We start from the raw sequence: 57,671 nt of genomic DNA on the forward strand, positions 1-57,671 counted from the left end.
CTCAGGATGCTACTCAATGTTTTTAGCAGCTTTAATTAGTGGCGAAGGATTAACTCCTGAAAGCGTTGAAACAGAAGCAGCCGTTACATTGGGTCAGGTAGATGGCGGACCTGCTATTACCAACATCAAATTAACCAATGTAACAAAATGCGAAGGTTTGTCGCAAGAGAAATTTGCCGAGCTTTCAGCAGCTGCTAAAGCAAAATGCCCGATTTCGCGTTTGTATGCCGGCGGTACTGCCGAAATTGAATTAGACGCAAAATTGGTTTAAAAGAGAAAGTCATAATTGCATATGAAGAAGGAGTCAGTGATGGCTCCTTTTTTTATGGAAATTATCGAGCAGACAGCATTTCATTACCCATCCTATTATCCTTCCCTGCAAGCAAGGAAGGACGATTGGTCGGTCGATTTTTGAGTGTTCAGATCAATTAATGAGCTAATTGTTGTTTGAAATGGAGGCTGATCGTCTCTCCATTTTAGAAGGGAGAGACAGGAGAGAGGGTAAAGAGTCTGCAAATTGCACACACAGCCATTTTTCTTCGTCGATATCTACTGATCCATCCAGCGCTTAAAACCCGAAACCTTATCGCGGCTAACGATAACATCTTCGTGCAGCTCGGCAGCCAGTTTTAGTTTCAATCGGGTGGAGGAGTAGCCCACAATTTCGTTAATGCAGTTAATGTTTACCAGGTAATTACGGCTAATTCGGAAGAACTGATCGGGGTCGACCATTTTTTGCAGCTGATCGAGCGAAAAGTCAAGATCGTAGGTTTTGCCTTCCATGGTTTTTATAAAAGTGCTGCGTTCCTGCACAAAAAAGCAACAGATTTTACTCACCTGTATCGACTGAAAACGGTTGCCGATTTTAATAAAGAACCGCGACTTGTAAGTTCTCGACAACTGTTCGATCACTTTAGCCACCTTGTCTTCCAACAGTTGGTGCTGACCATACAATTCCGTGTATTTCTCCATAGCCGAGCGCAAAGCTTCCAGCTCGATGGGTTTTAGCAGGTAGTCAACGCTGTTTACTTTAAAGGCGCGAATGGCGTATTCATCAAAAGCTGTGGTAAAAATTATCGGGGCTTTGATTTCCAGCTCATCAAAAACTTCGAACGAAAGTCCGTCGTCGAGCTGGATGTCCATAAAAACCAAATCGGGAGCAGGATTCTCAGCAAACCAATTCACCGATTCTTCCACCGATTCCAACACCGCAAGCACCTCCACTTCCGGGGCGATGGTGTGTAACTGCTGCATCAGCTTTTCAGCAGCAAAGTGCTCGTCTTCTACAATTACTACCTTCATTTGCTTTGGTTGTTCAGTTTTAATGGCACTTTCACAATAAATTCATCAGCAGTCTCCTGTGTTTCCACTTCGCGGTTAAGAATGAGCTTGCAACGTTCGTTCAGGTTTTTTAATCCGATTTTCGATGAGGCGGCTAGTTGCATCCGTTGGCGCAGGTCGTTGCGCACCACCAGTTTGTCAATTCCTTCAAAATGAATGGTGATGAGCAGCGGCTCTTTCCGTGTGGCAACGTTGTGTTTTATAGCGTTTTCAACCAGCATTTGCAACGACACCGGGATGATCTTCGCGGTTCCTGTTTCTTCAAAATCGATTTTGAGCTCTATTTTTTCGCCGTCGCGAATTTTTTGCAGGTAAAAAAAGTCTTTTACAAATTCCATTTCGGCAGCCAGCGGAACGAGGTCTTTCTCCTGGTTCTCGAGCACGTATCGGTACACGGCCGAAAGTTTATGAATAAATTTATCCGACAATGCGGGATTGGAACTTACCAGCGACGACAGTGTGTTTAAACTGTTGAACAGAAAATGCGGATTCACCTGCGTTTTCAGCGTCTCGTACTGAAAAATAAGCTTCTCTTCCTTTAGTTTCTGCATGCGTTTAACGGTGTCGGCCCATTGCGTGTAGAAAAAGAAGAGGGCACCCACGGCAAAACCAATTCCGGCAGCGGTTAAAAACGATCGCAACTCGGCATGCATAAGGCTGGGAATAAACTCTGAAAATGGTGCTCCGCCCCGCCAAAAGTGCCAGGCGAAAAGTGTAAGGAACAATGCTGAGGCAATAAGCAACACCGTAAAGTAAAAGAGAACCAAACGGATGATGGTTTTCCTTATAGCACCCGGTGTATCGGGATCGACCGACTTGAAAAAACGATTGCCCAGGTACAGGAACAGCTCCAGCTGGATAAAAGTTAGCAGTACCATGTTCCACAAGCCTTGCGACGCAATGCGTTGAAATAGCACCAGGCTAAAAACGATGCTGATGGCAAATGCACCTGCCAGGATAGCCACGTGCTTGAGCACTTGTTTTTTTGTTTGTTTATGTAGTTGAAAGTTTGCCATGGTTTCGGTTTATGAAGATAATAAAAAACTGTTTCTGAAAAACACTTTGTAAGGCAGCCGGTCAATTACGACCGGCCACCTGTAATCTCAATAATCAGATCAAAAGAAAAATTGTTTTCATACGATAAAATAGTTTATTCAATTGGCATCGTATGTAATTCGCATTTGGTATTTAATCATTTGAATTGATGCGAATTCATTAAATGCTCATTTCATGGTTTCGTTTTCGTTGGTTCAAAGATGCAGCAAACACTGTTCTTCCGAAAAAAAGAATTGCTGAGTGGGGGAATTTTGGGTACGAATGGGAAAGAGAAAGTCACTAGTCACTAGACATTAGCCACTAGTTATTCTTTGGTGGTTCCAATGACTGATGACAAGTGACTTGTTCTGTTGCTAAACATAAGCCCACATCTCAACATTAATGCAACCTTTTTTTACTTTTAATTATCTAAAAATCAAAAACATATTAAATCTAGCCGTTATGAACTTGCATAAACTCATAAAACTTATTCCATTTATTTGTTTGGTGTTTCTTTTTGCTTGCGACAAAGAAAATGAATGGCCCGAATTAGTTATTAATGTGCAACTGATTGATGAAAATGAAAATGCCAGTGATGATCATTCCGGTGTTGCGATTACCTTAACAAGGGGGGAAGAGCAATTTAACGGTGTAACCGATTCAAAAGGAGATTGCGTGTTCCCCGATTTCCCATATGGTATTTTTGCTGTAGAACTCGAAAAAAATGGCTTCGTAACATTTGATACTTATCCAAAGCTCACATATCATATCAACGACAGAGTAAATACATTTTCATACAAGATGAATGAAGTACCTCAGTACAGAATAGAACTCGACAGTATAACCAAGCCCGAGGACGGTGAATGGTCTAGAATGTTTGCATACGGAAGAATATATAATATGAAAGACCAACCTCCATCTTATTATCATGCAATTGCGTATTTTAATACAACAAATGACGTTTCGAAGGACAATTATTCATTTTTTCATTATGCAGGTATCTTGCTCGATGAGGTTGTAGGAGATACCCGCGAGATATGGATTACAAACTATGCATATGGGTATTTAATTCCGGAGAATACAGAAACATTATATGTTCGTTTGTATCCATGTGCAAAGTATTTTGATTGGGGAACAATACGCGACGAGGCGCTTGGAGAGCCATCAGAAGTTTTCGAATGGGTAATACCAAATTAAAGTTATAGAACGAATTAAACCACTACCAAATGAAAACAATAGCCACAAAGTGCACTTCCTTATTTTTTCTGCTGTTGCTATTCTTTGCTGCAGGTTGCGACAAAGAAGATGATCTGAATGAAGACGAAATTGAAATCAAAAAAAATCTTACCGATGGATTTTGTATTACATCAAATGGCGAAGTTGTTTTAACGCATAATGATTTTGAATACTATGATTGTTCCGCACACCTGATTTATTTAAATGATAATATGTCGTTTGTTGAGGATTTTGAAAACCTTGGAGAATTCACAGTCTTCGCAAAGGAAGAGGAAATATACAGTGGAGAGACCTGGCCTTTTTATTTGTCGTCTACGCCTACCGGTGCAATAATTAGAACACATCCTTCTTTTTATAACAACAATATCGTACCTATTGGATTTGTAACCTACCTCGATACCTTGGGTGGTTCTGTCCCTGACCCACGCAACGATGAAAGAATTGTTGATGCGCTAAAGAAGTACAATCAGTTTCATGCCGGGTTGAGTTGTGAAATCACATCTGTTGACTACGTATCCTCAACAAACGTAACAGTTAAACTACGGCTAAAAAATAACGACGATTTCAATTACTATTATATCGATCCTGAAAAAACCGGGATTGGCCTGTTTCACTATTTTACAAATGGGTTATACATCCGGAATTTTAGTACCTATGAGATGTATGAGCATAAAATTGAGACAGTTTCGGCCGACCCATGGAATAGCTGGGATTTAGATTGGTTGTCGGTAATTAGTGGTAACCAGAGTAAAGAAATTACAATTACCTATAACAACTTTGAAGCTGTACCACCGGGGCAATACAAAGCTACTTTCGAATTTCCCGGGCTAAGTTTTCAGGTGAGTAAGGCAGCTATTAATCAAGACAATGGCCAGATTTGGTTGGGCAGCCTGAGAATGCAGAAGGAGATTATTATTGAATAAAACTACTGTCGCTAATCTGGGCAATAACTAATGCTCAATTCCCAAAACCAGGTAATTCTACGTGTGTAAAACCAGGTAATTCTACGGTTGATATGCATTTTATTATGTTGTAGTTTTGATATGTTAAATATCAAATGCCAATAAAATGAATGCCGAAACATCTTTCCGCGATTACGGAAATCCCAAACGCAACTTCAAACAAGCCGTCCGCGCCTGCGGAAAATAAGCACCAGATTAAAAAGAGCCTTTCCGCACAAACGGAAAGTCAGAACTGAACTCAAAACAAGCTTTCCGCAACCCCGGAAACTCTGAAATGAAATTAAAACAAGCTTTCCGTTGCTGCGGAAGGATAAAAATAAAGTAAAAACCACGTTTCCGCGAGTGCGGAAACCAATTAATCACTCTTAATCTAAATAATTATGGAAATTTTAAATGCAAGATTACATGATTTTCGCAACGAAGAACATAAGAATTTTCACACCGAAGTAAACGACCTAATTATTCGTTTTACGGTTGAAGCCTTAAAAATTCAACGCTATTACCCTGCTTTTTCAGCGGCATTGGATGCCGAGGCTGAAGCCCTCGACGTGGTGCAGAAAAGTATGTTTACAGGCCCGATTGCCGATGCCGACCACATCCGCGACACCACTACGCTGGGAATGGAAGATATGGTCGACGCGGCATTGCGCCATTTTAACCCCGATGTGCGCGCGGCCGCCCGTCGCCTGAAAATTGTTTTCGATAGTTTCAAAGGTATCACCACAAAACCTTACGATGCGCAAACAGCTGCTACCGATGTGTTGCTTACTCAGTTGCAAACTACCTACCGAACCGATATGCAAACGGTAGGACTTACCGACTGGGCAACCGAGCTAGCGGCCAACAACCAGGCGCTGAAAAACCTGGTGGGCGAACGCTACACCGACGAAACAGGCAAACCGCCCCAAAATATGAAAGAAGCCCGCAAACAACTCGACGCTGCCTACCGCAACGTAGCCAAACTGGTTGATTGTTTAATGTTTGTTGAAGGCCCCGAAGCCTACGAAGCTTTTGTTGCCGAACTTAACGAACGCATCGATAAATACAATACCAACCTGAGTTTGCGCGATGGCCGTAATGCTGAGGAGGAGGAGTAGAGTAATTGTTTTTGCACCGTGGCTTTAGCCCGGTGTTTGGTTCTGTAGTAAAGAGATTGGCTTTAGCCGTTAATATTATAAAATTAAATGCTAAAGCCATTTTCATGTACTCTAAGAAATCACCGCGCTAAAGCACGGTGCAAAAGATAGTTGCTAAATCAATCCTGTATTTGGAATGCTATGTCATCTCGAACGAACGTGAGAGATCTGTTACTTTATAGCTACGATGTAACAGATTCTTCGCTGCACTCAGAATAACAATTTAATAAGAGGGCATAAAAAAATCCGATCTAAAAAGACCGGATTTCCTATTTCTTAAAGCTAGCAACTAGTGGCTAGAAGCTATTTCTTCTTATTCGCTACTTCAATATTTACTTTCTGGCCTCTGAAACGGGCATTTTTGAAAGCTTTTGTAATTTCTTTCTCGTAGTTCGAGTCGATCTCGAAGAATGAGAAACCTTTCAGCACTTCAATGCTGCCAATATCGATACTTTTTCCAGGGGTATTCTGGTTAATCAGATCGATGATTGCACGTTTGTTAACGCCGCTCTTTTTACCCAGGCTAAAGAAGAAACGCGACATGTTGCCACCGTTGCCTCTTCGTGCTCTGCCACGATCTCCGCGTTCACGGTCTCCGCCGCGCTCGCGGCTTCCGCGGTCACCACGCTCACGTCCTTCACGTCCACCTCTGCGGCGGTCGCCACGATCGCTACGCATCGATTCTTTTTCGCGCGCCTCGTCAACGTTAATATCCTTGGCGTTTTCGTAGTATTGTAAAAAGCGGTTAAACTCTACCGATACAAAGTGTTTGATCAGCTCTTCGCGCTCCAGCCATGCCAGTTTTTTGTAAATAACCGGCATAAACTCTGCAATCTGCTCGTTGTTTACTTCCACTTTTTCCACCCTGTCGATGAGGTTGAAAAGCTGCTTCTCGCAAATTTCTTTTCCCAGCGGAACCGGAATTTTCGTGAATTGTTTGCCCATTTTCTTCTCCACATCGCGAAGTTTTCCTTTCTCGCGCATGTGAATCAGTGTAATGGAAATTCCCTTTTTACCGGCACGTCCTGTCCTTCCGCTTCGGTGAATATACACTTCAGGGTCGTCGGGCAGGTTATAGTTAATAACGTGGGTCAGTTCGTTCACATCCAGTCCGCGTGCAGCCACATCGGTAGCCACCAACATTTGCAGGTGTTTGCTACGGAAACGAGACATAACGTGGTCGCGCTGTGCCTGCGACAAATCGCCGTGTAATGCGTCGGCATTGTAACCGTCCTGCATTAGTTTGTCGGCCACATCTTTAGTTTCGGCACGTGTACGGCAGAAAATAATCCCGTAAATGTTGGGGTTAATATCGGCAACACGTTTTAAGGCAATGTAACGGTCTTTGGCGTGTACCAGGTAGTAGTTGTGCTCTACGTTTTCAGCGGCAGTGTTTCTTTTGCCCACTGTAACTTCGTGCGGATCGTCCATGTATGTATTGGCAATTCGTACGATCTCTTTTGGCATAGTTGCCGAAAACAACAGTGTTTGTTTTTCTGCCGGAGTATCTTTCAAAATGGCATCAAGGTCGTCCTTAAATCCCATCGAAAGCATTTCGTCGGCCTCGTCGAGTACCAACCACTGGATTTCGTTTACTTTTAATTTACTCCTTTTTATCAGGTCGAGTGTACGGCCCGGTGTTCCCACAACGATTTGGGCACCACTCTCAAGCTCTTTAATCTGTTTCCTGATGTCGGAGCCGCCATATAAAGTGGCAATTTTTGCTCCGTTAATATTTTTCGAGAAATTCTCAAGGTCTCTTGCTATTTGTAAAGCAAGCTCGCGTGTCGGACTAAGTATTAAAGCCTGTGGGGCTTTTACCGAACTATCGAACTGCTGAACAATGGGTAAGCCAAATGCCGCTGTTTTTCCCGTTCCTGTTTGTGCCAAGGCAACCATATCCTGGTCGTTTTCCAGTAGAAACGGAATTGTTTGTTCCTGGATTGGCGTGGGATTCTCAAAACCAAGTTCCTGGATCGCCCCCAGGATTTCGGCTTTTAACCCCATTGTTTCGAATAAACTCATAATCAATTTTTTAAAGTGGCCGCAAAGGTATTCTTTTTATTTGTATTTCAGAGGTTTATAGCTTGTTGTTTCTTAAATTTAACTTTGGGTGTTCGCTTTGTATTCTATCGAATTGATTTGCTATTGTTTGGCAATTACCATTTTTAACACCGAATTGGCTTTAAATTCTTTCCAAACGTGTACTTTTGTTAGTGTTCATATGTAAAACACATGTTAGATATGAAGCACAGAAAGCCCATGAAAAGAATACTTCAAACTCAGATACTCCTATTGCTGTTCCTGTGTTTTTCAGGTTTCGAAATAAAAGCACAGGAAAACGACAGCATTGTTCCGTTAGAAAACCCACAACGTTTTTTACGTAAAATTGATCTTTCGGAAGTTACCCACAACGGCCTGAAATTGTGGCAAGACGACTTCTCTGGTCACTGGGTGGGCATCGATTTTGGTTTTAACATGCTGCTTAACGAAGATTACTCCGGTTACGATTCGGAGTTTATGGATAATGATATTTTCAGGTCGAATTCGGCGTATTTCAACTTCCTGCAACAAAGCATCGGCTTGCAAAGAAATAAGAATACTATTGGTCTGATTACCGGGCTGGGGCTGCAATTGCAAAGCTACCGATTAGATGATAATACCACAATTGTAAAAGGCAACGATGGGGTGATATCTCCCGAATTCCTGTATTTTAACGATAACCAAAAATCGAAGCTGGCAGTTGAGATGATCACGCTACCCTTGCTTCTTGAGTTTCAGATTCCCATCAATCATTACGATAACCGCCTGTTTTTTTCAGCCGGTGTGGTGGGAAGTGTAAGGCTGAGTAGTCATACCAAAATAAAGTATAAAGAAGAAAAGAAAGAGAAATTAAAAGTGGTGGATGATTTTTCGATGCACCGTTTTAGGTACTCGGTAATGGTGCGAACCGGCTACCGCTGGTTTAATGTATTTGCCAGCTACGATTTGGTGCCGCTGTTTAAAACCGACAAAGGGCCGGAACTTACGCCATTTACTTTTGGAATCACTTTATTCCAATTATAAACGACAACAAACTAAACCTAACAGAATGAATGCTAAACCTTACGTGTTGGAACAAACCAACTGGAAACAAGTAAAAAATCAAAAATACGATGTGGCCATTTTGCCCTGGGGTGCCACTGAACCACACAACTACCATTTACCGTACGGAACCGATTCGCTGGAGACGGCAAAAATTGCCGAGCTGGCAGCCGGTAAAGCCTGGGAAAAAGGTGCAAAAGTGATGGTGCTTCCGGTAATTCCGTTGGGTGCACAAAACATGGGGCAGATTGACATGCCGTTTTGTTTGCACACCAAACCATCAACCCAACTGATAATTCTAAAAGACTTGTTAACGGCTTTAAGTAGGCAAGGCATAAAAAAGCTGGTGCTGATGAACGGCCATGGCGGAAATGATTTTAAACCGTTGGTACGTGAGTTGCAACCTCAGTTTCCCGATGTGTTTATTTCGCTGGTGGAGTGGTTTCGAATGATCGATCAGGAGGATTATTTTGAGGAAGCCGGCGACCACGCCAACGAAATGGAGACAAGTATAATTATGCATTTTTTCCCTGCGCTGGTTCTGCCGCTTGACGAGGCAGGTGACGGAGATGCAAAAACTTTTAAACTTCAGGGGCTGAGAAACAAAACAGCCTGGGCACCGCGCCAGTGGGACAAGGTTTCGGCCGATACCGGTGTTGGAAATCCGAAAAAAGCTACGGCCGAAAAAGGCAAAAAGTTCGTGGACGATATAACTACACAAATCGCCGATTATTTTGTGGAATTGGCGGCTTGTGATTTGGGGAATATGTACGAATAAAAATTCCTGAAAAAACAATAATTATCATTGGAAAAATTCATAAGATTTCAGTTCTTTCGGCAACAAATTAATTGGTCAAGAGAAATGAAACGAGCATCATCAAAAGCTTCTTTAGTACTCAGAGGCATGACTATGCGAGTTACATGAGTCTCCATTAAAATAAACAATTGTAGACGAATGAAATTATTACTGCTAAGTAACTCAACAATGCCGGGCGAACCTTACCTGGATTACCCGAAAAACGAGATAAAAAAATTCCTGGGCGAAAAGTCGGTAACTGCGGTTTTTATTCCGTATGCAGCCGTTACTTTTTCGTTTGATACCTACTGCGAAAAAGTGGAAGAACGTTTTGCCGAAGTGGGGCATCACATTAAAGGTATTCATACATTTAACAATCCGGTGAAGGCGATTGAAGAAGCTGAAGCCATTGTTGTTGGTGGCGGAAATACCTGGCAACTGGTGCGTATGATGCACGATCAGAAGTTAATGAATCCGATTCGCGAACGCGTATACAACGGGGCTCCGTATATCGGCTGGAGTGCCGGATCAAACGTGGCCTGCCCAACATTACGCACCACCAACGATATGCCGATCATTGATCCGCTGGGGTTTGATTGTATTAATATGGTACCGTTCCAGATCAACCCGCACTACCTTGATGCCAATCCTGAAGGACACGGTGGCGAAACCCGGGAGCAGCGTATCTCTGAATTCCTTGAGATTAATCCGAAGTGCTTCGTGGCAGGCTTGCGTGAAGGAACCATGTTTAAATTAGAAGACGATAAGTTGGAGTTGATCGGTGAGAGAAGTTGCCGCATCTTTAAAAAAGGGCAGGAACCATACGAGTTAAAGGCCGGCGACGATTTTAGTTTTTTACTGCGATAAAATGGAACACATTATAAAGTAACCGGATAATTATTATCCGGTTTTTTTATTCCTGTAGTTAACATTAAATCGAGCTACATCTCGGGTTCGATGCTTGTTAGTCCCAAAAACTATTACTTACCTTTGTGCCAAACTTAGCACAAATGGAACTACTGGGAAATAGTTATTTTGCCCTCTTTGTAATTATTGCACTGGGCTTTATCGTTGGCCGTATCAAGATTTTCGGACTGTCGCTTGATGTGTCGGCGGTAATTTTTGTAGCCCTTGTTTTTGGTCACTACGGCATTGTTATTCCAAAAGATTTTCAGTACCTCGGTTTAGTGCTGTTTATTTTTACCATTGGAATTCAGGCAGGTCCCGGTTTCTTCGAGTCGTTTAAAAAGGAAGGGCGGCAGCTGGCCGGATTTGCATCTTTGCTTATCGTGCTGGCCTCAGTAATAACCGTTCTTATTATCACCGTTTTTAAAATTGATCCCAATATCGCAGTTGGTTTATTAACCGGTTCGTTAACCAGTACCCCTGGTTTAGCTGCAGCGATTGATTATACCGGCTCGCCACTGGCTTCCATCGGTTATGGTGTGGGGTATCCGTTTGGTGTTATCGGCGTAATTCTGTTCATTCGTTTCCTTCCTAAAATATTGGGTACTTCCATTGCTAAAGCCGAAGAAGAACATCTTGCGGTTTTGAAAGATGAATTCCCGGAGGTAGTGAAACGCAATTTTGTGGTTGAAAACGAAAATGTTGTTGGCAAAAGCATCGGGGAATTGCGTATTAGGTTTATGACCAAAGCAGTAGTTTCGCGCGTGGTGCACGATGGTATAGCAGTTACTCCAACTCCCAATACCTTGTTGTTGAAAGGTGATTTGATAAAAGCTGTAGGAACCGAAGAAGCTCTAAAAAATGTGGAGTTGCTGATCGGCCCTCAAACAGAACAGGAAATTTCAATCGACGCGAAATACGATGTGCGATCGGTATTGGTTACCAATAAAGAGGTGGTGAATAAAACCGTTGGGCAGATTAATTTGCTGCATACTTACGGTGCAACGATCACCCGAATTCGTCGTGCAGGTATTAACATTGTTCCAAGCCCGGGCTCGAAACTACAGTTTGGCGATAAGCTGGTGATTGCCAGTAGCCGTGCCAACATGGATATGGTTTCAAACATCTTTGGTAACGATCAGAAACGTTTGTCCGATACTGATATTTTACCTGTAGCTCTCGGAATTATTCTGGGGGTATTGGTTGGGAAAATAAGTATTGCGATGGGAACTTTTTCTTTTAGCCTTGGGTTAACAGGGGGAGTACTTATTGTGGCATTGATACTTAGCCGCATTGGTAAAACCGGCCCAATTTTATGGACTATGACAGGAGCTGCCAACCAGCTGGTTCGTCAGTTTGGTTTATTGTTGTTTTTGGCGGCTGTTGGAACAGGTGCCGGGCAAAAAATTGTGGAAACCTTTAATCAATACGGAATTGAACTATTCCTCTACGGAGGTGCCATCACGATTCTGCCAATGATTGTGGCAGGAATTCTCGGTAAGTATTTCTTTAAAATGAACATTCTAACACTGCTGGGAGCAATCAGCGGAAGTATGACAAGTACGCCGGGTTTGGCAGCTGCCGATTCGATGACCGACACCAACGCGCACTCCATAGCCTATGCCACAGTTTACCCGGTAGCAATGGTGTTGCTGATCATTTGTGTTCAGCTGATTACAATGTTTTTTTAATTATTTTTCATACGACGCCGGGTTTAACGCTGCTGGCGACCAGTTTTTCAGAAAACGTAAGATCTTGTCTTTGTCGTAACCTTTATCCTTTTCTAAAAAGGCCGAATTTTGCGTGTGGATACGTTTGCCTGTTTCATCCAGAATAACAAAAACAGGGAAGCCGAATCGTTGCGGGAATTCAAGTTCGGCCAACAGTTCTTCCTGGCGGTTGTTCTGATCGTAATTTACTTTTACCACCTCGAAGTTGTCTTTTATAAAAGAACTTAGCTCTTCATCGTCGTGCACAAAATTGTGAAATTTGATACACCAAGGGCACCAGTTCCCACCAATTTGCAGGAATACATGTTTGTTTGCTTTTTGAGCTGCTTCAACAGCCTCGGCAATGTCTTTTTTTGCATCGGCAGTAGTGTCGTAAATCTTTTGTTCCTGTGCGCTTAACAGCATTGGCAAAATCATTACCAGGCTAAGCATTATTGTTTTAATGTATATCATCATTTTATTCTTTTTCCCAGATCGAATTCATTTCGTAAACATCAATTTTGTCAATTCCCAGTTCTCCGCCATTGGTGAAAAGTACAACGTCGGTTGCTTTTTCGCTTGGAGTGAAGCAGTTACTGATCACTTTTTTACCATCGTTGGCAAAGATTTCAATGGAGGAGCGGTCGAGTAGTATTTCGAGCTTGATTGTATTGTCGACAGGCGGAAGTGGTACGGTGCAACCAAGTACGGTTAGCGTTTCACGTTTTACATTGTACAGAATCTCTGTTCCGGCCGACTTGCCATCATTTCGAAGCATAAACCCAAAATTGTCGCTTGTTTTCAGGTCGAATTCACCAATGATGTGCAGGCAATCGCCCGATACCTTTTTTAGTTTGTTATCGTTAAGTCCGGGCAAAACGTTTTTGTCTTCCCACGAGTCGTGTTTGCCATGTAATTTTTCAATCTCTGAAACCGGTTTTCTTATGAGCTGGTAACCATAATCGAATTTTGTAACCGACAATTCGCATGGAAACGACATCTGTCCGTTAAAGGGCATATCGGGGAACTCTCCTCCGCGCATCCATGCAATCTGTATTACGCGGCCATCCGACTCTGGAATATTACTCCAGGTTTGTGTGGCGTAATAATTTTTCCCCCAATCGCTCTTCATTTTAGCTGTTTCAGGGGTAAACGATTGTCCATCGAAACTGCCAATAATATAGCTGCCGTCGCCATCAAAAAGTACCCATTTGGTTTCATCGGGCCGGTTGGTTACCTGGAATTTTACCAAGTCGGGGCACTCGTAAAAACCTGGAATGTGACTTTGCCACTCCCAGTCAACCAGGTTGGTTGAGGTATAGAACGAAACGCCTTTAGAACCTTCTCCCTCACTCGTCTTGCGGTAAAGTGCCATTATCCATTTTCCGCTTTCTTCGTGCCAGAATACTTTCGGGTCGCGGGCATCGTCATTTTCATCAAACGCTATTATCGGATTTCCCTCATATTTCTCCCAGTTTCTTCCTTTGTCGGTGCTGTAGGTAATACGCTGGCCACATTGCTGGCTGGTGTAAAAAGCAACCAGTGTTTTGGTGTTTCCGTTTTGTTTGCCAAGCAGGTTGTTTTCATCAACAATTGCCGAGCCCGAATAGGCGGTGCATTTTTCTTTATCAGTTGAACCTTCATCGGGGTAAAGTGCAATCGGAAGTGCTTGCCAGTTTAACAAATCCGTGCTTACCGTGTGCCCCCAATGCATGTATCCCCATTCGTTTCCTTTGGGGTTATATTGGTAAAACATGTGGTATTCATTTTCGTAAAAAACCAGCCCGTTTGGATCGTTATGCCAGTTTTTTTCCGGCGTAAAATGGAATTGTGGCCGGTAAAGTTCGTCGTAAAGTTTTTGCTCCTTTTTTTGCGCCGGAAGACTAATAAGCAGAGCAATAGAGAGTAAGGCTGTTGATAAAAAGTTCATAAAAAATTGGATCTTAAATTTTGTTATCGAGCTAAACTTATGAAAAAAAATTTGGTTTAATTAAATTAATTCCTACATTTACATCCACAAACCCATAAATATAGAACCGTTCTTTGACTGGCGCTTTTGATTTTCATCACAACATCAATCATCAAATTAAAATCAAAAGTTGAATTTTTTGCGTTAAGAAACCTTTGTTACAGGGTGGATATTTTGTGGAAGTAAATTACAAACCCACCGCTTTGCAGTATTATAATATTTGTAAAACGGATTTTTGCTTACTCAATATTTTTTCGCTCTTACGAAAGTTTTGTAAAAGATTTTTCCGGCATCAAACGAATGTTTCATTATTTATAATTAAGAAGTTAGAACCTAATTTGAGTTGTAATGAAACAAAACCATTTAATTATTGAGGACGCTGTAAACAACAGAAAAGAATTTATTTACTGATCGCAATTAAGCGAAACTTATTGGTGTAGAATTGAGGTTTCAACAAACCCAATGATTTACATAACAAACCCGGTAAATCATATCAGGAACCAAAAATTCAGGCAGAACAATAAGGAGCGGGAAAAGATTTCGATCGTAAATTGCTGAGTACAAAAGTATGAGAACTTTGTGGGCACACCATAGACTAACGGTCTAAGAAAAGTAAACCCATCTTCTCAGCAAAACATCCCAATTTCGGATCCCGATCTAAGGATTTAATAAAATCATCAGCTTTTCACCGGTAAGATTTTGGTCAACCTGTGGTCAATCAATCAGCGACAATAATTAGGGTACTCTATTAAAAGTCAGGTTCTTTGTAGTGAATATTTGACAGGACAATATAGAAGTCGTTTTCCAAGAAGATTAAGTTCTTTGTTTACTGAAAAAAGTCTTAGGGAATAAGCATCGCGGGATTACAAACCCACTGTTTCAATAACAAACAAACCCGATTGAAACAGGTACACCGCAACGTAAGTTTCCTAAAAACATGCCGAAAACCTTTGCGCAAATTGAGATTTAGGCATGACAATTTTTACAAACCCTAATTTAAAATTGTAATGAGACATTTAATTATTACCGCCCTGGTATTAGTTGGCGCTTTTTGTGCCAGGGCCGAGCAATCAGATCAGGAAAGGATCACAAAGATCAATGCCCCGATCAATATTGCTTCTGAAGACAGTAAAAAATCATTTATCGCACCCCATGAAACAAACTTAAAATCCGGATCGGTATTAAATTCCGATTTCCAGGTGGAGTTTGTGAACTTTCCTGAAAATGCAAAACCTGCATTTTTATATGCTGTATCTATTTACGAAAACCTTATTTCGTCGCCCATACCGATTAAAGTGCGTGCAACGTGGAAAGGGGTCGGAACCAACGTATTGGCAAGTAGTGCTCCAAGTAGTATGTACCGCAACTTTAAAGGCGCACGACTGAGTAATGTGTATTACCCGGTGGCACTGGCTGAAAAACTTGCGGAAAAGGAATTGAACGGAACGGAAGCTGATATCGAGTGTGCGTTTAACAGTTCAATTAACTGGTATTTTGGTATCAATGGCGATTGCCCGTCAAACGAGTACGATTTTGTAACCGTTGTGTTGCACGAGTTGGTACATGGTTTAGGATTTGTTGGTTTTTTCGATGTAGAAAACAACCAGGGAATTATTGATAACAGCGCGAATGCTCCCAGTATTTACGATGTATATGTTTATAACCAGCTACACCAGCAAATTGCCGATGAGAATCTTTTTTCTCGTCCGTCAGCAACGCTTGCAGAGCAATTGCTCTCGAATAATCTTGCGTTGAAAAATCAGGGAAATTCTGAATCTGTAAAAGTTTATGCTCCGCAGAGCTGGAATATTGGAACCAGTATTTACCATTACCCTGAAAATGAATTTAGCCAGGGAGACGCTAACGCGCTGATGACACCTTTTATTTATAGAGGAGAAGCCATTCATTATCCGGGTGATAAAACAATGGATATTCTGGCCCAAATGGGATGGAAGTCGGTTAGTTTTGATGGTTACGAGATTAAAGATTTTGAAGAGCCATGTGAAAAACTTCCTGTTTTTGTTGAAGTTGGCGGAGAAATGGATATCGATCAATCATCTGTAAAAATCACTTTCTCAACCGATAACTTTGCAACATCGCAAACTGTAAGTCTTGCTTACAATAACAATACTCATCAGTTTGAAGGAGACTTACCTTTAAACAACGCAACCGGTAAAATATATTACTACTACCAGGCAAAAACTACAGGAAATGTAGCATTCAGTTATCCTGAACGTGCACCCGAGCAAAAACTAAATTTCCGCATTGGTGACGATTATTATCCACCGGTTTTGCAGCATAATCCAGAGAAAATGGTAAACGCCGGCAGCCCTGTAATGAATTTTGCAGCCGTTGCAACCGATAATGTTGGAATAAACAGAGTTGAGGTTCAGTACCGTATTAACGGACAAGATCAGGAGCCATTTATCTTATCAAAAGAGGGTGCTGATAATTACGCCGGCAAACTTGAATTTCCTACAGAATTATTTAGCGATGATGTGGTTGAGTACAGCATTGTTGCTATTGACAATACAACGCGCGAGAACAAACGCCGTATGCCAGCCAGTGGTTATTACAACGTTTCAGTATTTCAAACAAATGAGGCTTTAACAGGGTACTTTAATAATTTTGATTCGCCAAATACCGATTTCGAAATTTCAGATTTTGAAGTCACCTTGCCGGCCGGTTTCTCAAGCGGTAACCTGCACACCATAAATCCATATCCTGAATCGCAGGCTGATAACCAAAAGTATAACCTGCTCGCCCAGTTAAAATATCCGATTGTTCTTGAAGAAAATGGTCTGATGAGTTTTGATGAGGTAGTTTTAGTAGAACCGGGTGTAGAAGGAACAGTTTATACTGAAGATCAGTTTTGGGATTTTGTAATTGTTGAGGCCAGTAAAAACAATGGAAAAAGCTGGTTACCAATTACCGATGGTTACGACTCGAGTGTTGATGATCTTTGGAGTTCGCAATTTACAGGTTCGTTAAAAAGTGCGGTGTCGCAGGCAGCCGGAGCAGAAAACATGTTCCTGAAGCAAACGATAAACCTAACCGACAACACCGGTTTTGAAGCAGGCGACACCGTAATTTTTCGCTTTCGTTTAGCATCAGATAAGGCCACTACCGGATGGGGATGGGCAATCGATAATTTGTCAATACAGCAAGTTACTACCGATGTTAACGAAGAGCTGGCTGCCAACGAGGTAAGCATTTACCCAAACCCATTTAAAAGCAGCATCTATATCGATGGATTCCGTTCAGAGACGGCAGACGATGTTGAAGTAATTATTACCGATTTATATGGAAAAACAGTGCATCGCGAAACACTTTACAATGCAGCGTATTCCGGCAAGATAAAAATCGATCTTCCTAATGTGGCTCCCGGAGTATACATGGCAAGTATATCAGATAATTATTTAAATACAATTACTCAAAAAATCATAAAAAATTAGAACTATGGAAACTTTATTAATGATTGCTTTTATAGCAGCATTCGCAGGCTTAGTAACATCTTTAGTGGTGTTGTACAAATTACTAACTGAGAAAAAAGCGCAAAGGTTAGAATATTAGATGATTGGTATTACGACCTTAAATTAGGTAATGCCGGAATGAAAATTCCGGCATTTTTTTTGCTTCTCATCCAACTTATATGAACTTTTTGTTGCCCATGTTCTTTTAAATGTGAAAATTTACTGCCCTTAAAATGTTATTAGAATAGTAAAATGAGCAAGTATTATACATTATTAAATTTGTTGATTCTTGTAGCGCTATCCTCCAGTGCACAAATGAAGAGTTACAATAAAAGCATAAAAGTTCAGCCTCCGGTTTGTTACGCTTCCGGCGAAGTAGAAAGGGTACGAATAGCACCGCCTGTCGAATTTCTTTTGAAATCAGCCGGAGTAGCAAAATCAGAAATAATAGTCGATTATAACGGTTTTACACCCGAAGCACAGGAGGCGTTTGCCTATGCTGTTAGTATTTGGGAATCGCTTATTGAATCGGATATGCCAATACGGATGCAAGCCAATTGGGAAGACAATTTGGAAACTAATGTTCTCGGCAGTTGTGGCCCCGAAACCTATTACAAAGATTTTAAGGATGCTCCTTTTAAAGGTCGTTATTACCCGGTTGCCATAGCCGAAAAAATAGCCAAAAGGGAGATGAATGGAGAGAGCCGTTATGATATGATCGCCAATTTTAACAGCAACGTTGATTGGTACTACGGGACTGATATGAATTGCCCCGATACCCTTTACGATTTAGCAACCGTTGTAATGCATGAAATTGGTCATGGACTTGGGTTTACCGGCTTTCTTTTTATTGATAGCAGTAACGAATACGGAGCATATGGTAACATTCAGTTTGGTGAGGCTACTTCGTTTGATCTTTTAGTGGAGAAGGGCCAACCTGCTGGAAAGCAGCTTGTTGATACTTCATTTTTTGAAAATGTTAGCAGTGAGTTGAGATTAGCTCTGATTTCAAATGATCTGTACGCAAATAGCCCCATTGCAAAACATAGGAACGATGCGCTTACACCAAAACTTTATACTCCGTATATTTTTAATGCTGGTTCAAGTATCTACCATTTGGATGATAATACTTATGGCCACACAGATGTAAATTCGCTAATGACCCATGCCATCGGAATGTCCGAAGCAATTCATGATCCGGGACCTATTACGAAAGGTATAATGGACGATATTGGCTGGAGGAATATCTTTATCCGTTTCAATCAGGTAAAAGATATTGAGGAGCTAAAACCACTGGTCTTTAGCGGATGGTTTGAGAGTGATTATGGTGTAAAAGCCGGAACGCCAAAAGTTATTTTTTCCTGGGATGAATTTGAAAGTCATTCCGATACACTTGAATTAATTGATTTGGAAGGCGACGGAACCTACGCTGCAACTTATGTCCCCAAAATCGGTACCGAAAAAATCTCATATTACATTGAAGTACAGGACACCGTGAATCGTATGCGAACCGATCCTGCACTGGCACCAAATGAATTCCATACAATTCATGTTGGTACGGATACTGAAAAACCTGTTATTGCACACGACGAGATTGATTATTTTCTATTATTGAATGAAGAGCAGCAATTGGTTGCAGATATCAGCGACAATCTCGGTATCGATACAGCTTATGTGCAATATTCTATCAATGGCGAAGCACAGGAACCTTTTGCATTGCAATTGGATTTTGCAGATCGGTATATTGGAAATTTACCGCTCGACCTCAATAATTTAAATGATGGAGATGAGATTACTTATGCCATATTTGCCATCGATGCTGCAAACACTCCCAATAGTTCAAGACTTCCAATCGATGCAGATAGCCTTTTCTCTTTTAAAATCGAGGACATATTTGAACCGGTTAGTTACTATTCAAACGATTTTGATACGGAAACACCTGATTTCCTTCTTTCTGATTTTGATATTTATACGGCTCCTAATTTCAACGATGGAGCACTGCATAGCCCGCATCCTTACCCGGCGCCCGAAATTGACAACGGAGAACTGGAGTTTACAACATTGTTGAAGAAACCAATAATTATTAAAGATAACGGAACCATGAACTTTACAGAAGTGGTTTTGGTTGAGCCGGGTGAATTAACGTCGGTATATGGCGGCAGCGATTTTTACGATTATGTAATTGTTGAAGGAAGCAAAAATAATGGAGCCAACTGGTATCCGCTGGCCGATGGTTACGATTCGTCAGATCAAATTGTGTGGCTAACAAATTATAATAGCGGAATACCAACTGGTGAACAGAATTCGGAGACCGTAGGTACGGCTGACTGGTTTGTAAACCGTTCGATCACATTAACCGATAACGATTATTTTGTTGCCGGCGATACAATTTTGATTCGTTTCCGGTTATATTCCGATCCATTCGCAGCTGGCTGGGGATGGGCAATCGATTATTTGGAGATTCAAAGACCGGTGTCAGCCGATATTACCTTATTATTGCCAGGAGAAGTTAACGTTTACCCCAATCCGTTTACCGATAATGTTACGGTAAAAATTTCAGCTGTTCAGCAGGAGTCGCAAATACAAGTGGATGTGTTTAACGCAGTGGGGCAAAAAATATATGTTACACAAGAACAGGGAGTAATTGGCACTTATTCGCATGAAATTAATCTTTCCCGATACGGAAATGGAATGTTCCTGGTAAAAGTGAGCCAAAACGGGCAAACCGTGCTGACTAAAAAGTTAATTAAAAACTAAATTTCGAATTTTAGCTTTAAAATTCGGAGTAAAAACATGATAAAAATTTCATTTCAAAAATATATCTCTATATTTGTTGACAGAAATTAAAGAAATGACAACGAAATTTAACAATAACTATTTCTACTTTTATTTTTATTATGGTTCTGAAAACGGGGTCAGGAAGTAGGGTATTGTCTAAATTAAAGATATTTTACAGAAAGGTCTCGAAAAAATTCGGGACCTTTTTTTTTGGATAAAAATGAAATAAACAAAACTGAATATACAAATGAAGACTACAGTAATAGGACTTGGATTAATTGGTGGATCAATTGCCCGCGATTTGCGAAAATCGGGTTTTGCCACCGAATTAATCGGGGTTGATGCCAGTGAGGAAAATGCTGCTAAAGCCCTGGAAATAGGGCTGGTTGACCGGGTTGAAACATTGGAAGACGGGGTGAGAGATACAGACCTGGTTATTATTGCCATTCCGGTAAACAAGGAGCTTGAGGTTTTGCCACGGGTGTTGGATACCATTAGCAGCGGAACAACGGTAGCGGATATGGGATCGACAAAAAAAGTGATTGTTGATTTGGTGGCGAACCACAAAAGAAGAAAAAACTTTGTGCCGGGGCACCCCATGTCGGGAACCGAAGACTCCGGACCAACAGCGGCTTTGGAAGGATTGTTTAAAGGCAAAATTGCCATTCTGTGCGACCAGGAAGACTCAGGCCCGCAGCATGTGGCTTTAATTGAAAAAATGTTTCAGGTGCTGGGAATGGATATTGCCTATATGACATCGGATGAACAGGACCACAGCACCGCTTTTGTGTCGCATTTGCCGCACGCTGCTGCTTATGCGCTGGCCAATGCGGTTCAGGCAAAAGAGGATCGTAAAATCATTTTCGATCTGGCAAGTGGAGGATTTCGTTCAACCGTTCGTTTGGCAAAGAGTTCGGCTACAATGTGGCACCCGATTTTTCAACAAAATCGTCAATACGTTGTTGAATCGCTGAACGTGTATATCAAACATCTTATTGAATTCCGCGATTGTATGAAAAACGAGGAGGATGATAAAATGCTCGATCTGATTAACAATGCAAATAAAATCCGTGGAATTCTTGAAGGTAAGAATCCGCATTTTCTGAAGAATGAAGAGAAATTGACAAAACTTTATACGAAATAATCATGACTTTAAAATTAGACATTAATCCGATTAAAGCGTGGATGCCAAATATCGACAATCCACTGCTGATTTCAGGGCCATGTAGCCTTGAAACGGAAGAACAAACCATGGAAACTGCCCGTTTGCTGGCAAAAGACAAACGCGTATTTGTTTTTCGTGGTGGGGTTTGGAAACCCAGAACACGCCCGGGATCATTCGAAGGCGTTGGATCGATCGGTTTAAAATGGTTGCAGCAGGTAAAAGAAGAAACCGGTTTGCCGGTTGGAACTGAGGTAGCCAATGCACAACACACCGAAGAGGCTTTAAAAGCCGGACTTGATGTATTATGGATAGGTGCGCGCTCTACAGCCAGCCCTTTTGTGGTGCAGGAAATTGCCGATGTGTTGAAAGGGACTGATACCGTGGTAATGATTAAAAATCCGGTGAATCCCGACGTACAACTTTGGATGGGTGCTGTTGAGCGAATCTACCAGGCGGGTATTAAAAACATTGTGGGAATACACCGTGGTTTTACACCATTTCGCGAAACAAAATACCGTAACTACCCCAACTGGAAAACCTATATTGAATTAAAGCGTCTACTGCCGAATTTGCCTGTAATCTGCGATCCGAGCCACATTGCCGGAACACGCGAATACCTTTTCGAAATTTCGCAGAAAGCATTTGATATGGGAATGGAAGGATTGATGGTTGAATCACACCGCGATCCGTCGTGTGCTTTGAGTGATGCCGGTCAGCAACTTACTCCGGCCGATCTTGGAAAAATGCTTGATAAATTGGTTATCCGTTACGAGAATGCGAGCAATCCTGATTTCGACAATCAACTGGATGTGTTGCGTAACCGAATTGATGCAATTGATGCCGAATTATTGGAAACACTGGCTTCGCGTGTGCAGATTGTTAAACAAATTGGCGAGTATAAACGCGACAATAACGTTACAGCGCTGCAAATTAGCCGCTGGACACAGTTAATGGAAAACCGCGTTAAGCTGGGGAAGAGTATGGAAATAAATGAAACGTTTGTAAAAATCCTTTTTCAGCTGATTCACGAAGATTCGGTGCGTATGCAAACTGAAATTATGGACCAGGAATAAAATATTGATTGAAAAAATAATAAGCCTCGGGAGATTTTCCGGGGCTTTTTTATGCTTTTTTGTTTTCTGCTTCAGCACACGAACTGGCCAGCTTATAAAGAGCCTTCTTCATGGCTTTTTCAACCTGCACAAACTTTGGCAGTTCCTTACCAATAAAAATGAAGAAAACGGCCATTTGCTGCTCATCTGCAAGCAGCGGAAGCATTTGTTTGTTCAAACGGTAAGCTTCCCGCATCAGACGTTTTATCCGGTTTCGTTTTACAGCTCGTTTAAATATTTTTTTACTTACCGTAAAACCAGCCTGAACAGGAACGGGTTGAGGTAGCTTAGTTACCTTGTAAACGACTTTTATTGGAAACGCCAAAAACGACTCGCCCTCAGCAAAAAGTTTATCGATAACCTTTTTGCTGCACAAACGCTCCACTTTTTTAAGTGTGTAGGATGTTGGCGATTCTATTTTTTCTTTTGCTTCCATAAAAAAGTAAAGGCCATACGTCATATGACGGACGGCCTTTCAAAAGTATATATTTTTCTATTTAATTCTTGTTGCTCTTCTTGATGTATTGTTCAAGAGCCATAGTCATCGAAGGAGCCTGTGCTGTCGGAGCCTGAATATCCAGTCTTAATCCGGCTTCTTCTACTGCTTTTGCTGTTGACGGACCAAAACATGCTATGCGTGTTGAATTTTGCTCAAAGTCGGGGAAGTTCTGGAACAGCGACTTAATTCCCGATGGACTGAAAAATACAAGCACATCATATTTTATATCTGCCAAATCCGATAAATCGGCACTAACAGTACGGTATAAAATTGCTTTCGTATACGTGTAGCCGCCTTTGTCTAACAGCGTTGGAATTTCCTGTTTGTGAATATCCGAAAGTGGCACAAGGAATTTTTCATCTTTGTGTTTTTTCATCACATTCACCAAATCGGCGAATCTACCATCGGCATAAAATATTTTACGCTTACGGTACACGATGTACTTTTGGAGATAGAAAGCAGTTGCTTCAGAAATACAGAAATATTTCATCGAATCAGGCACTGTGATGCGCAATTCCTGTGCAATTCTGAAAAAATGGTCGATAGCAGTACGGCTGGTAAATATTACAGCAGTATGCTCAAGTATCTGCGTTCGTGTTTGGCGAAATTCCTTGGCAGGAACTCCCTCAACTTGTATGAACGGTCTGAAATCGATTTTCAGGCCATTCTTTTCAGCCAACTCAAAATACGGTGATTTTGCGGTACTTGGCTCCGGTTGTGAAACTAAAATGCTCTTGACTTTCAAATTTTTATGCTTTTAATGAGACTTTCCCCCTTCTTATTCAAACAACAACTTTATAAATTAAAAGCAAGGGTAAAATTTCAAGGGTACAAAGGTACAAAAACAGATAAAATAAAGAAAATTGTTTTTTCAATAATATTATTGCTCCCCTTCTTAGTAATATTACATTAAAAAGAAAAAGAATGACAAGTCCTAAAATAGCTATAAATACAGGGGTTTTAAGTGGTGCAAATTGAATTAAAATTACCACCGGTAAAAAAACTAAACTGAGCGAACGGTTAAAATTATCGTAGCTAAACAGATATTCCCGGGTTTCATTTTGTGTTTCAAACATCAATCCTAATGTTAAATAGATAACTTTTTTGCCAAAAAAGTAGAGTAAAGAACCCCCGAAAATTAAGGCTAACAACGCGGGCGTTAATGCTGTGTTTTGGTATTTAAACAAATTTAAACACTGAAAAAGAAAAATGGGGAAGATGATATAAAAAATGGCCTCAAGACGAAATGCCGCATGAAAAACAGGGTAATTCTTATCGTTGAGCATACGCGTTGAAGTGGCATTGTTGAATAGTGATAAGAATAATTGCTTAATATATTTGGCATACGAATACCGGATGCTGGCAAATAGGGCAATGGCAACAAAAATAATAATGGTTAACCAGTCGTGCCCCGGATATTCGCGCTCACGGTTGGGTAAAACCAGGGAGTTTTGTTCAAGTTGAGTGCTTTGCATTTCTGTCTGTTGTCGTGGAGCCATGTAGTCAGAGCTCTGCACTTCTTGTTTCTTTCGTTTGGGAGTGTTGTTGCCTGGTGCCGTTGTGCTTGTTTTTTCAACGTTTTGGGGCACTTCAGCACTTGCGTTATATGCTGCAGTAGTATCCTGGTAATATGTATAATTTGCCCCCATAATTCTGAATGGCGCAAAGATACCAAAATATTAAGATGAGAACTTAACCGGGCAGAAGAACAAGCAGTCTTTTTTATAAAAAACAGCGGAGTAATTTTTGTTAATTTGTGAGGCATAAAACAAAAAATGGAAGCAAAGATTTACATGGCCCCTTTACAGGGTTTCACCGACTATGTGTACCGGGCGTCGTACGCAAAGGTGTTTAATACAGTTGATGCCTATTTTATCCCCTACATTTCAGTGAAGAATGATACGATACCGAATAAATATATGCGCGAAATACTTCCGGAGAATAATACGCAAAGCAGTGTCGTTCCTCAAATTCTGGCAAAAGATGCTGCAGAGTTCGATTTTCTGAAAAATATTTTAACTGACCATGGCTACAATGAATTTAACCTGAATCTGGGATGTCCATATCCAATGGTCACCAACCGGGGAAGAGGTTCTGGCTTGTTGCCTTTCCCGGAAGAGATTTATAAAATACTTGATCATTTTTACAGCAGTGGAAAAGGAGAACTTTCAGTAAAATTAAGAGCCGGGTTTAAATCAGCCGATGAGATAAAAGACGTTATAAGCGTATTGAATCAGTTTCCGTTAAAAGAAGTAATTCTCCATGCACGGGTGGCGGGACAGTTGTATTCGGGTGAAATTGATGAAAACGCCTTTTCTTATGCCACACAGAATCTAAAACACAAGCTGGTTTACAACGGCGATATCTTTTCGAAACAGGATTTTATTGACAAACAAAACAAATTTCCGGGCATAAATACCTGGATGTTGGGACGCGGAATTTTAATGAATCCCTTGTTGCCACACGAAATAAAAGGTATTGACATTTCGGAAAAAGAACGTACCGATCTTTTGTATACATTTCATCAATCCATGCTGGAACATTATCTTGAAATTATGGATAACGAAGGTAATGCACTGAATAAAATGAAACAGTTCTGGAGTTATTTTGCCTATTGTTTTCCAAACCAAAAAAAGGTAATGAAACACATTAAAAAGGTAAAAGCCCTAAATCGATATAATCCGACTGTCAAGTCAATATTTAACGAAATTAATAGCTGAGACTTCGACTTCGCTCAGTCTGACAGTTTTGGTCATGTTCAGCGTAGTAGAAACTGAATGCTAATGCGCATCCAGCCAGTTATCTGCGGCGTTGCTTTCAACCGTTAACTGTACGCCGATATCCACTGCATTCTCCATTTCTGTTTTTACCAACGAACGTACTGTTTCCAGTTCCGGTTTATACACATCAAAGTTCAATTCATCGTGTACCTGCAAAATCATTTTCGATTGCAGATTTTGTTCCTCCATTTTGTTGTGGATGTTGATCATGGCAATTTTAATGATATCGGCCGCAGACCCCTGAATCGGCGCATTTACAGCATTTCGTTCGGCCATACCGCGAACTACTGCATTGGCCGAATTGATATCGTTTAAATAGCGTCGTCGGCCTTTTATGGTTTCCACAAAACCCTGCTCGCGGGCCAGTTGAATTTGCTTGTCCATAAAAGCTTTAATCTTCGGAAAATTCTCGAAATAGCCATCAATTAAATCTTTGGCTTCGGTTCGTGGAATATTTAAACGCTGCGACAATCCAAATGCCGAAATACCATAAATAATTCCGAAGTTGGCCGTTTTGGCTTTGCGGCGCATGTCTGAATCAACTTCACTTTCCGGAATCTGGTATATTTTTGCGGCGGTAATGGAGTGAATATCTTTGCCTTCGTTAAAAGCGCGCTGCATTTCTTCGTCGCCACTTAGCGCTGCCATAATCCGCAACTCAATTTGCGAGTAGTCAGCAGAAAAGAATGTATGCTCATCATCCGACGGAATAAAAGCTTTCCGAATTTCGCGGCCCGCAGCATCACGGATTGGAATATTCTGCAGGTTTGGATTAACCGAACTTAAACGTCCGGTGGCAGCAATGGCCTGGTTGTATGAGGTATGAATCTTGCCGGTTTTCGGATTTACCAATTGTGGTAGCGCCTCAACGTAAGTCGATAACAGTTTTTTCAATCCCCGGAAATCCAATACTTTTTGAACGATCGGGTGTTTATCGACCAAACGAATCAGCACTTCCTCGGAAGTTGAGTATTGTTTTGTTTTGGTCTTTTTGGCGTTGGTATCAATTTTTAGCTTCTCAAAAAGAATGGGGCCCAATTGTTTGGGCGACGAAACGTTAAATTCTTCGCCGGCCAGTTCTATAATTTCCTTTTCCAGTTCAATGATCTGTTCGCGTAAAACGATGGCAGATTTATTTAACTCGTCTGAATTTAATTTTACACCCGCACTTTCCATTTTTGCAAGCACCGGTACCAGCGGCATTTCAAGTGTTTCGAAAAGTTCGCATACCCCGGCTTTATCCAGCTCCGGGTCCAAAGCATTTTTTAATTGCAGCGTCAGGTCGGCATCTTCGCAGGCATAGTCGCGCAACTTATCCGTTGTTACCGAACGCATGGTCACCTGGTTTTTCCCTTTTTTGCCGATCAGGTTTTCAGTCGGAACTTTTTCGTAATTCAGGTACTGCAAACACAACTGGTCGAGGTTGTGTTTCATATCGGGCTGAATGAGGTAATGTGCCAACATGGTATCGTAAAGTGGCCCTTTCACCTCCAGGTTATAATTCTTCAGAATGAGAATGTCGTATTTAATATTTTGCCCGATTTTGGTAATGTTCGTATCGGCAAAAATTTCGCGGAACTCATCCATTACCTTTTGCGCTTCCTCCCGGTTGTTGGGAAAAGTAACACAATATGCTTCGTGCTCCCTAAACGCAAACGACATACAAACGATCTCAGCAATTTGAGTATCCAATCCGGTGGTTTCGGTATCAAAACAAAATTCCTTTTGCACCGAAAGTTCGGCCCGTAGACTGGCGCGTTGCAGTTCGTTTTCAACCAGGTAATACTGGTGCGGAACAGAATCGATATTTTCTTTTGTGGAAGGAATTTCAGTGACAACTTCCTCAGGAGCACCAAAAAGTGTTCCCTGCATGGCCGGTTGGGCTGGGGCACTGCTCAGGTTTAAGCGTGTAATGAGTGTTTTAAATTCAAGCTCGTTAAACAGTTTTACCAGTTCCTCTTTGTTGAGTTCGTCTTTCTGCAGCTGCTTAAGATCAAATTCTACCGGCGCATCTGTAATAATGGTTGCCAGCACTTTTGATAGGCGCACCTGCTCTTCGTTTTCAACGATCCGTTCTTTTTGTTTGCCTTTTAGCTTATCGGTGTTTTTGTACAGTTCTTCAATGCTTCCGTAATCGGCAATCAATTTTTGTGCAGTTTTTGGTCCAATGCCGGGGCAGCCGGGGATATTATCCGCCGAGTCGCCCATCAATCCAAGAATGTCAATCACCTGGTCGGCAGTTTCAATACCAAAGTTTTCCTGTACTTCCGGCAGCCCCCAAATTTCTACATCGCCACCTCCTTTTCCGGGTTTATACATAAAAACCTTATCGGAAACCAGCTGTGCATAATCTTTATCAGGTGTCATCATGTAGGTGGTGAAACCTTCTTTTTCGGCTTTTTTGGCCAGGGTTCCAATAACATCGTCGGCTTCGTAACCTTCCTTTTCAATAATGGGAATGTTAAAAGCCTCAATAATTTTACGAATATATGGAATCGATTTACGCAGGTCTTCCGGCATTTCGTCGCGGTTGGCCTTGTATTCTTTAAACATTTCGTGCCTGAAAGTTGGTGCCGACACATCGAAAACCACAGCCAGATACTCCGGATCTTCTTTTTCCATTAACTGCACAATGGTGTTGGTAACACCCAGCATTGCCGAGGTATTTACACCTTTTGAGTTAAACCTTGGATTGCGGATAAATGCAAAATAACTGCGGTAAATCAGTGCGAAAGCGTCTAAAAGAAAAAGTTTTTGCTGTTTGTTTTCAGCCATAATATTAATTTTCAGGATCGGTTTATTTATTGTCTTCTGCAAACCACTCGGCATACGAAGTTGCCGTTTCGTAAAGACGAATACTATACAAAGAAACATCTCCGGGTAATTCTTGTTGAAGAACGCCGGCAAAATATACACACATATTTTCCGATGTGGGCTGGAAATCGTGAACGATCAGTCGCTCGGTAGCTTTTAATAGGTGCTCCTGGTTTTTATCGGCGTAAATCCGACTTACCACCAAACTGTGGTCGTACACATTTACGATTTTATCTTTTACCAGTTTTTTGAGCTTGCCAAAGTCAATCACCATCCCGTCTTTCGGGTGTCCTTTTTCCTCCCTAATTTCACCAAGTAAAGTCACTTCCATGTTGTAAGTGTGCCCGTGAATATTGCGGCACAAACCATCGTAATTGTGCAGCGCGTGGCCCATTTCAAAATGGAATTTCTTGGTAACTCTAATCTTCGCCATTTGTGTATAAATTTAAAGTCGTGAAATTACGGTTTTTATCCGACGAATTGGATGAACATTTAAAATTACGCAACTTTTTTATGCCCGAAACCATCTATATGAAAAGAAACCGCTTGGATATGATGAAAAGGATTTCCATACTATTTTTGTTGCTGTTTGCGGTTTTTTCGTGCACAGATGACGAGGAATCAAACGTCTTCGATTTTGGAGAAGAGAAACAATTCCGGGTTCATGAATTTTATTCAGATTTCAGTGAATCGCTTGTTTTTGAAATCTCTGCTATTTCTGATTCGCGCTGCCCAACAGGAGTAGTTTGTATTTGGGCAGGAGAAGCTCGTGTTGAGATTGCCATTTCAAGTCCTGAAATTGATACGTTGGAGTTGAGTACGCATGATCAACGCACGGCAACATCGGGTGATTATACTTTCGAATTAATTGATGTAACTCCATACCCGGATATTAATGCGGATACGAAAGTTGAAGATTACAGGGTTAAAATGAAGATTGTCAGGTAGCCTGCATAAATAGGTGTTCTGCCAATATCTTCAGGCCAATAGCAATTAAAATTATTCCGCCAATAATAAGCGATTGATGGCTTCTTTTTGCCGAAATGTTTTTCCCGAATAGCATCCCAAGCATAGCTGCAATAAAAGTTACCGAACCAATAACCAAAACCGGAAAAAGAATAGGGATTTCAAGAAACCCAAAACTTAGCCCAACAACCAGGGCATCAATACTGGTGGCTATCGAAAGACCAATTAATACACTTATTTTAAAGGGATCGAAGTTTTTGAGTGTGCCGTCTTCTTTTATACCTTCCACAATCATTTTTCCACCGATTAATGCAAGTAATCCAAAAGCAATCCAATGATCTACAGAGGCGATCAGGTTTTTAAGCGCTTCGCCAATCAGCCAGCCAATAACCGGGAAAATAGCCTGAAAAAATGCCAGCGACGCGGCAACCAAAGTGGCCTGTTTAAATTTGATCTCTCGTTTCATTAAACCACACGACACAGAAACTGCAAAGGAATCGAAACTTAAGCCAATACCGAGAAGTAAAAAGGTTATGAATTTTGCTGTTGTCATTGGTGCCGCAAAAATAATAAAATTAGTTTTTCTGCATACTTTGAATTTGAGCATGAAAATTATTCGACTATTTTTTTGAAAATGTTTGTTATAAAACTGAAATCAACTCGTCCAATATAACAGATGACCACTGAAGAGTTTAAAAATACGGTAATTCCATATTCCGTAAAGCTATACCCGATGTTGTTTCGGATTCTCAGAAATGAGGAAGAAACACGCGATGCCTTACAGGAATTGATGCTCAGGTTATGGAACCGGAAGGATGAGCTGGTAAAATGTACCAACCAGTCGGCCTACATAATAACGATGGCGCGAAATTATAGTTTTGATCTGCTGAAAAAGAAAAAGCCGCAGGCGATAGATGAGAAGCATGAATACATGATTTTGAATATGGAAGCCGAAGGAACAGATTCTGACACAATTGAACGATACGAGAAGGTAAAACAAGTAATAAAAGATTTGCCGGAGAAATACAGAACGGTTATTGAGTTGCGCGACATTGATGGTTTTTCGTTCGACGAAATAAAGGAAATAACCGGTTACGAAGTGGCCAACCTGCGGGTGATTCTCTCGCGGGCCAGGCAAAAGGTAAAAGAAGAGGTTGAAAAAATTTACGATTATGACACATCAGGAAAATATGCTCGACAAATATTATAGAGGCGAAACTTCATTGGAGGAGGAAAAAGAGCTGAAAGATGCCGTTTCAGAAAGTAAAACAAAAAGTGCCGAGAAGGATATATTTTCTTTTTACGAAAAAGAAGCTAAGGTTCCGGACGGATTAGAGGATGATCTTTTTGCGGGAATTCAAAAGCAAACTGTTAAGAAGAAAAGTATTCGAATGCAGCTGTACTCGGTGGTTTCGGCAGCTGCCGTTGTCCTGATTGTGCTAAGCGTTTTCCTCGATGTAAGAAATAAAAAGCAGACAAAACTGGAGGACCAGTTCTTTGTAATGGAGCAAGCCTTATTCCAGGTGTCGGAAAGTTTGCAGCCGGAGCCGGAACCCGATGATATGCTTGTTCTTTGGGTAGATGATGATGTGGAAATTATTATAAACTGACAGCGGTTTTTCGTGGTTATTTAAATGCGAATCCCAAAACCGATGAGAGAGAAATTAAAAGGAAAAAAAGAAACAATTAAAAAGTTAGTGATATGAAAAAGTTAGTAGTATTTGTGTTGATGATGGGAATTATTTTTCCGGTATTGGCACAGCAGTCTCAGAGCCTGTTTGAGCAGTTAACAGAAAAATATGCCAACCAGGATGGTTTTAGCGCCAGCATGTTAAGCAGCGATATGTTCGATCTGTACCTGAAAAAGAAAAATATAGATGAAAACTCGGAACTGGCAGAAGCGCTGGAAAGTTTGGATAATATTTTGGTGATTAGCCAAAGTCGGTTTGGAGTTGAGCCCGGTGACTTTTTTGGTGATGATAAGCCGGCAAAAAAAGAAAAATCAGAAGAGGCGGAATTATTCGGGGACATAGTAAAACATTACAAACAAAATGGTTATACGCTGCTGAAAACAGAAAAGCGTATGGGCGAAGAGGTTAAGGTGTATCTTCAACGAAATGATGGATTAGTAACGGCACTTGCTTTAATTACCAATTCAAGTAGATCAACCAGTTTGGTAGAACTGGTTGGCGATATTGACCTGGCAACAGTGGCCGACCTGAATAAAGCTTTAAATCTGCGCGGATTAGAAAATCTGTATAAAATCGATAATTCGGCACCAGGTTACTTTGCAGGGCCGGGGAACTTTCCGGGATTTGAATTTGATGAGGCCAGACTCGCCGAAATTGAAGCCCGGGCACGTGAAATGGCCGAAAAAGCAAGCCTGTCTGAAGAACAAATAGCCAAAATTGAGCAGCAGGCGCAAATGCAATTCGAGAAGCAAAGGGAAATGGCAGAGAAGCAGCGTGAACTGGCCGAAAAGTACGGCCGGCAACCAATCTTCTTAACCACACCGGGTGACACCTCTACGGTTTATTACATCGATGGTAAAAAGGTAAAAAGCGACAAGGTGAAGGAATTATTAAAAAATAATGAGGTTGAGCGAATAGAGAAAACCAACGAAGACGGGAAAACAGTAATTAAGATAGAAACAAAAAAGGCGCTCGAATAAGCGCCTTTTCTTTGTTGTATAATTTTTATTTCTGCAGGTGAACATCCATTTGCGGGAAAGGAATATTGAGACCTTCTTTCTCGAAGGTTTTATACACTTTCTCGGTAAGATCGAAGTAAATTCCCCAGTAATTGGCGGCTTCGGCCCAAACCCGGACAACTAAATTTACCGAGCTGTCAGCCAGTTCGCTAACCGCAATAAACGGTTCGGCCGGGTCATTTATAATTCTTTCGTCAGCTTTTATCAGTCTCATTAATACTTCTTTGGCCTTGTCAACATCATCGCCGTATGCAATGCCAAAAGTAAAATCTACACGGCGTTTAGCTTCGGTAGAGAAATTGGTCATCGATCCGGTAGATAATCCGCCGTTTGGTATAATAATGGTTTTGTTATCGGGTGTTTTCAGTATCGTATTAAAGATCTGGATTTCGCTCACAGTTCCCGAATGTCCCTGGGCACTTATGTAGTTTCCAACTTTAAATGGTTTGAAAATAAGTATCATTACTCCTCCTGCAAAATTTGATAAAGTGCCCGAGAACGCCATACCAATGGCCAATCCGGCAGCACCAAGAATTGCAATGAAAGAGGTCATCTGAACACCCATCATTCCAACAACAGCGATCCAAAGCATGGCTTTTAAGCCAATCCCGATAAGGCTGTTTAGAAAGCCGCGAAGAGAAGGATCTACATTTTGTTTTTCAAAACGGCTACGAATCGCTTTTCTAAGAATAGAGATAATCCATAAACCAACTATAAGCGTGACGATTGCCCCTATTAATTTGGGTCCATAGAACATTACTAAGTCGTAAATTTGTTCTGATAATTTGTTTACTTCTTCCATTTTGTTTGGTTATTTAAATTTTGTATAAGATACAAACTTTCATCTGAAAAGTTCAAATAAAAAAGGGACTCAAATCTGTTGAATCCCTTTTTTGCTCATTTCTGTTTCTACTGTTTAATTTCTCGAATAAACCAATTCTCCACGTAAGTACAGAAGCGTATCGTTAACATTCGAAAAACTATTTAGCTCCTCATCGTTAATCCGAATGTTAAAGACGCGCTCTAAATAGTGAATAAAAATTGTCCAATCAATGTTGTCGAAATTCAGATCCTCATAAAACGAGGCGGTTAAACAAATGTTATCTCTGGTAACACCCGTTTTACGCAATACCCGGTAGAGGTTTCTTCGTAGCGACTTTTCTGTAACTGTTTCTGTCTCCATTGTTATTGTTTAAAATTCGAACAAATGAATTTACGGGTCAAATATATAAATTATCAATGAGTTCGTAATACTTTATGGCTAACAATCTGCATTATAACCATTGTTTTACATTCATACCGACACAAAAAACCGGAGAAGGTTGCAACTATTCTTCAATTTCGTGTTTGAGCTTGCTGAAAATTTTAAGATTTACATAACCGGTGTTGTGGTGTTCTCCCTGGCGTTCAGTGCCTTCGTAAACAAATCCAAGTTTTTGTGGAATTTTCTCACTCTGTAAATTTTCTTCCGCCACTTTAATCTGTATGCGGTTCATTTTTTGTTTCTGAAAAGCAAAACGAACGAGTTTCTCAACGCAGGAGGTTATAATTCCTTTTCCCTGCATTTTTTCGGCCAGCCAATAGCCGAGTTCGGTTTTCCGGTTTACCCAATCGGTGTCTTTAAAACCTATCAATCCGGCAAATTCTTCATTGTACCAAATGGTGTAAATCAAATCGCTTTTATTGCCGCTTTGAGTAATGCTGTCAATAAATGCCTGCGTGTCCTCAACTTTGCGGGTGTACTGAACGAACGGGAGCCATTTTTTCAGGTATTCACGATCGCGGTCAATGGTTTGAAAAACAATTTCTGCCATCGACGAATTAATCAGTTCGAGCCTGATTTTATGGTTTACCCTAATGTGTTCCATCGTTGAGTTTATTTAAATCGAACAGAAAAACCTGCTGATTGTGACTTCTTGTTTTTTCGCACGAAACCAAAATGCTGTCGTTGTTTAAGAAGCAGATACCTTCGGTTTGGGCGCCGTCAATTCCTTCCAGTTTTATATGCCTGCTTTTTCCTTCAAAAAATTGGTCTCCCGGAAAGTCGGAAAACAACCAGATAAACGAGCGGTAATTTTCGTAACCCACCAGTGCCAATGTTTTATTATCGGGGCTAATATCGGCTCCGGTTACCAAGCATTTTACATTAAACGTATCGGTAGGGGTTATTTCGTATTCGCCCTTTTTCGTGGGCAACTCGTATTGCCAGGTAGTCCCGTCGCGCCAGTTTTTGCTAAAAAGGTAGAGTTTGTTTTTAAAAGCCACCATCGCCTCGCAATCGTAGGGCGTGGTTTTATCTAAAAAAGAGAAACGATCCTGTAGTGCATATTTAATTTTAATTTCTTTTACATCAACTTTTTGTTCTTCCTTGTCCGAAATGTCCTTTTTGTCGATCTTGTAAATGAGCAGATTGTTGCGGTTGCCCAGGTTGTTCCCAAAATCACCGATAAAAATCTTTTCATCGGTTTGTGTTATCGATTCCCAGTCCCTGTTTTTGGCGTTATCGAGCTCAATTTCGTACTTTATCTTCCCCGATTTATTAAAACCATACAGCTCGTTTTTGCCACCGCTGTCGTTAAATCCCCAAAAATGATCGTTGAAAATCATCAATCCCGATATCTCGTTTAATTTATCTGCAATATCAGGAATATATTTTTCGGCCTGCAATTGTACAATTGGGTTGTCTGTCTTCTTTTCGGGGCTTGAACAGGAAAAAAACACGAACATTAAAAGAAGGCAGGAGTGAATGTTTATCATCTTTTTATCTTTACGGGAATTTTGTAATGTTAAAATAAGAAAATTATATAGGAATGAAGAAACGAGCATGTAAGAATTTGACACATTGGAAGAGGATTATAAGCAAGTTCCCTGAGTTACCATTGAGAATTGACAATAGTAAACGAATGAAATTAATTGTTTTAATATTAATTGCTTTTGTAGGCGCAGGAATTTCGTGCAGCAATGCCAAACAGAGCAACGAACAAGACCTTGTTGTTATTTCAACAGATTTTGGCGAAATAAAATTGAAATTATACGACGATACGCCGGAGCACAAACAGAATTTTCTAAAACTGATTGACGAAGGTTATTACGATGGATTGCTTTTTCATCGGGTAATGGAGAATTTTATGATACAGGGAGGCGATCCCGACTCGAAAGATGCAGCGCCCGGCAAACGTTTGGGAGGTGGAAATCCGGGATATACTATTCCGGCAGAAATCCTTCCGCAGCATTTTCATAAAAAAGGAGTTTTGGCAGCAGCGCGCCGTAGCGGCCCTTCTAATCCTGAAAAACGATCGAGCGGCTCACAGTTCTACATTGTACATGGCGAAGTTTTTACACCCGGGAAACTCGACACCATGGAAATGATGCTGAACAGCCGCGCCAAGAATGAATTTATGCAGGAAAAATTTGCCGAAGAAAAACCGAAGTTAGACGAATACCGAAAAAATAACGATCAGGATGGTTTTAATATTTTTGTTGCTGAACTGCGCGCAGCTGCCGATAGTGCATGGGCTGAGCAACCAAAATTTTCGTTTACCGACGAGCAGCGCGAGGCATACACTACCATTGGCGGCTATCCATCGTTAGATGGAGATTACACTGTTTTTGGCGAGGTTGTTGAAGGACTGGATGTTTTGGATAAGATAGCGACCGTTGAAACGGATCAGTACGACCGTCCGAAAACGGATATAAAAATGGAAATAAAACGCGCAAAATAGCTTATGTTGAGAACCGGATTGTTAATTGTATTTATTTGTTTATTAAGGGTTTCAGTAACTGCACAATCGCGTGTTATCGAGATTTCGACGAATTACGGCGATATGCGTTTCCGGCTTTACGACGACACACCAAAACACCAAAAGGCTTTTATCGAGCTGGCCAACGAAGGTTATTACGATGGCACTTTGTTTTACCGTGTGATCGAGAATTTTCTGATTCAGGGAGGTTCAAAAAGCTCGCGAAACGCACCTCCGGGAAAACGTATTGGTTATGGCGATCCGGATAAAACCGTTGACGACGAAATTCTGAAGCACTATTTTCATAAAAAGGGATCGCTTTGTGCACCCCGCCAGCCCGATGAGGTAAACCCGTTTAAACAGTCGGATATTTCGCAGTTTTTTATTGTAAAAGGGAGCGTGCATACCAGCGGCGCTTTGGATACCATGGAAATGGCGGTGAATGTTCCTATCCGAAAAAAAATTGTGGAGAAGTATATGACACCTGAAGTTCGGGAGCAGCTGAAACAGTTGAAAGAAGAGAAAAAGGTGAAAGAATTCCGGGAATTAGCCGGCGAAATAAAAGACGACATTGAAACCGATTATAATCTGGATCCCAATACGCTTGAATTCTCTGAAGCGCAGCGCGAAGCGTATACTACCGTTGGTGGTTATCCGGAGCTGGACGGTAAATACACGATTTTTGGCGAGTGCATTTCGGGTTTCGATGTAATTGATAAAATTGCAGCCCTAAAAACCGACAGCAATAATCGGCCGTATAACGATGTGAAAATCAAAGTGAGTGTGATTAAGTAGTGTTATGGCGAAACAAATTCTTTTCATATTACTGGCAGTTGTTTTTTTGAGTTCCTGTGGAAAGAAAGAAAAAAAGCAAACAACGCAGCAGGAGGAAACAAAAGCCAACCCAGACGCTGCTGCGGATGAACAACAGGATATCTGGAATGAATTAATGCGGTCGATTGCCAAAATAGATTCGTATGACGGGGACCGGATATTGGAATCGGGGCAGGGATTTTTTGTTGGCGAAGATCTGTTGGTTACCAAATATTCCTTGATCAATCAGGCTACCAATGTTAAGGTTCAGCCGTTTGATGAGAATAAGAAATACACCGCACGCAGTTTTGTGGCTTTCGATCGTATAAACGACCTGATTATTTTAAAGGTGGACAGCATTAGCCGCGAACCCATTGAGTTGCACACAGACACCTTGCCCAATTTTGCCAAATCGTTTTATGTGGCACCAAAAACAGGGAAAACCCTGCAACTTTTTACGGGAAAAGTTATAAACCTTGCCAGTATCAGGGGAACGAGGTTGTTCCGTATTACCAATAATATTCGGACATCGCAGTTTGGAGCCCCAATTTTTGTATCAACAGGAAAAGCGATTGGCGTGGCTTATTCCGGAACGGTTAATTTCGAATTGCAGAGTTTTGCCATCCCATCTGAATTTATCGCAGCCATGCTCAGAAAGAAAAACGATACACCCGAGCCGTTGGAGATGCTAAAAAATACTTCGAACGAAAAGGTTGCTGCCGAAAACCGCAAAATTAAGGGCCTTGTTATGGAAACCGATTACGGCGACATTACCATAAAACTCTTTAACGAAACACCCGAGTACCGCGATAATTTTATCCGTCTGGCCAGAGAACATTATTTTGATAGTTTGTTGATTCACCGTGTAATTGCAGACTTCGGAATACAGAGTGGTGCTGCCGATACCCGCTATGCAGTGCCCGGTGCAAATGTGGGGTGGAAAGGTCCCGGTTACACTATCCCGGCGCATATTGTTCCCGGTTTGTATCATAAACGCGGAATGATCGGGTCGCCACGAAAACCGGATACCGAAAATGAACGACAACGTTCTGATGGATCGCAGTTTTACATCGTTTCGGGGCGAAAATATTTTGATAAGGGTTTGGACGATTTGGAGGAAGTCAATAATTACAAGTTCTCGGCCGAGCAGCGACAGGTTTATAAGACCATAGGTGGCGCACCTCATCTCGATGGCAGTTACACCATTTTTGGGCAGGTAACTTCAGGAATGGATGTGGTGGATAAAATAGTTCAGGTGGAAACCGACAGGCGTTGGCGGCCGATTGAAGATATTCGGATAAAACGGGTTCGCATCTTAAAATAGCTCAGTCATTTCCATGCCATTTTGTAACCAGAAAGTTTTTAATCCTGTTTTTTGCGCGGCATCGATGTTATTTTCCAGATCGTCGATAAACAGTGTTTCTTTCGGATTTACTCCCGACAGTGTAATTACCTTTTCATAGGCACTTACTTCCGGTTTGCGGTCGTGAATTTCGTGCGAATAATAAACCGTTTTAAACAGCGATGGGAAATCAATGCCGTGTTGCGCTTTAAATTCAGCAAGCAATCGGTCGATATGAATTTGATTGGTATTGCTAAACAAATAAAGGTTGTAATTTCTGCTGAGTTCCTGCACCTTTTTTACGCGGTGTGCCGGAATGTCGAGGATCATCGCATACCAGGCCTCGTCAATTTGGCGGTCAGTAAGTTGTTCGTTTTTGAGTACTTTTCTTACGCCGCTTCTAAATTCGGCAGGCGTAATTTTTCCAACTTCAAGGTTGTAGAAAATCGGGTCGGCATACGCATTTTTGTGATCGAGAACTTCGCCGTCGCTGCCCAATTGTTGAAAAGCTTTAATCGACGCATCGAAATCAAGGTTTAACAACACGCGCCCCAAATCGAAAATGATATTTTTTATGTTCGTAAGGTCTGCCTTCATTTCTCTAAATTTATTTTACGAAAGTAAGTATTTAGGGAAAATCTTTTTTAACTTCATATTAAACTTTAGAAACTACAGGAAGTTTATCTACAATGAAAATTCAGGGAGAACATTATCATACTATTTGGGTTGACGCCGATGACCCAAGAATTATCCAGGTGATCGATCAGCGGAAATTGCCTTTTGTCTTCGAAACTTTTGCCATGCGCTCGGCCGACGATGCTTTTTTTGCCGTTAAAGAAATGGTGGTTCGCGGTGCACCATTAATTGGGGTAACTGCGGCTTATGGCATGTACCTGGCGCTTCGTCAGCTACAAAATGAAAGCTGGGAAGAAGACTTGATAGGGGTAGCTGATTATTTGAAATCATCGCGGCCAACAGCGGTAAATCTGGCTTTTGCTGTGGATGAAATGCTGGCTTTTATGTTGGCGAATAAGGATGATGCAGAACTGATAGCAAAAGTACTGGCAAAAGCCGGCGAGTTAAAACAGCAGGAAATAGAATTTGGCGATAAAATAGGGGAATACGGGCTGGAACTGATTGAGGAAATCTATGAGAAGAAGGGCAGCACGGTGAATATTTTAACTCATTGCAATGCCGGTTGGTTAGCCTGTATTGACTGGGGAACGGCAACTGCGCCCATTTATAAAGCGCATTTAAAAGGAATTCCGGTGCATGTTTGGGTAGACGAAACACGCCCGCGAAACCAGGGAGCACGACTGACTGCCTACGAACTGGGCGAACAAGGAGTACCGCACACGGTTATTCCCGACAATGCAGGTGGCCATTTAATGCAACACGACATGGTAGACATGGTAATTGTTGGCAGCGACAGAACAACCGTTACCGGCGACGTGGCCAATAAGATTGGAACGTATTTGAAAGCGCTGGCTGCCCACGATAATAACGTACCTTTTTATGTGGCTTTGCCTTCAAGTACATTCGATTGGGATATGAATGACGGAGTGAAGGACATTCCCATCGAGCAACGAGCGGGCGATGAGGTGGCGGAGATTGAAGGCTGGCATGATGAGCAGATAAAAACGGTGCGTTTAATTCCTGAAAAAAGTTCAGTCGCCAATTACGGTTTCGATGTAACTCCGGCGCGGCTGGTGAGTGGATTAATATCGGAACGTGGTATTTGTAAAGCCGATAAACAGAGTATTTTAAAATTGTATCCCGAGAAAATTAACAGATAAAGCTATGAAGAAAATTGCAATAATAGGAGGCTCCGGCCTGGAAGATCCTGCTATCCTGAAAGATGTAACAGAGGTAAGTGTTGAAACGCCATATGGTGCGCCTTCATCGTCGTTTAAATGCGGCAAAATTGGTGGCGTTGAAGTGGCTATTTTGTCGAGGCATGGCCGCGATCATTCCATTCCGCCCTCGGCAGTGAATAACCGGGCTAATATTTGGGCTATTAAAGAGTTGGGGTGTACCCACATTTTGGCGACCACCGCTTGCGGAAGTCTTCGTTTGGAGATTGGCCGAGGAGAGATTGTGATGCTCGATCAGTTTATTGATTTTACCCGGTTCCGGAAAAACAGCTTTGTGGAAGAATTTGAAGATGGAAAACTTAACCACCCGGCAATGGCAGATCCGTTTAACTGGCACCTGCGTCGTGCTTTAATTGAAAATGCCAAAGATTTGGACCTTGCATTTCATAAATGCGGAACGGTAATAACTATTGAGGGACCGCGCTTTTCAACACGTGCCGAATCGAATATGTTTCGTATGTGGGGCGCCGATGTTATAAATATGTCGACAGCACCCGAGTGTGCACTGGCTAATGAGCTGGAAATACCGTATGCGGCAGTGGCTCTTAGTACCGACTACGATTGCTGGAATGTGGATGAAGCGCCTGTTACTTGGGAAGAGGTGTTGAAAGTATTTAATGAGAATGTTAGGCACGTAATTGCGCTGCTGCAAAACACGATCGCATCGCTGCAAAAATAGTATGTATTGAATGGTTTTTTGGCATTTTTGGCACAGCATTTGTAAAACCTGATACAACTGCCTCAATGCCATGAAACGCAGTTTTTATAACCGTTCAGTTAATACTAAATATTTCAGCCAACTTTGATTGTTTGGCTATTCAGTTTCCGGCGGCACTCTTGCGAGCGCCGCTTTTTTATTATAAAAATCTGATCTCATAAATGTGAGTTAAAATTTGATCTTGGTGGAGGCAAGATTGATAATATCTCATTTGAAGACTATTGCCTTTTCCTGCCGGAGGCTATCATTTTTGTCTTGACACAAAAACGATACAAAAAAGTCAAGGCTGCTTTTGATCTTTACCCTCCATTTTCATAAAACCTAAATTCGGACGGGTGATCTCCTCGATTCCACGGAGCTTCCCGCTCTCACTAAGGTTTCATTTCAACTCCGGGCAACGACCAAAAGAGGCCTTCCACTGATGCAACGTTAGCAACATCGGAGCCTGGCCTCGGCCGGTGAGCCGGAAAACAAGCGTTGACGGCGTAAAAAATTACTGATGTTTGAGGAGGTACGACGAGTTTCAGGAATTTTAGCTGGCATCGCGTAGCTTTTCCGAGGGAAGCGGGCGCAGCCTTGGGTTTTCTGTCTACTCTTTGGGCTAAACCAAAGAGTCGAATCTGCCCGATAGGGCGAAACTAAAATTATTTAAGTGCTGGTCTAATCCTAAAACAACAAAGCCAATGTTGTTAATTACACTGGCTTTGCTGTTTCTGAAATTGTATTGAATTAGTTTTCTTCCTCAATATTCTCTTCCACTTCCACATCAACTTTCATCTCACCATCTTTTTTTGTTTTTTTGATGATGATCTTTTTGCCGTCTTTTTCAATTACCTGTGTGTCTTCGTCGCTTTCCTCAACAGTCCAGGTTTTGCCGTTTTCCAAAATCTCAACATGGCCTTCATCGTCGGCAATTACTTTAATTCTTTTGGTCATATTCGGCATTCCTTCGTGAATGATCATTGGCGCTGCGTCGCTGTTGTGCATAATAATTTCTTCATGCACTTCAACATCTTCTTCGCTCGGCTTTTCACGCACGATCACAATCTTTTCTTTTCCGTTTTTCAGTTCTTTTTTCTCGAACGAAATGATTCCCGGATCACTTAAGTCAATTACATTGTCGTTTTTTTGTTTCTCAATACGAATCATTTTCGGGCCGGCTGTGGCAGGTGTACCAAAAAACATGTCGTTGCCGCTTCTGCTGTGCCACTGCATAATATCTGAAGACACATCATCCGAAATTACTTTCATCATTATGTGCTTTGCCGAGTCACCATCTTCGGTTTTAAATTTATAGATCATTGGCTCTGAGGCACCTTTCCCCTTCAGGATAAATACATTCCCGTTTTCGTCGCTTTCCACATCAATGTCAAAGTCCATGTCAAAATCGAAATCGAAATCCTCTTCCGATATCCAACTCAAGGCTTTGTTGCCACCAATTGTGTCGCCATTCCACACAAAAACCTGGTTGGCTTCAATTACAGTGTCGATTTCCATTTTTTTGCCATCGTCTTCAATCTTCACCATTTTAATGTGCTTCTTCTCCTTTTTAGTTTTTGGAGGATCCTGCGGTGCTTCGTTAATTGAAATGGCAGATGATAAAATTAAGGCAAGGGCTAAAATTCCGGTAAGTGATAATACTTGTTTCATGTCGTTAAATTATTTTGTTTTACGTTTGATTCGGTTCGCTAAAATCAATTTCTGAATCACGAAACAAATATAGGGTGAGGGCTGTCAATCAATCCGTTAAAGGCCGGTTAAAATCTGTTAAGGAAAAGTTAAAATCTGCAATCGGCATGGGTAAATGCCTATATTTGAAGCATGAACAGAAAGCTTTTTACCGGATTAATCGTTTTGATGGGCATCTCCATTTTGGGGATTATTGCCGTTCAACTGGTGTGGATGAACAACGCCATCAGGGTAAAAAACGAGATGTTTGAACGAGGTGTTAACCAGGCGCTGCAGCAAACCGTAAGTCGTTTGGAAGATCTGCATAATTTTGGTGTGGTAAACGAAATGGTGTTTGCAGGGGATTCAACCGATCTGCTTCAGAATTTTGATTTCGATGTTGAATTTGATTCTGACTCGGATGATGAGTTAATTTGGAATGTTTCGCCGGGTAAAACACGAGTTTTTCGGCAGCGTACCGACTCCACCCGGCGGCCGGTAAAGATCATTCGCGAATTTGCACCCGACAATGATGAGGCCCGCATTGAAATTCATATTGATAATGATTCCGACAGTCGGAAAGTGCAGTCGTACACGTATAATCTAAGCAGTTCTACTACAGGGAAAAGCCATGTTGTAATTGCCGGCGATAATCCAGAGCCGGGAAGTGTTGTATTTGTAAAAAGCGACACAATAATAAGAAGTGCCGACTCGCTTTACACCATTAGTACTGTAAAGATCGATTCGCTGCTTACTGATCTGGATACTTTTCAGATTCTGGCTCCCGATATCTCAAAACGTGTAAAACTTAAGGCCACCAGCCTGAAACGAATGGCCAACAAAGTGGTTACAGAAGTTGCCACATGGGACGTGCGTCAGTTGGATGAAAACCTGATTTACGATGTGCTAAAAAAAGAGTTGGACGAAAACAATATCCCACTCGATTTTGAATACGGAATTTTTCGGGGCGATAAGTTGAGTTTCCCCAAACCGGTAACTGATTCGCTGGAGGTGGCGAACACCGTTTTTCAGACCCAGCTTTATCCCAACGATATTTTTCAGAAAGACATAAAATTGGCCGTTGTTTTCCCCGGCCGCGACAGTTTTATTTATCGCTCGCTAAACTGGTTGCTGATTGCCTCTTTTTTGTTCTCGGTGATCATTTTAATGACCTTTGCGCTCAGTATTTTTTACATTATAAGGCAAAAGAAAATTTCGGAGATGAAATCGGATTTCATCAATAACATGACCCACGAGTTTAAGACGCCTATTGCAACAATTTCGGTGGCAACCGATTCGATCACTAATCAGAAAGTGCTGGGCGATCCGGAGCGTATAAAATATTTTGCGGGTATGATTAAAAAGGAAAATACCCGCATGAACCGACAGGTGGAGGATATTCTTACCATTGCACGGCTTGACAAAAAGGATTTTGAATTTCATTGGGAAACCATTGATGTGCACGATCTCATCAGCGATGCCGTTCAGGGAATTAAATTGCAGGTTGAAAAACGAGGCGGAAAGATTGAGCTGGATTTAAAAGCCATTAATTCAATGGTGACTACCGACCGGATTCATTGTACAAATGTGGTTTATAACCTCATCGACAATGCCAATAAATATTCCGGCGATACACCTGAGATTACCGTGTCAACAATCAACCAGCAAAAAGGAGTGGTCGTTTCGGTAGCCGATAAAGGAATTGGTATGAACAAGGCGGTACAGGCAAAAATATTCGAGCGTTTTTACCGCCAAACCAGCGGTAATATTCACAACGTTAAAGGTTTTGGGCTGGGATTGAGTTATGTAAAAGCCGTGTTGGAAGCGAATCGCGGAACCATTTCCGTGAGCAGCGAACCCGGCAAGGGAAGCAAATTTGATGTATTTTTACCTTTTGTGAGGGAGTAAATGAGCAAAGTACAACACATATTTCTGGTGGAAGACGACCTGAGTTTTGGGGCGGTTTTAAAATCGTACCTCGAGTTGAACGACTACGAAGTTACCTGGGTTGACGACGGAAAATATGCGGTGGATAAATTCAAATCCGGGTCTTTTCAAATTTGTATTTTGGATGTAATGTTGCCCAATATCGACGGATTTACAATTGGCACAGAAATACGTAAGCTCGACGCAAATATCCCGATGGTTTTTCTAACTGCAAAAACACTGAAGGAAGATATTTTGAAAGGCTACAATGTGGGAGCCGACGATTATATCACCAAACCTTTTGATACCGAAGTATTGCTGTGTAAAATTCAGGCGATCATAAAAAGGCAGTCGGTTCAACCGGTAAATGATGAAACTGTTTTTTCCATTGGCATGTACGAATTTGATTCAAAACTTCGGGTAATCACTAGTAATGGGAATAAACAAAAGATGTCGCCCAAAGAAGCCGATTTGCTGAAATTACTCTGCCAAAATAAAAACGAACTGCTATCGCGCGAAACGGCACTTCGCAAGATTTGGGGCGAAGACGGTTATTTTACCGCCCGCAGCATGGACGTTTTTATTACCAAACTGCGCAAATATCTTAAGGACGATCCGAATATCGAGATAAAGAATATTCATGGCAGCGGATTTCTACTGGAAGTAAATTCCTGATCGGAAAAACAACAAAAATCTGCGTTATCTGCGTTCCTCTTCCTATCTTTAAGATTCAAATTGTATTTTATGAATGAAAGTAAGACTGCCATTATAACCGGCGCAGGAAAAGGAATTGGTAAAGCTATTGCCACAGGACTGGCGCAGCTGGGCTACCAAACCATTCTGGTGGGGCGAAATAAACAGAATCTTGAGCAAGTGGCACAACAGATTGGGAGTAGTGCAAAAGTATTGCAGCTTGATATTACCGATAAGCCAGCCGTAAAAGAAGCGATTGCAAAAATTGTTTCGGAAAATGGAAGTATCGATATTCTAGTAAACAATGCAGGAATTTATTATGACGGAACAGTGGATATTTCTGATGATGACTTTGAGAAAATGCTGGAGACCAATCTGACAGCCCAATTTTCACTATTGAAAGAAGTTGTTCCGGTAATGAAAGCACAAAAATCCGGTTACATTTTTAATGTGGCATCGCGAGCGGGGAAGATTGGTTTTGCCGGAAGTGGAGCTTATAGCGCCTCAAAGTTTGGGATGGTTGGTTTAAGCGAATCGCTTTACCGCGAGTTAAATCCGCTGGGAATTAAGGTAACAGCTTTGTGCCCGGGCTGGGTAAACACCGAAATGGCTTTTGATGCCGGAACACCTTTGGAAAGCGAGGAGATGATTCAACCAAACGACCTGTTTAAAACCATTGAATGGTTGCTGCAGCTTTCTCCCGGAGCCTGTGTACAAGAAGTAATTTTAGAATCGCCAAACAGTATAAGTTAAAAATTATGCCCATTTTAAAGGATCAACCACAATTAGCCGATTTTCAAAAATATGTTACTGCATTGGAGCAGGAGCGGGGTTTTGCCAAGCAAACTACCATCGATAAGTGCCTGTTGCTGGGCGAAGAGGTAGGCGAACTGTTTAAAGCCGTTCGAAAATCGGAAGGATTGCTCGTAGATTCAAATTCCAATTTCCCCGAAATTGCCGATGAGCTGGCAGACATTTTCATTTATTTGTGCGCCATTGCCAACCGCAAGGGAATCGATTTGGAAGAGGCTTTTCGCAGCAAAGAGGAAAAGAATAAAAAGCGTATTTGGGAAATTATATAAATGAACACAATAAGAATTCCATATGCTGAGATGCGAGCGGAGTTTGCCCGCATCCTTCTTAAAAACAATTTCTCGGAAGAAAAGGCAAAAAAGTGTGCAGAAATATTCGCAATAAACAGTCTGGAAGGAATTTATTCGCACGGCGTTTATCGTTTCCCTCGTTTTGTGGAATACCTGAAAAAAGGCTTCATAAAACCAGACGCTCTACCAGAAAAAGTTAGTGGTGCAGGAGCCATTGAACAATGGAACGGCAATCTTGGCCCCGGCCCTCTCAATGCAGAGTTTTGCACAAGGCAGGCAATGAAAGTGGCTTCGGATAATGGGATTGGATGCGTAGCAATTGCCAACACCAACCATTGGATGCGAGGCGGTACCTACGGGTGGCAGGCTGCCCGAAAAGGTTATGTCTTTATCGGATGGACGAATACCGAGAGAAATATGCCGGCATGGGGAGCAAAAGAAAGCCGACTGGGGAATAACCCCATGGTTTTTGCCGTTCCTTTTGGAACCGAAGCCATTGTTTTGGACTTCGCCATGACTCAGTTTTCATATGGAAAAATTGAAGCACTAAAAACAGAAGGAAAAGAACTTCCTTTTGCCGGAGGTTTCAATAAAAACAATGAGCTAACCAACAGGCCGGATGAAATTCTTGAAACGATGCGAGGATTGCCGATTGGTTATTGGAAAGGTGCCGGATTATCATTGTTGCTAGATATATTGGCAACCATTTTATCGGCGGGATTATCAACCAGTGAATTAAGTAAAAGAGAAAAAGAACATGGTGTTTCGCAGGTTTTTATAGCTATTGACTTGAAGAAACTAAAAAACTATCCCTCTATTGAAAGTACGATTTCTGTGATAATTGATGATTTTAAAGCCTCTGCCTTAATTAGTCCTGAAACTCCCTTAAAATATCCCGGCGAAAGGGTTGTTTATTTGCGTGAAGAAAACTATAGGCGAGGAATTCCTGTTGATCAAAAGTTTTGGGAGGATATAATATCCATGTAAAAAACGATAAACAAGCCGATGAAGTATGCTCCATCGGCTCGTTTTGTCTATTCGTATTCCTGCACAATTACGCCGGTTAAGCGTAACAGGGACGTTTGTGCGTTGATGAAATTATAAATCGCTTCCAGTTTTCCTTGCGATGCGCGAAGGTAAATTTCCTGTACATCACGGAAGTTGAACGAGTTAATGGCACCCGCTTCAAACTTGTCGCGCGAAATTTGCAGGTTAAGTTGTGCTGCTGCCAGGTTTTCGTCGGCAACCATCAGCAACTCTTTGCGTACCTGGTAAAACTCGAACAGATTGGCCAAACTGTTATCCAAATCATGTTGCATGTCGCTTAGCCGAATTTCAGAAATGTCGCTGTCGATCTCCGCAATTTGTAATGCACGTTTGCGGTTTCCTCCGCTAAATAAGTTCCAGCTAAGGGTGAAGTTACCGTAAAAGTTTGCCGAGTTTGCCCAGTTCATGTCTGCATCTCCAACTTTGATACCGGAGCGTGATCCGTTAACTCCACCGGAAAATCCTAAGGATGGTGAAAAAGAACTTTTTGCCGAAGCAATTGCATTATTGAGCAGGCGCTGGTTGATGTATTGGTTTTGCAAGCTTTTATTGTTTTCAATCATTTGCGCTCTTAAATCAGCCAGCGCGTAATCCTCGGTTATTGCTTCAAACTTATCGGTGTACTCGTAGTCAACAGCTTCTTTTTCGGCCATTAAATAAGCCAGGTTTCTTTTCGAGTTTTTGTAGGCCACTTCCTGCAGCAGATAACCTGCCCGGTCGGCCAGGTAGGCATTTTGCGCCTGCAAAACATCGTAAGTAACTGCCGATCCGTATTCTCTTTGCTGCTCAGCTTTCTGATACCGGTCTTGCGAAAGAGCCATTACTTCGTTGTAAGTTGCCAGAATTTCTTTCTGCAACAAAACATCGTAATAGGCAAGAATCACCGATTGAATAGTACCTTCAACCATAACTGCCGTATTGTTTTTCGACAGGTTCTCCAACTCCTCCAAACGGGTTTTGGTAATACTTACCGAAAAGCCATCAAAAATAGTCCAGTTAACCGATGCTCCGCCCGATAAGCCAATGGTGGTGGTGTTGTCGCCATCGACTACCCGCAGCGAATTATTGTCGCCCAGCGAAAGGTTGATGTAGGGATAGCGGCCTGCCGTTCCCCAGTTGTTTTCAATCACGGCAACACGTTGGTTTTCTTTGGCAATAACAATGTCGTAGTTGTTTTCCAAAGCCTTGCTAATGGCATCGGTAAGTGTAAGTGGCTGCTGGGCCTGCGCAAACAAACCCATCGCCATTATCAGTAAAAGTGTTACTATCTTATTCATTGGTGTCCTCCTCTTCATCTTCTTCGTGATAAATGCTGTTATCGATTTTGCGTTGTGCATTTTGCCATGCAACTTCCACGTGCTCGCGTTCAAATGTTCTGCCGTACCACTGTTCGTGAACAAATTTTCGGATATCGTTCAGCACCAAAATAAGTGCCGGGAAAAACAACAGTATAAACAGGGTTCCGAAAGCAACTCCATATACCAGCGAAATGGCCATTGGAATAAGGAACTGCGCCTGGAAACTGGTTTCGAGAATAAGCGGATACAGCCCGAAAGCAGTGGTTAGCGTAGTTAAAATAATAGGACGAAGCCGTGATTTTCCGGCCTCAACAATGGCATCTTTTACTTTTAGACCTTCCTCGATAAGGAGGTTGTATTTGGCAAGCAGCACAACCGCATCGTTAACAATTACACCGGTAAGTGCCACAATTCCCCACAAACTTAAAATTGAAAGCGGTTTGCCGTGAATACCATGTCCCCAAACAGCTCCCAGTATCGAAATCGGGATCATAATAATAATGATCATAGGTTGTTCAAACGAACGGAAACTGATCATGAGGATAAAAATAATAGCCAGGAAAGCCATCGGGAAAAGGAAAGCCAGGTCGCTCATGTTTCGTTCACTTTCACGTTGCTGGCCCTGGAAAATTACCGTAATTCCCGGGTAAAGCACTTCAAGTTCGGGTATTACTTCTGCTTTAATCAGATCCAGTGTTTCGGTAACCGAAGCATCCGGATCAACCATATCTGCATTTACCCTGATTTCGCGTTTTCCGTTAAAGCGGTTGATGTTTACCGGACCACGTTTCATATCGTAATCAACCAGTTCCATTAAAGGGTATTCACCTTGCGGTGTTTTAACTTTCATTTTTTCCAGCTGACCGATGCGTTCCCGTCCTTCAGCCGGGTAACGCACCCAAATACGAAGTTCGTCGCGGCCAACCTGCAGGCGTTGTGCCTGTCCGCCGTAAAATGCCTGACGTACCTGCCCGGCAATGTAGGTTTCGTTCAGGCCAAGCATGTACGCTTTTGGTTTTAGCTCCAAAAGAATTTCCTGTTTACCCAAGGCATTTGAATTAACTACATCTTTTAACTGCGGGTATAACAACAGTCTGTCCATGAGGTAATCGCGTGCAGCTTCCAGCTCTTCTGTATTTCTCGACATTAAACCGATAGAAACCGGATTTCCAAAACGGTTGCTGGCACCAATGGTAAATTTTTCTGCTTCGGGAACTTTGCCAATTTTCTGATTTAGCCGGCGGATAATTTCAAATGAACTGATTCCTGTTTCTTCCGAGTTTCGTGGCGAGATATCTATGTTCCCGCAATGAGCACCACTTTCGTCGCGACTAAATGCCGATCCCAGATTGATAATGCTGTTTTCAATAATCGGCAGTGTGTCGTTGTATTCTGCCATCATCTCTTCGTTTACCACCCAAACAATACTGTCGAAACGCTCTAGGTATTCCATGGTTTGGCGTTCGCCGGAACCCGGGGTAAATGCAATGTTAATGTTGAAAGAGTCGAATTCCATTCGTGGAAAGAACGTTGTTTTAATCAGCTGTCCGCCAATCAGTCCCAGTGTAATTACAATCATTGCCACCGGAATACCCAAAACAATGTAACGCCATTCCAGAACCAGTTTTATAACCCGATCGTAGGCATAATCGCGCAACCAGGTAAAAAAGCCTTCGGTATATTTTCGTAATCCTTTTGCTTTTCGGTGAAGTGTTTTTCTGTTAAGTACCTTTTCGTTTCCAAGGTGAGCCGGAAGAACGAGGAATGCCTCTGCCAGCGAAATGAGCAAACTGGCAATTACAATTATTGCCATTTCATACATCATTTCCATGCGGCCGGTAATAAAAATTAGCGGAGAGAAAGCAACAACGGTAGTTAATACCGATGAGGTTACAGCCGGAATAACTTCCACTGTTCCGTCAACGGCTGCCCGCATGGGGCTTTTCCCCCGTTCGAAATGCTGGAAGATGTTTTCTCCGATCACAATTCCATCGTCAACCAGAATACCGATAACCAGGATCATTCCAAAAAGCGACATCATATTAATGGTGACGCCAATCATATTTGCCACTATAAACATTCCAAGGAACGATGCAGGAATCCCCCAGGCAACCCATAACGAAAGGCGGGTGCTAAGCATGATTCCGAGGATAAGAACCACCAGGATCAATCCCATGCCACCATTGCTGTAGAGAAGATCGAGACGCGATTTTAACAATTCGAGATACGAACGCGAGTAGATCAATTTAACGCCGTGTGTTTCTGAATTAAATTCTTCTACATATTCCCGAATGTACTGATCGATCTCGTCAAGATCTTCCGTAATCAGCTTCATTACGTTGATGTTGATCAGCGGATTTCCTTTCTCCAGTGCTTTGTTGGGCACATCCGAGAATTTCATTTTTACCGTGGCAATATCGTTAATACGAAGCACGCTTCCATCGGGATTGGCACGTAAAATAATGTTGCCAATTTTATTCGGATCAGCACTCCGCGAGCGCAAACGAATTAACAGCTCTTCATCTTGCGATCTTAGCTGTCCGCCCGAAACATCGCGGTTGTTATTGGTAATGGCATTTTGTAAATCGTTAAAAGTTAGTCCGTAGCGCAACAGATCTTCCTCCTCAGCTTCGACAGAAATTTCGAGGCTTGGGAAACCCGAAATGGTAACCTGGCTCATAATTCCCGATCCCAGGAAATCTTCTTCCACCTGTTGGGCGTACGATTTCAGTGTCATTAAATCAACGTCGCCGGTAACCAGTAAACGTGCCGCCGGCGAGGTAGTCCGCGTTTTTGCCACAATGGGGCGTTCGGCCGCTGTTGGTAAGGCCGAAATTCCATCAACGGCATTTTTTACTTCAATAAGTGCTTCGTCAATATCGTATCCGGGCTGAATTTCAATTCGTATACTGGCACTGTTTTCTGCCGATACCGAATTGATTTCGTAAATACCGGGAATAGCTCTCACTGCTTCCTCAACGCGCGAGGTAACCCCTTCTTCCATTTCAACCGGCGATGCCCCCGGATAGGCTACACGAACGGTGATCATATGCGATTCGCGTTCGGGGAAGAAAGATTTCTTCATCGAAAGAAAACTTATGCTACCCACCACGATCAGGAAAAGCAGGATCAGGTTGGCGTAAAATGGAAATTTTACAAATAGTTCAACTATCTTCTTCATTGATCTGTCTCCTTTTTCTATTGAGGTTTAGCCTGGTTTCCTGGTTTTGGCTTGTTGTTACCTTCTTCGCCCAGAATATTAACCGGAGTATTTTCCTTTACATTGATCAGTGGTTCCGAAACCACTTTGCTTCCTGCCGGCAGACCATCAAAAATCAACGTTGTTTCGTTGCGTTTAATCACGTTTATTTCGCGTTTTTTCAGTTCGCCATCGATGACAACATAAACAGTACTTGAGTTAAAAACTGCACCGCGTGGGATTTCCATAGCATCGGCAATTTTTTGTCCGGGGAAAGTTACTTCATAGATCTGCCCCGGAAGAACCTTGTCAGAGTCGGCCTGACCCACTTGAACAAAAACGCTAAGCGACTGTGTTTCTGCTTCAACAAAATTTGATTTTCGCACCACCTTGCCGGTAATTTGTGAATCGTCGAGATTGGAGTGAATAAACACTTTATCGCCAATTTTTATCCACTCGCTGTCTTCGTTCGGAACCGGAACTTCAATCTCAACATGGTCGGTACGAATCATTCGTGCAATTTGTCCGCCGGTGTTTACATATGATCCGGTTTCGTAATTTACTTGCGTAAATGTTCCATCGAAAGGCGCATAAAGCGTATGACGTTTCAATTTTTTCTCATCTTGTTTAATACTGTAATATTCGGTTAATACGCCCTGACTGGCTAAAAACACTTTTAGTTTTTCATCTTTTACTACCGGCATTTCAGGCAGGTCGTTATCCAGATCGATGGCTCTGAAAAATGTTTCGTAAGCATTTAACTGATCCGGAAAATCTACTTTCATGTCGGGTAATAATGAGGTCATTGTTGTAAGAAACTTTGCTTTGCGGGCTTTTAAGGCAAGCTCTACTTCGTCTTTGTAGATTTCGGCTAGTAGTTGTCCTTTTTTAAAGGATGTACCTTTTCGAAGTACAACAGCTCCCGGTTCAATTTTCCCCGATGCCTCAGCAACCAGTAACACTTCGCTGCCCGATACGGCGCGTCCTCCGGGGAGGGAAAGTGGTGAGGTAATTTCTGAATAGTTAACTGTTTCCACTTTTACCGATCGTTTCATTTCAACATCGGGCCGTTTAGGTTGCTCCGGTTTCATTGAAACGAACAGTTCTGATAATGCCGCTGCTCCTCCTAACAAAACAATAAGGGCAACAACAATAAAGGTAGTTTTTCTCCAACTCATGGCTATTTTGTTTTATTTGAATTTTTTAATCAACATAGGTTTATGTGGCGAGTACAAAAATCATTATTTTTTTTAAGTGACAAATTTTATTTTGTAAAAACGACACATTAATCGCCCATTTTTAATCTGCACAGTCTCCAAACAAGTATTTACAAAGACCATTTTGTTTGAGCTTGGTTTAATTTGAAAATAACTATTTATGATTAGCAGAAACACAAAAAAACATAAGATGTTTACCAAGAGTAACTTTCGATTGTTTAAAACCTTGTTGCCCGGTGTGAAAATGCGGGCACTGGCTTTTGAAGAGCAATCGATTATGTGTGAATTTGAATTGGAAAAGGGTAGTGAATTGCCGTCGCACGGCCATCCGTGCGAACAAACCGGTTATCTTATTTCCGGGAAATTAAATTTTCGTATCGACAAAGAGTGGTTTACTGCCGAACCCGGCGACAGCTGGTGTATTCCGTCAACTATTGAGCACCAGGTTGAAGTGCTGGAAGAAGCTAAGGTTTTGGAAATCTTTACCCCAATTCGTCCGGATTATTCACCGGATGAAAATATGGGGTAAGGAAATTGTAAGATTTAATGGAAATCAAGTATCATTCTTTTGGGCGAGGGATTGCCTTCGCCGAAATGAAAAACCTAAGTGATAAAATATAGGTTTTTGCTTAAAAGAAATGCTAACTTTGCAGGCTTGTTTGCGAGAAGCATAAAAAACAGATGCAAATACTTGAATTTGATACGGTTGTAATAGGAAGTGGGCTGGCTGGATTGTCGGCTGCTTACCACTCTTCAAAATACGGACGCGTTGCGATAGTTACCAAGTCGCAGCTCGATGTCAGTAATTCGTATTATGCGCAGGGAGGAATTGCTGCAGCCATTGCCGCAGAGGATTCTCCCGGGCAACATGCACAAGATACATTGGTTGCCGGGCGTGGTATTTGCGATCACGATGCGGTAGATGTTTTGGTTAACGAGGGTCGCGAACGTGTTCAGGAACTAATTGACTTGGGTATGCAGTTCGATAAGAAAAACGGCGAATTTGTATTGGGGCTTGAAGGCGGACATACCAAACGACGCATTTTACATGCAGGCGGCGATGCCACCGGAAAAGAGTTGACTTTGTTTAAACTGCGTCTTATTCAGGAGAAAAAGAATGTAGAGGCTTTCGAGTACGTGGTGGCAGTAAAATTGCTGAAGCACAACGATGCCATTGTCGGACTTCAGGCCTACGATTTTAAAACCAACAAAAATATCATATTCAAAACCAAAGCCGTAATTGTTGCAACGGGTGGTATGTCGCGGGTTTTTGCCCGGTCAACAAATCCGCACACGGCAACAGGCGATGGAATTGCACTGGCTTACGATGCCGGAGCTCGGCTGGCCGACCTCGAATTTGTTCAGTTTCACCCGTCGGCTTTATACTTGCCAGGAAAAGAAGCGTACCTGATTAGCGAGGCAGTTCGTGGCGAAGGAGCGTGGCTTTTGAATGCCAGGGGCGAGCGTTTTATGAAAGATATTCATCCGCTGGCCGAACTGGCACCGCGGGATGTGGTTGCCTACAGTATTTTCAGACAAATACAAAAATCGGATAAGGATCATATCTTTTTGTCGCTAAAACATTTGGATAAGGAAAAGATCAGGAACCGATTTAAAAATATCGACAGGCACTTGAAAGAGTTTGGTTTCGATTTAACCGAAGATAATTTGCCAATTGCTCCGGCAGCACATTATATGGTTGGCGGAATTCGTACCAATCTCGATGCTGAAACAAATATTTCGGGCCTTTTTGTTTGTGGCGAAGCCGCATCAACCGGAGTGATGGGTGCCAATCGTTTGGCAAGTAATTCCTTGCTCGAGTGTTTGGTTTTTGGGAAGCGTGCCAGCGAAAAAGCTGCAAAACTGGTGGCCCCGGAGTATTTGCTCGAAAAGCCCGAGCCGGTAACGTTGGATGCCAATAACGAACAGTTATTTCTGAAGTATCAGAATGAGTTGGCACAAATTATGTCGAAAAATCTGGGGATTGTAAGAAACCGGGAAGGCCTGGAAAATGCACTCAGCCGTTTTTCTGAAATTGTTTCAGAATTCGACATCGATCAACACGAATACAATTTAATTAAGATCAGGAATATGTCGCTCATCAGTAAACTCATTACGCAATCAGCACTGGTTCGCGAAGAGAGCCGTGGCGGGCATATCCGGGAAGATTTTCAGAAGGAGAATCCTGATTTTAAAACACATATTATTCAACAAAAAAACAAAAACATTGAGTTTGAACCCATAAGAAAGTAAAGCTATGATGGATGAGAAAACATTAAAGTCGGCCGAAGTTTTATTCGACATGGCTTACGCCGAAGATATTGGCGACGGAGACATAACTACCAACAACCTTATTGATAGTAACGATGTAAAAACTGCGCAGTTTGTAGCAAAAGAAGAAGGTGTTGTTGCCGGTTTAGAGGTAGCAGAAATGGTTTTCAGAAAATTCGACAAAAATCTGCACTGGCAGGTATTTATGCCCGATGGCAGCCATGTTGTGCCTGGCGATGTTATTGCCGAGTTCAAAGGTACGTACCGTGCATTGTTAACCGGCGAAAGAAAAGCCCTTAACTTTTTGCAGCGTTTGTCGGGTATTGCAAGTTATGCCAACCTTTGTATGAAAGAAATTGAAGGTACTAAAGTTGAAATTCTGGATACCCGAAAAACCTTACCCGGATACCGCTATCTCGATAAATACGCGGTTCGGATGGGAGGTGCCTCGAACCACCGTTTTGGTTTGTACGATATGGTGATGATTAAAGACAACCACATTCAGGTGGCCGGAAGCATTACAAAGGCTGTTGAAGCTATTCGTAAAAAAATTCCAAAAAGTATCAAGATCGAGGTGGAAACCACAACCATCGACCAGGTAAAAGAAGCACTGGCTGCCGACGTTGATATTATCATGCTCGACAATATGCGTTCGACGATGATGAAAGAGTGTGTTGATATTATCGATCGTCGTGCCAAAATTGAAGCATCGGGGAATATGACCATCAAACGTATTCGCAAAGTGGCGCATACCGGAGTTGATTATATTTCGATAGGTGCATTAACACATTCGGTAAAAGCACTCGACATCAGTCAGCGTATTATTGATTAATGAACCTCGTAATTGATATAGGCAATACACGAACAAAGTATTCGGTTTGTACGAAAAGCGAGGTGGTAAAAACGGTATCGGTTGATACCTTTTCACCTGCGTTAATCGCTACATTAAAACAAGAATACGAGGGGTTGGCTAGTGCAATTCTTTCGGCGGTAAAAGATTATCCCGATGAATTAAAAGTTACTCTTACCGAACAGTTCGAAGTATTTATTGAGCTGAACGCTACAACGCCATTGCCTGTAGAAAACTGTTACGAGTCGAAAGAGACATTGGGGAAAGACCGCATTGCGGCAATTGTAGGAGCTTTCGAGCTGTATCCCAAAACAAATGTTTTGGTTATTGATGCCGGAACAGCAATTACCTACGATTTGTTAACCGCCGAGGGGAAATACTTGGGCGGAAATATTTCACCTGGTTTAGAGATGCGCTTTAAAGCATTAAACCAGTTTACAGGAAAACTTCCTAAAGTAGAAAAGGGAGTTATTAAAGAACTAATTGGAAAAACAACCGAGCAGGCAATTAGAGCCGGAGTACAACACGGCATTGTGTTCGAAGTAGACCATGCAATTACCTCATTTAAGGAAAATTATAATAATTTAAAAGTTATTATGACCGGGGGTGATGCCGAATTTTTTGATAAGAAATTAAAAAATTCTTTCTTTGTACACTTTAATTTAACCAGTATTGGTTTAAACCGCATTTTACAACATAATGGGGAGACTAAGTAGAGTAAGTTTTTTTATCGCCGGGTTACTATTTATCCCGGCTGTATTGTTTGCACAGTTTAATAATAATACCACATCGCCGTATTCGCGTTATGGTCTTGGTGATTTACAACCTTATTCGCTCGGACGTTCGTCGGCAATGGGGGGAGCAAGCCTTGCAAGCAGGTACAACATGCAGATAAATGCGGCCAACCCCGCCAGTTTTACATCGCTTGATTCGCTCAACTTTATATTTGAGTTTGGTTTGGAAGGCAAATTTGCCAATAACAAAACCGAAAGCACAAGTATGAAGACGAACGATGTTAACTTCAAGTATTTTGCCATGAGTTTCAGGATAAACAAGTGGGCGGCAACAAGCTTAAGTTTAACACCTTTGTCCGATGTAGGTTACTATGTAACTTCTACTGCCGATATTGAAAATGTTGGAAACGTATATAATACCTATTATGGTGCCGGAACGATTTCGAATGCCAAATGGGGACTTGCCATCGAGCCGATTAAAAATATATCTGTTGGTGCGAACCTAAACTATCGTTTCGGGCAATTAAACCGAAATACGGAAGTAACTTTCGCCGATCCAACATTCTATAATGTACAACGTTACTCAACAGTTCGTATTCGCGACTTCGGATTGGATCTGGGGGTACAGGCAACCCTCCCAATGAAAAATGATAAAAGTTTAACATTTGGACTGGTGTTCGCTAATTCGCCCGAATATACCGACTTTG

At 41.8% G+C, this 57,671-nt stretch carries 52 protein-coding genes (2 of these 52 cut by a window edge); 32 read left to right on the forward strand and 20 right to left on the reverse strand.

All coding sequences use genetic code 11. The features are described from left to right. Window positions 1–271: the 3' portion of an OsmC family peroxiredoxin gene (locus tag G4420_RS15525; protein ID WP_163324861.1), read on the forward strand. It extends 155 nt beyond the left edge of the window; 271 of the gene's 426 nt are visible here — the last part of the coding sequence; its start codon lies beyond the left edge, outside the window; it ends in the stop codon at window positions 269–271. Window positions 272–549: 278 nt separating this feature from the next. Here G4420_RS15525 and G4420_RS15530 read toward each other — a convergent pair whose 3' ends face one another. Further along, a complete protein-coding gene (locus G4420_RS15530; protein WP_163324862.1) occupies window positions 550–1,302 on the reverse strand; it encodes a LytR/AlgR family response regulator transcription factor in 753 nt (250 codons plus the stop codon). Further along, complete coding sequence (locus G4420_RS15535; RefSeq protein ID WP_163324863.1) at window positions 1,299–2,357, reverse strand: sensor histidine kinase; 1,059 nt, start codon at window positions 2,355–2,357, stop codon at window positions 1,299–1,301. The genes G4420_RS15530 and G4420_RS15535 overlap by 4 nt, the downstream gene beginning before the upstream one ends. A gap of 481 nt (window positions 2,358–2,838) precedes the next feature. On the opposite strand from G4420_RS15535, the gene G4420_RS15540 reads away from it, so the two are divergent. The 3 genes from G4420_RS15540 (at window position 2,839) to G4420_RS15550 (ending at window position 5,671) form a co-directional block, all read left to right on the forward strand. Beyond that, a complete protein-coding gene (locus tag G4420_RS15540) occupies window positions 2,839–3,573 on the forward strand; it encodes a hypothetical protein (protein WP_163324864.1) in 735 nt (244 codons plus the stop codon). 29 nt (window positions 3,574–3,602) lie between these two features. Next, on the forward strand, window positions 3,603–4,535 hold the full coding sequence (locus tag G4420_RS15545) for a hypothetical protein (RefSeq protein ID WP_163324865.1): 933 nt from the start codon (window positions 3,603–3,605) through the stop codon (window positions 4,533–4,535). Between the two features lie 419 nt (window positions 4,536–4,954). After that, the gene (locus G4420_RS15550) at window positions 4,955–5,671 is read left to right on the forward strand and encodes a DUF6261 family protein (protein ID WP_163324866.1); all 717 of its coding nucleotides are present in this window, start codon (window positions 4,955–4,957) and stop codon (window positions 5,669–5,671) included. A gap of 342 nt (window positions 5,672–6,013) precedes the next feature. On the opposite strand, the gene G4420_RS15555 is transcribed toward G4420_RS15550, so the two are convergent. Then, window positions 6,014–7,735, reverse strand: coding sequence for a DEAD/DEAH box helicase (locus tag G4420_RS15555; protein ID WP_163324867.1), 1,722 nt, complete (start codon window positions 7,733–7,735; stop codon window positions 6,014–6,016). A 219-nt stretch (window positions 7,736–7,954) separates the two neighbouring features. On the opposite strand from G4420_RS15555, the gene G4420_RS15560 reads away from it, so the two are divergent. The 4 genes from G4420_RS15560 to G4420_RS15575 all read left to right on the forward strand — a co-directional run bounded on the left by G4420_RS15560 (window position 7,955) and on the right by G4420_RS15575 (window position 12,187). After that, entirely contained in the window at window positions 7,955–8,776 is an 822-nt protein-coding gene (locus tag G4420_RS15560) for a porin family protein (protein WP_163324868.1), read from the forward strand. A gap of 25 nt (window positions 8,777–8,801) precedes the next feature. After that, a complete protein-coding gene (locus tag G4420_RS15565; protein WP_163324869.1) occupies window positions 8,802–9,572 on the forward strand; it encodes a creatininase family protein in 771 nt (256 codons plus the stop codon). 177 nt (window positions 9,573–9,749) lie between these two features. Beyond that, window positions 9,750–10,457, forward strand: a complete 708-nt coding sequence (pepE, locus tag G4420_RS15570) for a dipeptidase PepE (RefSeq protein ID WP_163324870.1) — start codon at window positions 9,750–9,752, stop codon at window positions 10,455–10,457. Window positions 10,458–10,600: 143 nt separating this feature from the next. After that, a complete protein-coding gene (locus G4420_RS15575) occupies window positions 10,601–12,187 on the forward strand; it encodes an aspartate:alanine exchanger family transporter (RefSeq protein WP_163324871.1) in 1,587 nt (528 codons plus the stop codon). Here the strand turns inward: G4420_RS15575 and G4420_RS15580 are convergent, their stop codons facing one another. After that, window positions 12,188–12,682 (reverse strand): thioredoxin family protein, encoded by a 495-nt coding sequence (locus G4420_RS15580; RefSeq protein WP_204273714.1) that lies wholly within the window; start codon window positions 12,680–12,682, stop codon window positions 12,188–12,190. 1 nt (window position 12,683) lies between these two features. Beyond that, the gene (locus tag G4420_RS15585; protein WP_163324872.1) at window positions 12,684–14,135 is read right to left on the reverse strand and encodes a glycoside hydrolase family 32 protein; all 1,452 of its coding nucleotides are present in this window, start codon (window positions 14,133–14,135) and stop codon (window positions 12,684–12,686) included. A 1,046-nt stretch (window positions 14,136–15,181) separates the two neighbouring features. Here G4420_RS15585 and G4420_RS15590 point away from each other — a divergent pair. From G4420_RS15590 to G4420_RS15605, 4 genes are all read left to right on the forward strand, one after another. Continuing rightward, window positions 15,182–17,629 carry a T9SS type A sorting domain-containing protein gene (locus G4420_RS15590; protein ID WP_163324873.1) on the forward strand — a complete coding sequence of 816 codons (2,448 nt, stop codon included), beginning with the start codon at window positions 15,182–15,184 and terminating at the stop codon, window positions 17,627–17,629. A 270-nt stretch (window positions 17,630–17,899) separates the two neighbouring features. Further along, window positions 17,900–20,404, forward strand: a complete 2,505-nt coding sequence (locus G4420_RS15595) for a T9SS type A sorting domain-containing protein (protein WP_163324874.1) — start codon at window positions 17,900–17,902, stop codon at window positions 20,402–20,404. Window positions 20,405–20,672: 268 nt separating this feature from the next. Continuing rightward, window positions 20,673–21,569 (forward strand): prephenate dehydrogenase, encoded by an 897-nt coding sequence (locus G4420_RS15600; protein ID WP_163324875.1) that lies wholly within the window; start codon window positions 20,673–20,675, stop codon window positions 21,567–21,569. Between the two features lie 2 nt (window positions 21,570–21,571). Continuing rightward, on the forward strand, window positions 21,572–22,663 hold the full coding sequence (locus tag G4420_RS15605) for a chorismate mutase (RefSeq protein WP_163324876.1): 1,092 nt from the start codon (window positions 21,572–21,574) through the stop codon (window positions 22,661–22,663). A gap of 49 nt (window positions 22,664–22,712) precedes the next feature. On the opposite strand, the gene rnpA is transcribed toward G4420_RS15605, so the two are convergent. Genes rnpA through G4420_RS15620 form a run of 3 tightly spaced genes read right to left on the reverse strand, consistent with a single transcriptional unit; the run spans window position 22,713 to window position 24,850 of the window. Further along, window positions 22,713–23,162 carry a ribonuclease P protein component gene (gene rnpA / locus G4420_RS15610; protein ID WP_246241656.1) on the reverse strand — a complete coding sequence of 150 codons (450 nt, stop codon included), beginning with the start codon at window positions 23,160–23,162 and terminating at the stop codon, window positions 22,713–22,715. A gap of 37 nt (window positions 23,163–23,199) precedes the next feature. After that, window positions 23,200–23,946 (reverse strand): uroporphyrinogen-III synthase, encoded by a 747-nt coding sequence (locus G4420_RS15615; protein ID WP_045031296.1) that lies wholly within the window; start codon window positions 23,944–23,946, stop codon window positions 23,200–23,202. A 37-nt stretch (window positions 23,947–23,983) separates the two neighbouring features. Then, the gene (locus G4420_RS15620) at window positions 23,984–24,850 is read right to left on the reverse strand and encodes a DUF4271 domain-containing protein (RefSeq protein WP_163324877.1); all 867 of its coding nucleotides are present in this window, start codon (window positions 24,848–24,850) and stop codon (window positions 23,984–23,986) included. Between the two features lie 126 nt (window positions 24,851–24,976). On the opposite strand from G4420_RS15620, the gene G4420_RS15625 reads away from it, so the two are divergent. Further along, window positions 24,977–25,921, forward strand: a complete 945-nt coding sequence (locus tag G4420_RS15625; RefSeq protein ID WP_163324878.1) for a tRNA dihydrouridine synthase — start codon at window positions 24,977–24,979, stop codon at window positions 25,919–25,921. 60 nt (window positions 25,922–25,981) lie between these two features. Here G4420_RS15625 and polA read toward each other — a convergent pair whose 3' ends face one another. Further along, window positions 25,982–28,756: a DNA polymerase I gene (polA, locus tag G4420_RS15630; RefSeq protein WP_163324879.1), complete on the reverse strand. Its 2,775-nt coding sequence runs from the start codon at window positions 28,754–28,756 to the stop codon at window positions 25,982–25,984. Between the two features lie 22 nt (window positions 28,757–28,778). Beyond that, window positions 28,779–29,228 carry a 6-pyruvoyl trahydropterin synthase family protein gene (locus G4420_RS15635; protein ID WP_163324880.1) on the reverse strand — a complete coding sequence of 150 codons (450 nt, stop codon included), beginning with the start codon at window positions 29,226–29,228 and terminating at the stop codon, window positions 28,779–28,781. A gap of 20 nt (window positions 29,229–29,248) precedes the next feature. On the opposite strand from G4420_RS15635, the gene G4420_RS15640 reads away from it, so the two are divergent. After that, window positions 29,249–29,743 (forward strand): hypothetical protein, encoded by a 495-nt coding sequence (locus tag G4420_RS15640; protein ID WP_163324881.1) that lies wholly within the window; start codon window positions 29,249–29,251, stop codon window positions 29,741–29,743. Here G4420_RS15640 and G4420_RS15645 read toward each other — a convergent pair. Beyond that, window positions 29,736–30,314 carry a manganese efflux pump MntP gene (locus G4420_RS15645; RefSeq protein ID WP_163324882.1) on the reverse strand — a complete coding sequence of 193 codons (579 nt, stop codon included), beginning with the start codon at window positions 30,312–30,314 and terminating at the stop codon, window positions 29,736–29,738. The two genes, G4420_RS15640 and G4420_RS15645, sit on opposite strands and share 8 nt — an antisense overlap. A gap of 123 nt (window positions 30,315–30,437) precedes the next feature. Between G4420_RS15645 and G4420_RS15650 the strand changes: the two genes are divergently transcribed. The 3 genes from G4420_RS15650 (at window position 30,438) to G4420_RS15660 (ending at window position 32,432) form a co-directional block, all read left to right on the forward strand. Then, on the forward strand, window positions 30,438–30,971 hold the full coding sequence (locus G4420_RS15650; protein ID WP_163324883.1) for an RNA polymerase sigma factor: 534 nt from the start codon (window positions 30,438–30,440) through the stop codon (window positions 30,969–30,971). Then, window positions 30,934–31,371: a hypothetical protein gene (locus G4420_RS15655; RefSeq protein WP_163324782.1), complete on the forward strand. Its 438-nt coding sequence runs from the start codon at window positions 30,934–30,936 to the stop codon at window positions 31,369–31,371. Before G4420_RS15650 ends, G4420_RS15655 begins: the two co-directional genes overlap by 38 nt. Window positions 31,372–31,463: 92 nt before the next feature. Further along, on the forward strand, window positions 31,464–32,432 hold the full coding sequence (locus G4420_RS15660; RefSeq protein WP_163324884.1) for a DUF4252 domain-containing protein: 969 nt from the start codon (window positions 31,464–31,466) through the stop codon (window positions 32,430–32,432). Between the two features lie 25 nt (window positions 32,433–32,457). Here the strand turns inward: G4420_RS15660 and G4420_RS15665 are convergent, their stop codons facing one another. From G4420_RS15665 to G4420_RS15680, 4 genes are all read right to left on the reverse strand, one after another. After that, window positions 32,458–33,273, reverse strand: a complete 816-nt coding sequence (locus G4420_RS15665) for a mechanosensitive ion channel family protein (RefSeq protein ID WP_163324885.1) — start codon at window positions 33,271–33,273, stop codon at window positions 32,458–32,460. Between the two features lie 114 nt (window positions 33,274–33,387). Next, window positions 33,388–33,654 carry an acyl carrier protein gene (locus G4420_RS15670; RefSeq protein WP_163324886.1) on the reverse strand — a complete coding sequence of 89 codons (267 nt, stop codon included), beginning with the start codon at window positions 33,652–33,654 and terminating at the stop codon, window positions 33,388–33,390. Between the two features lie 145 nt (window positions 33,655–33,799). Then, window positions 33,800–34,339 (reverse strand): GNAT family N-acetyltransferase, encoded by a 540-nt coding sequence (locus tag G4420_RS15675; protein ID WP_163324887.1) that lies wholly within the window; start codon window positions 34,337–34,339, stop codon window positions 33,800–33,802. Next, on the reverse strand, window positions 34,326–35,228 hold the full coding sequence (locus G4420_RS15680; RefSeq protein ID WP_163324888.1) for a hypothetical protein: 903 nt from the start codon (window positions 35,226–35,228) through the stop codon (window positions 34,326–34,328). The genes G4420_RS15675 and G4420_RS15680 overlap by 14 nt, the downstream gene beginning before the upstream one ends. 146 nt (window positions 35,229–35,374) lie before the next feature. Between G4420_RS15680 and G4420_RS15685 the strand changes: the two genes are divergently transcribed. From G4420_RS15685 to G4420_RS15695, 3 genes are read left to right on the forward strand one after another with little or no spacing between them, the layout of a single operon-like run. Continuing rightward, window positions 35,375–36,193: a peptidylprolyl isomerase gene (locus G4420_RS15685; RefSeq protein ID WP_163324889.1), complete on the forward strand. Its 819-nt coding sequence runs from the start codon at window positions 35,375–35,377 to the stop codon at window positions 36,191–36,193. A gap of 3 nt (window positions 36,194–36,196) precedes the next feature. Then, entirely contained in the window at window positions 36,197–37,006 is an 810-nt protein-coding gene (locus tag G4420_RS15690) for a peptidylprolyl isomerase (protein ID WP_163324890.1), read from the forward strand. A gap of 4 nt (window positions 37,007–37,010) precedes the next feature. Continuing rightward, on the forward strand, window positions 37,011–38,348 hold the full coding sequence (locus G4420_RS15695) for a peptidylprolyl isomerase (RefSeq protein ID WP_163324891.1): 1,338 nt from the start codon (window positions 37,011–37,013) through the stop codon (window positions 38,346–38,348). On the opposite strand, the gene G4420_RS15700 is transcribed toward G4420_RS15695, so the two are convergent. After that, window positions 38,340–38,963 (reverse strand): HAD family hydrolase, encoded by a 624-nt coding sequence (locus G4420_RS15700; RefSeq protein WP_163324892.1) that lies wholly within the window; start codon window positions 38,961–38,963, stop codon window positions 38,340–38,342. The genes G4420_RS15695 and G4420_RS15700 overlap by 9 nt on opposite strands. A gap of 92 nt (window positions 38,964–39,055) precedes the next feature. Between G4420_RS15700 and mtnA the strand changes: the two genes are divergently transcribed. Continuing rightward, window positions 39,056–40,162 carry an S-methyl-5-thioribose-1-phosphate isomerase gene (gene mtnA, locus G4420_RS15705; RefSeq protein WP_163324893.1) on the forward strand — a complete coding sequence of 369 codons (1,107 nt, stop codon included), beginning with the start codon at window positions 39,056–39,058 and terminating at the stop codon, window positions 40,160–40,162. Window positions 40,163–40,166: 4 nt separating this feature from the next. Beyond that, on the forward strand, window positions 40,167–40,919 hold the full coding sequence (gene mtnP, locus G4420_RS15710; RefSeq protein ID WP_163324894.1) for an S-methyl-5'-thioadenosine phosphorylase: 753 nt from the start codon (window positions 40,167–40,169) through the stop codon (window positions 40,917–40,919). A gap of 768 nt (window positions 40,920–41,687) precedes the next feature. On the opposite strand, the gene G4420_RS15715 is transcribed toward mtnP, so the two are convergent. Next, window positions 41,688–42,608 carry a hypothetical protein gene (locus tag G4420_RS15715; protein ID WP_163324895.1) on the reverse strand — a complete coding sequence of 307 codons (921 nt, stop codon included), beginning with the start codon at window positions 42,606–42,608 and terminating at the stop codon, window positions 41,688–41,690. Window positions 42,609–42,779: 171 nt separating this feature from the next. On the opposite strand from G4420_RS15715, the gene G4420_RS15720 reads away from it, so the two are divergent. The 5 genes from G4420_RS15720 (at window position 42,780) to yiaK (ending at window position 47,335) form a co-directional block, all read left to right on the forward strand. Then, window positions 42,780–44,534: a sensor histidine kinase gene (locus G4420_RS15720; protein WP_163324896.1), complete on the forward strand. Its 1,755-nt coding sequence runs from the start codon at window positions 42,780–42,782 to the stop codon at window positions 44,532–44,534. After that, entirely contained in the window at window positions 44,535–45,227 is a 693-nt protein-coding gene (locus G4420_RS15725) for a response regulator transcription factor (protein WP_163324897.1), read from the forward strand. Window positions 45,228–45,296: 69 nt separating this feature from the next. After that, window positions 45,297–45,998 (forward strand): SDR family oxidoreductase, encoded by a 702-nt coding sequence (locus tag G4420_RS15730; RefSeq protein WP_163324898.1) that lies wholly within the window; start codon window positions 45,297–45,299, stop codon window positions 45,996–45,998. Window positions 45,999–46,003: 5 nt separating this feature from the next. Continuing rightward, complete coding sequence (locus G4420_RS15735) at window positions 46,004–46,327, forward strand: MazG nucleotide pyrophosphohydrolase domain-containing protein (protein WP_163324899.1); 324 nt, start codon at window positions 46,004–46,006, stop codon at window positions 46,325–46,327. Further along, window positions 46,328–47,335, forward strand: a complete 1,008-nt coding sequence (yiaK, locus tag G4420_RS15740) for a 3-dehydro-L-gulonate 2-dehydrogenase (RefSeq protein ID WP_204273715.1) — start codon at window positions 46,328–46,330, stop codon at window positions 47,333–47,335. It abuts the gene before it with no gap. 47 nt (window positions 47,336–47,382) lie between these two features. Here the strand turns inward: yiaK and G4420_RS15745 are convergent, their stop codons facing one another. The 3 genes from G4420_RS15745 to G4420_RS15755 are packed head-to-tail and all read right to left on the reverse strand — an operon-like array spanning window position 47,383 to window position 53,070. Then, complete coding sequence (locus tag G4420_RS15745; protein WP_163324900.1) at window positions 47,383–48,672, reverse strand: TolC family protein; 1,290 nt, start codon at window positions 48,670–48,672, stop codon at window positions 47,383–47,385. Beyond that, window positions 48,665–51,874 (reverse strand): efflux RND transporter permease subunit, encoded by a 3,210-nt coding sequence (locus G4420_RS15750; RefSeq protein WP_163324901.1) that lies wholly within the window; start codon window positions 51,872–51,874, stop codon window positions 48,665–48,667. The genes G4420_RS15745 and G4420_RS15750 overlap by 8 nt, the downstream gene beginning before the upstream one ends. A gap of 17 nt (window positions 51,875–51,891) precedes the next feature. Then, window positions 51,892–53,070 (reverse strand): efflux RND transporter periplasmic adaptor subunit, encoded by a 1,179-nt coding sequence (locus G4420_RS15755; RefSeq protein ID WP_163324902.1) that lies wholly within the window; start codon window positions 53,068–53,070, stop codon window positions 51,892–51,894. 229 nt (window positions 53,071–53,299) lie between these two features. Here G4420_RS15755 and G4420_RS15760 point away from each other — a divergent pair, with 229 nt between their 5' ends. The 5 genes from G4420_RS15760 to G4420_RS15780 all read left to right on the forward strand — a co-directional run. Next, window positions 53,300–53,638, forward strand: coding sequence for a cupin domain-containing protein (locus tag G4420_RS15760; RefSeq protein WP_163324903.1), 339 nt, complete (start codon window positions 53,300–53,302; stop codon window positions 53,636–53,638). A 152-nt stretch (window positions 53,639–53,790) separates the two neighbouring features. After that, the gene (gene nadB / locus G4420_RS15765; RefSeq protein ID WP_163324904.1) at window positions 53,791–55,362 is read left to right on the forward strand and encodes an L-aspartate oxidase; all 1,572 of its coding nucleotides are present in this window, start codon (window positions 53,791–53,793) and stop codon (window positions 55,360–55,362) included. Between the two features lie 4 nt (window positions 55,363–55,366). Continuing rightward, on the forward strand, window positions 55,367–56,212 hold the full coding sequence (gene nadC, locus G4420_RS15770; RefSeq protein WP_163324905.1) for a carboxylating nicotinate-nucleotide diphosphorylase: 846 nt from the start codon (window positions 55,367–55,369) through the stop codon (window positions 56,210–56,212). Beyond that, the gene (locus G4420_RS15775) at window positions 56,212–56,946 is read left to right on the forward strand and encodes a type III pantothenate kinase (RefSeq protein WP_163324906.1); all 735 of its coding nucleotides are present in this window, start codon (window positions 56,212–56,214) and stop codon (window positions 56,944–56,946) included. The genes nadC and G4420_RS15775 overlap by 1 nt, the downstream gene beginning before the upstream one ends. Next, window positions 56,930–57,671, forward strand: the 5' portion of a protein-coding gene (locus G4420_RS15780) for a hypothetical protein (protein ID WP_163324907.1). It continues 539 nt past the right edge of the window; the window shows 742 of its 1,281 coding nt (coding positions 1–742); its start codon is at window positions 56,930–56,932; its stop codon lies beyond the right edge, outside the window. The genes G4420_RS15775 and G4420_RS15780 overlap by 17 nt, the downstream gene beginning before the upstream one ends.

This window comes from Draconibacterium mangrovi (genome assembly GCF_010586825.1).
Lineage (GTDB): Bacteria > Bacteroidota > Bacteroidia > Bacteroidales > Prolixibacteraceae > Draconibacterium > Draconibacterium mangrovi.

Bases quoted from the DNA above. Each gene is read 5' to 3' on its own strand.
- G4420_RS15530 (WP_163324862.1), bottom strand. From the start codon at position 1,302: ATGAAGGTAGTAATTGTAGAAGACGAGCACTTTGCTGCTGAAAAGCTG.
- G4420_RS15535 (WP_163324863.1), bottom strand. From the start codon at position 2,357: ATGGCAAACTTTCAACTACATAAACAAACAAAAAAACAAGTGCTCAAG.
- G4420_RS15540 (WP_163324864.1), top strand. From the start codon at position 2,839: ATGAACTTGCATAAACTCATAAAACTTATTCCATTTATTTGTTTGGTG.
- G4420_RS15545 (WP_163324865.1), top strand. From the start codon at position 3,603: ATGAAAACAATAGCCACAAAGTGCACTTCCTTATTTTTTCTGCTGTTG.
- G4420_RS15550 (WP_163324866.1), top strand. From the start codon at position 4,955: ATGGAAATTTTAAATGCAAGATTACATGATTTTCGCAACGAAGAACAT.
- G4420_RS15555 (WP_163324867.1), bottom strand. From the start codon at position 7,735: ATGAGTTTATTCGAAACAATGGGGTTAAAAGCCGAAATCCTGGGGGCG.
- G4420_RS15560 (WP_163324868.1), top strand. From the start codon at position 7,955: ATGAAGCACAGAAAGCCCATGAAAAGAATACTTCAAACTCAGATACTC.
- G4420_RS15565 (WP_163324869.1), top strand. From the start codon at position 8,802: ATGAATGCTAAACCTTACGTGTTGGAACAAACCAACTGGAAACAAGTA.
- pepE (WP_163324870.1), top strand. From the start codon at position 9,750: ATGAAATTATTACTGCTAAGTAACTCAACAATGCCGGGCGAACCTTAC.
- G4420_RS15575 (WP_163324871.1), top strand. From the start codon at position 10,601: ATGGAACTACTGGGAAATAGTTATTTTGCCCTCTTTGTAATTATTGCA.
- G4420_RS15580 (WP_204273714.1), bottom strand. From the start codon at position 12,682: ATGATGATATACATTAAAACAATAATGCTTAGCCTGGTAATGATTTTG.
- G4420_RS15585 (WP_163324872.1), bottom strand. From the start codon at position 14,135: ATGAACTTTTTATCAACAGCCTTACTCTCTATTGCTCTGCTTATTAGT.
- G4420_RS15590 (WP_163324873.1), top strand. From the start codon at position 15,182: ATGAGACATTTAATTATTACCGCCCTGGTATTAGTTGGCGCTTTTTGT.
- G4420_RS15595 (WP_163324874.1), top strand. From the start codon at position 17,900: ATGAGCAAGTATTATACATTATTAAATTTGTTGATTCTTGTAGCGCTA.
- G4420_RS15600 (WP_163324875.1), top strand. From the start codon at position 20,673: ATGAAGACTACAGTAATAGGACTTGGATTAATTGGTGGATCAATTGCC.
- G4420_RS15605 (WP_163324876.1), top strand. From the start codon at position 21,572: ATGACTTTAAAATTAGACATTAATCCGATTAAAGCGTGGATGCCAAAT.
- rnpA (WP_246241656.1), bottom strand. From the start codon at position 23,162: ATGACGTATGGCCTTTACTTTTTTATGGAAGCAAAAGAAAAAATAGAA.
- G4420_RS15620 (WP_163324877.1), bottom strand. From the start codon at position 24,850: ATGGGGGCAAATTATACATATTACCAGGATACTACTGCAGCATATAAC.
- G4420_RS15625 (WP_163324878.1), top strand. From the start codon at position 24,977: ATGGAAGCAAAGATTTACATGGCCCCTTTACAGGGTTTCACCGACTAT.
- polA (WP_163324879.1), bottom strand. From the start codon at position 28,756: ATGGCTGAAAACAAACAGCAAAAACTTTTTCTTTTAGACGCTTTCGCA.
- G4420_RS15635 (WP_163324880.1), bottom strand. From the start codon at position 29,228: ATGGCGAAGATTAGAGTTACCAAGAAATTCCATTTTGAAATGGGCCAC.
- G4420_RS15645 (WP_163324882.1), bottom strand. From the start codon at position 30,314: ATGACAACAGCAAAATTCATAACCTTTTTACTTCTCGGTATTGGCTTA.
- G4420_RS15650 (WP_163324883.1), top strand. From the start codon at position 30,438: ATGACCACTGAAGAGTTTAAAAATACGGTAATTCCATATTCCGTAAAG.
- G4420_RS15655 (WP_163324782.1), top strand. From the start codon at position 30,934: ATGACACATCAGGAAAATATGCTCGACAAATATTATAGAGGCGAAACT.
- G4420_RS15660 (WP_163324884.1), top strand. From the start codon at position 31,464: ATGAAAAAGTTAGTAGTATTTGTGTTGATGATGGGAATTATTTTTCCG.
- G4420_RS15665 (WP_163324885.1), bottom strand. From the start codon at position 33,273: ATGGAAGAAGTAAACAAATTATCAGAACAAATTTACGACTTAGTAATG.
- G4420_RS15670 (WP_163324886.1), bottom strand. From the start codon at position 33,654: ATGGAGACAGAAACAGTTACAGAAAAGTCGCTACGAAGAAACCTCTAC.
- G4420_RS15675 (WP_163324887.1), bottom strand. From the start codon at position 34,339: ATGGAACACATTAGGGTAAACCATAAAATCAGGCTCGAACTGATTAAT.
- G4420_RS15680 (WP_163324888.1), bottom strand. From the start codon at position 35,228: ATGATAAACATTCACTCCTGCCTTCTTTTAATGTTCGTGTTTTTTTCC.
- G4420_RS15685 (WP_163324889.1), top strand. From the start codon at position 35,375: ATGAAATTAATTGTTTTAATATTAATTGCTTTTGTAGGCGCAGGAATT.
- G4420_RS15690 (WP_163324890.1), top strand. From the start codon at position 36,197: ATGTTGAGAACCGGATTGTTAATTGTATTTATTTGTTTATTAAGGGTT.
- G4420_RS15695 (WP_163324891.1), top strand. From the start codon at position 37,011: ATGGCGAAACAAATTCTTTTCATATTACTGGCAGTTGTTTTTTTGAGT.
- G4420_RS15700 (WP_163324892.1), bottom strand. From the start codon at position 38,963: ATGAAGGCAGACCTTACGAACATAAAAAATATCATTTTCGATTTGGGG.
- mtnA (WP_163324893.1), top strand. From the start codon at position 39,056: ATGAAAATTCAGGGAGAACATTATCATACTATTTGGGTTGACGCCGAT.
- mtnP (WP_163324894.1), top strand. From the start codon at position 40,167: ATGAAGAAAATTGCAATAATAGGAGGCTCCGGCCTGGAAGATCCTGCT.
- G4420_RS15715 (WP_163324895.1), bottom strand. From the start codon at position 42,608: ATGAAACAAGTATTATCACTTACCGGAATTTTAGCCCTTGCCTTAATT.
- G4420_RS15720 (WP_163324896.1), top strand. From the start codon at position 42,780: ATGAACAGAAAGCTTTTTACCGGATTAATCGTTTTGATGGGCATCTCC.
- G4420_RS15725 (WP_163324897.1), top strand. From the start codon at position 44,535: ATGAGCAAAGTACAACACATATTTCTGGTGGAAGACGACCTGAGTTTT.
- G4420_RS15730 (WP_163324898.1), top strand. From the start codon at position 45,297: ATGAATGAAAGTAAGACTGCCATTATAACCGGCGCAGGAAAAGGAATT.
- G4420_RS15735 (WP_163324899.1), top strand. From the start codon at position 46,004: ATGCCCATTTTAAAGGATCAACCACAATTAGCCGATTTTCAAAAATAT.
- yiaK (WP_204273715.1), top strand. From the start codon at position 46,328: ATGAACACAATAAGAATTCCATATGCTGAGATGCGAGCGGAGTTTGCC.
- G4420_RS15745 (WP_163324900.1), bottom strand. From the start codon at position 48,672: ATGAATAAGATAGTAACACTTTTACTGATAATGGCGATGGGTTTGTTT.
- G4420_RS15750 (WP_163324901.1), bottom strand. From the start codon at position 51,874: ATGAAGAAGATAGTTGAACTATTTGTAAAATTTCCATTTTACGCCAAC.
- G4420_RS15755 (WP_163324902.1), bottom strand. From the start codon at position 53,070: ATGAGTTGGAGAAAAACTACCTTTATTGTTGTTGCCCTTATTGTTTTG.
- G4420_RS15760 (WP_163324903.1), top strand. From the start codon at position 53,300: ATGTTTACCAAGAGTAACTTTCGATTGTTTAAAACCTTGTTGCCCGGT.
- nadB (WP_163324904.1), top strand. From the start codon at position 53,791: ATGCAAATACTTGAATTTGATACGGTTGTAATAGGAAGTGGGCTGGCT.
- nadC (WP_163324905.1), top strand. From the start codon at position 55,367: ATGATGGATGAGAAAACATTAAAGTCGGCCGAAGTTTTATTCGACATG.
- G4420_RS15775 (WP_163324906.1), top strand. From the start codon at position 56,212: ATGAACCTCGTAATTGATATAGGCAATACACGAACAAAGTATTCGGTT.